This is a genomic window from Leptotrichia sp. oral taxon 218 (assembly GCF_018128225.1).
Lineage (GTDB): Bacteria > Fusobacteriota > Fusobacteriia > Fusobacteriales > Leptotrichiaceae > Leptotrichia.
The window spans coordinates 403701-461371 of record NZ_CP072377.1 but is presented as its reverse complement, the minus strand read 5'-3'; the positions used below and the strand labels follow the sequence as shown (position 1 = coordinate 461371).

Annotated in this window: 42 protein-coding genes and 1 other annotated feature (1 of these 43 only partly in view); of the genes, 9 read left to right on the top strand and 33 right to left on the bottom strand. The window is 29.4% G+C overall.

All coding sequences use genetic code 11. The features are described 5' to 3' along the window. Together J5A73_RS02215 and J5A73_RS02210 are read left to right on the top strand one after the other, a co-directional pair. Window positions 1-1042: the 3' portion of an RNA-guided endonuclease TnpB family protein gene (locus J5A73_RS02215; RefSeq protein WP_211615249.1), read on the top strand. Its footprint begins 386 nt before the window's first position; only the last 1042 of its 1428 coding nucleotides appear in the window; its start codon lies beyond the left edge, outside the window; it ends in the stop codon at window positions 1040-1042. Window positions 1043-1250: 208 nt separating this feature from the next. Next, window positions 1251-2444 carry a dicarboxylate/amino acid:cation symporter gene (locus tag J5A73_RS02210; protein WP_211616235.1) on the top strand — a complete coding sequence of 398 codons (1194 nt, stop codon included), beginning with the start codon at window positions 1251-1253 and terminating at the stop codon, window positions 2442-2444. A 60-nt stretch (window positions 2445-2504) separates the two neighbouring features. Here the strand turns inward: J5A73_RS02210 and J5A73_RS02205 are convergent, their stop codons facing one another. From J5A73_RS02205 to J5A73_RS02110, 20 genes are all read right to left on the bottom strand, one after another. After that, complete coding sequence (locus J5A73_RS02205) at window positions 2505-3317, bottom strand: Nif3-like dinuclear metal center hexameric protein (RefSeq protein ID WP_211616233.1); 813 nt, start codon at window positions 3315-3317, stop codon at window positions 2505-2507. Between the two features lie 125 nt (window positions 3318-3442). After that, the gene (locus tag J5A73_RS02200) at window positions 3443-4204 is read right to left on the bottom strand and encodes an RNA polymerase subunit sigma (protein ID WP_211616231.1); all 762 of its coding nucleotides are present in this window, start codon (window positions 4202-4204) and stop codon (window positions 3443-3445) included. 107 nt (window positions 4205-4311) lie between these two features. After that, window positions 4312-5556, bottom strand: a complete 1245-nt coding sequence (locus J5A73_RS02195) for an RNA-guided endonuclease TnpB family protein (RefSeq protein WP_211616229.1) — start codon at window positions 5554-5556, stop codon at window positions 4312-4314. Window positions 5557-5995: 439 nt separating this feature from the next. Beyond that, a complete protein-coding gene (locus J5A73_RS02190) occupies window positions 5996-6112 on the bottom strand; it encodes a MarR family transcriptional regulator (RefSeq protein ID WP_211615099.1) in 117 nt (38 codons plus the stop codon). Window positions 6113-6147: 35 nt separating this feature from the next. Continuing rightward, window positions 6148-6321 (bottom strand): hypothetical protein, encoded by a 174-nt coding sequence (locus J5A73_RS02185; RefSeq protein WP_249069349.1) that lies wholly within the window; start codon window positions 6319-6321, stop codon window positions 6148-6150. 42 nt (window positions 6322-6363) lie between these two features. Further along, window positions 6364-7542, bottom strand: a complete 1179-nt coding sequence (gene rpoD, locus J5A73_RS02180; RefSeq protein ID WP_211616227.1) for an RNA polymerase sigma factor RpoD — start codon at window positions 7540-7542, stop codon at window positions 6364-6366. Continuing rightward, window positions 7542-9371: a DNA primase gene (gene dnaG, locus J5A73_RS02175; RefSeq protein WP_249069347.1), complete on the bottom strand. Its 1830-nt coding sequence runs from the start codon at window positions 9369-9371 to the stop codon at window positions 7542-7544. Before dnaG ends, rpoD begins: the two co-directional genes overlap by 1 nt. Window positions 9372-9487: 116 nt before the next feature. Beyond that, a complete protein-coding gene (gene rpoZ, locus J5A73_RS02170) occupies window positions 9488-9697 on the bottom strand; it encodes a DNA-directed RNA polymerase subunit omega (protein WP_211616225.1) in 210 nt (69 codons plus the stop codon). A gap of 41 nt (window positions 9698-9738) precedes the next feature. After that, entirely contained in the window at window positions 9739-10329 is a 591-nt protein-coding gene (gene gmk, locus J5A73_RS02165; RefSeq protein ID WP_249069456.1) for a guanylate kinase, read from the bottom strand. A gap of 31 nt (window positions 10330-10360) precedes the next feature. Then, window positions 10361-11608 (bottom strand): RNA-guided endonuclease TnpB family protein, encoded by a 1248-nt coding sequence (locus tag J5A73_RS02160; protein WP_211616223.1) that lies wholly within the window; start codon window positions 11606-11608, stop codon window positions 10361-10363. 427 nt (window positions 11609-12035) lie between these two features. Continuing rightward, window positions 12036-12152, bottom strand: coding sequence for a MarR family transcriptional regulator (locus J5A73_RS02155; protein ID WP_080667958.1), 117 nt, complete (start codon window positions 12150-12152; stop codon window positions 12036-12038). A gap of 146 nt (window positions 12153-12298) precedes the next feature. Further along, window positions 12299-16321: a DNA-directed RNA polymerase subunit beta' gene (gene rpoC / locus J5A73_RS02150; RefSeq protein ID WP_211616221.1), complete on the bottom strand. Its 4023-nt coding sequence runs from the start codon at window positions 16319-16321 to the stop codon at window positions 12299-12301. Between the two features lie 68 nt (window positions 16322-16389). Next, window positions 16390-19836: a DNA-directed RNA polymerase subunit beta gene (gene rpoB, locus J5A73_RS02145; protein WP_211616219.1), complete on the bottom strand. Its 3447-nt coding sequence runs from the start codon at window positions 19834-19836 to the stop codon at window positions 16390-16392. 338 nt (window positions 19837-20174) lie between these two features. After that, on the bottom strand, window positions 20175-20543 hold the full coding sequence (gene rplL / locus J5A73_RS02140; protein ID WP_211616216.1) for a 50S ribosomal protein L7/L12: 369 nt from the start codon (window positions 20541-20543) through the stop codon (window positions 20175-20177). A gap of 48 nt (window positions 20544-20591) precedes the next feature. Beyond that, window positions 20592-21101 (bottom strand): 50S ribosomal protein L10, encoded by a 510-nt coding sequence (gene rplJ, locus J5A73_RS02135; RefSeq protein WP_211616214.1) that lies wholly within the window; start codon window positions 21099-21101, stop codon window positions 20592-20594. A gap of 10 nt (window positions 21102-21111) precedes the next feature. Next, window positions 21112-21282 (bottom strand) — a sequence feature (ribosomal protein L10 leader region). 171 nt (window positions 21283-21453) lie between these two features. Beyond that, window positions 21454-30456 (bottom strand): autotransporter-associated N-terminal domain-containing protein, encoded by a 9003-nt coding sequence (locus J5A73_RS02130; protein WP_211617246.1) that lies wholly within the window; start codon window positions 30454-30456, stop codon window positions 21454-21456. A gap of 3 nt (window positions 30457-30459) precedes the next feature. Continuing rightward, a complete protein-coding gene (locus J5A73_RS02125) occupies window positions 30460-30666 on the bottom strand; it encodes a hypothetical protein (RefSeq protein WP_211616212.1) in 207 nt (68 codons plus the stop codon). A gap of 1773 nt (window positions 30667-32439) precedes the next feature. After that, entirely contained in the window at window positions 32440-32838 is a 399-nt protein-coding gene (rpsI, locus tag J5A73_RS02120; protein WP_211616210.1) for a 30S ribosomal protein S9, read from the bottom strand. A gap of 13 nt (window positions 32839-32851) precedes the next feature. Beyond that, on the bottom strand, window positions 32852-33286 hold the full coding sequence (gene rplM / locus J5A73_RS02115; protein ID WP_211616208.1) for a 50S ribosomal protein L13: 435 nt from the start codon (window positions 33284-33286) through the stop codon (window positions 32852-32854). A gap of 257 nt (window positions 33287-33543) precedes the next feature. Beyond that, entirely contained in the window at window positions 33544-34044 is a 501-nt protein-coding gene (locus J5A73_RS02110) for a hypothetical protein (RefSeq protein WP_211616206.1), read from the bottom strand. Between the two features lie 250 nt (window positions 34045-34294). Between J5A73_RS02110 and J5A73_RS02105 the strand changes: the two genes are divergently transcribed. Beyond that, on the top strand, window positions 34295-35392 hold the full coding sequence (locus tag J5A73_RS02105; protein WP_211616204.1) for an acyltransferase: 1098 nt from the start codon (window positions 34295-34297) through the stop codon (window positions 35390-35392). Continuing rightward, window positions 35383-36666, top strand: a complete 1284-nt coding sequence (locus tag J5A73_RS02100) for a sugar transferase (RefSeq protein ID WP_211616202.1) — start codon at window positions 35383-35385, stop codon at window positions 36664-36666. The genes J5A73_RS02105 and J5A73_RS02100 overlap by 10 nt, the downstream gene beginning before the upstream one ends. A gap of 534 nt (window positions 36667-37200) precedes the next feature. Here J5A73_RS02100 and J5A73_RS02095 read toward each other — a convergent pair. After that, complete coding sequence (locus J5A73_RS02095) at window positions 37201-38871, bottom strand: formate--tetrahydrofolate ligase (RefSeq protein WP_211616200.1); 1671 nt, start codon at window positions 38869-38871, stop codon at window positions 37201-37203. A 358-nt stretch (window positions 38872-39229) separates the two neighbouring features. Here J5A73_RS02095 and J5A73_RS02090 point away from each other — a divergent pair, with 358 nt between their 5' ends. Further along, window positions 39230-39628 (top strand): hypothetical protein, encoded by a 399-nt coding sequence (locus J5A73_RS02090; protein WP_211616198.1) that lies wholly within the window; start codon window positions 39230-39232, stop codon window positions 39626-39628. A gap of 327 nt (window positions 39629-39955) precedes the next feature. Here J5A73_RS02090 and J5A73_RS02085 read toward each other — a convergent pair whose 3' ends face one another. From J5A73_RS02085 to J5A73_RS02070, 4 genes are read right to left on the bottom strand one after another with little or no spacing between them, the layout of a single operon-like run. Beyond that, window positions 39956-41923 carry a fructose-specific PTS transporter subunit EIIC gene (locus J5A73_RS02085; protein ID WP_211616196.1) on the bottom strand — a complete coding sequence of 656 codons (1968 nt, stop codon included), beginning with the start codon at window positions 41921-41923 and terminating at the stop codon, window positions 39956-39958. Window positions 41924-41971: 48 nt separating this feature from the next. Then, window positions 41972-42889: a 1-phosphofructokinase gene (pfkB, locus tag J5A73_RS02080; protein WP_211616194.1), complete on the bottom strand. Its 918-nt coding sequence runs from the start codon at window positions 42887-42889 to the stop codon at window positions 41972-41974. Window positions 42890-42919: 30 nt separating this feature from the next. Further along, on the bottom strand, window positions 42920-43798 hold the full coding sequence (locus tag J5A73_RS02075) for a hypothetical protein (protein ID WP_211616192.1): 879 nt from the start codon (window positions 43796-43798) through the stop codon (window positions 42920-42922). A gap of 23 nt (window positions 43799-43821) precedes the next feature. Continuing rightward, window positions 43822-44367 (bottom strand): hypothetical protein, encoded by a 546-nt coding sequence (locus tag J5A73_RS02070; RefSeq protein WP_211616190.1) that lies wholly within the window; start codon window positions 44365-44367, stop codon window positions 43822-43824. A gap of 257 nt (window positions 44368-44624) precedes the next feature. Here J5A73_RS02070 and J5A73_RS02065 point away from each other — a divergent pair, with 257 nt between their 5' ends. Next, complete coding sequence (locus J5A73_RS02065; protein ID WP_211616188.1) at window positions 44625-46046, top strand: phospholipase D-like domain-containing protein; 1422 nt, start codon at window positions 44625-44627, stop codon at window positions 46044-46046. A 48-nt stretch (window positions 46047-46094) separates the two neighbouring features. On the opposite strand, the gene J5A73_RS10400 is transcribed toward J5A73_RS02065, so the two are convergent. The 3 genes from J5A73_RS10400 to J5A73_RS10390 form a co-directional block, all read right to left on the bottom strand. Then, window positions 46095-47603 carry a hypothetical protein gene (locus tag J5A73_RS10400; protein ID WP_249069346.1) on the bottom strand — a complete coding sequence of 503 codons (1509 nt, stop codon included), beginning with the start codon at window positions 47601-47603 and terminating at the stop codon, window positions 46095-46097. Then, entirely contained in the window at window positions 47600-48259 is a 660-nt protein-coding gene (locus J5A73_RS10395; RefSeq protein ID WP_249069450.1) for a hypothetical protein, read from the bottom strand. Before J5A73_RS10395 ends, J5A73_RS10400 begins: the two co-directional genes overlap by 4 nt. A 518-nt stretch (window positions 48260-48777) precedes the next feature. Beyond that, window positions 48778-49701 carry an AAA family ATPase gene (locus tag J5A73_RS10390; protein ID WP_249069345.1) on the bottom strand — a complete coding sequence of 308 codons (924 nt, stop codon included), beginning with the start codon at window positions 49699-49701 and terminating at the stop codon, window positions 48778-48780. A gap of 317 nt (window positions 49702-50018) precedes the next feature. Between J5A73_RS10390 and J5A73_RS02055 the strand changes: the two genes are divergently transcribed. Further along, window positions 50019-51017 (top strand): DNA polymerase III subunit delta, encoded by a 999-nt coding sequence (locus J5A73_RS02055; protein ID WP_249069344.1) that lies wholly within the window; start codon window positions 50019-50021, stop codon window positions 51015-51017. 112 nt (window positions 51018-51129) lie between these two features. Continuing rightward, window positions 51130-52140, top strand: coding sequence for an aspartate--ammonia ligase (gene asnA / locus J5A73_RS02050; protein WP_211616186.1), 1011 nt, complete (start codon window positions 51130-51132; stop codon window positions 52138-52140). A gap of 161 nt (window positions 52141-52301) precedes the next feature. Here the strand turns inward: asnA and tyrS are convergent, their stop codons facing one another. The 3 genes from tyrS to J5A73_RS02035 are packed head-to-tail and all read right to left on the bottom strand — an operon-like array spanning window position 52302 to window position 55203. After that, complete coding sequence (gene tyrS, locus J5A73_RS02045; protein WP_211616184.1) at window positions 52302-53525, bottom strand: tyrosine--tRNA ligase; 1224 nt, start codon at window positions 53523-53525, stop codon at window positions 52302-52304. A 48-nt stretch (window positions 53526-53573) separates the two neighbouring features. Continuing rightward, window positions 53574-54500, bottom strand: a complete 927-nt coding sequence (locus J5A73_RS02040; RefSeq protein ID WP_147002864.1) for a phosphatidate cytidylyltransferase — start codon at window positions 54498-54500, stop codon at window positions 53574-53576. After that, a complete protein-coding gene (locus tag J5A73_RS02035) occupies window positions 54490-55203 on the bottom strand; it encodes an isoprenyl transferase (RefSeq protein WP_211616182.1) in 714 nt (237 codons plus the stop codon). The genes J5A73_RS02040 and J5A73_RS02035 overlap by 11 nt, the downstream gene beginning before the upstream one ends. A 183-nt stretch (window positions 55204-55386) precedes the next feature. Here J5A73_RS02035 and ybaK point away from each other — a divergent pair, with 183 nt between their 5' ends. Further along, on the top strand, window positions 55387-55881 hold the full coding sequence (gene ybaK / locus J5A73_RS02030) for a Cys-tRNA(Pro) deacylase (RefSeq protein ID WP_211616180.1): 495 nt from the start codon (window positions 55387-55389) through the stop codon (window positions 55879-55881). 69 nt (window positions 55882-55950) lie between these two features. Here the strand turns inward: ybaK and J5A73_RS02025 are convergent, their stop codons facing one another. Together J5A73_RS02025 and J5A73_RS02020 are read right to left on the bottom strand one after the other, a co-directional pair. Beyond that, window positions 55951-56757: an ATP-binding cassette domain-containing protein gene (locus J5A73_RS02025; RefSeq protein ID WP_211617242.1), complete on the bottom strand. Its 807-nt coding sequence runs from the start codon at window positions 56755-56757 to the stop codon at window positions 55951-55953. A gap of 208 nt (window positions 56758-56965) precedes the next feature. Further along, window positions 56966-57667, bottom strand: coding sequence for a GTP-binding protein (locus J5A73_RS02020; protein WP_211616178.1), 702 nt, complete (start codon window positions 57665-57667; stop codon window positions 56966-56968). Window positions 57668-57671 lie beyond the last annotated feature (4 nt).

The window sequence follows — 57671 nt, the reverse complement described above, 5'->3', positions numbered from 1 at the left end:
TTTCTATTCTGTTAGAGAAAAAGGGAATATTACAGGACTTAGATTTTTTAAAGAAGATTGTTGCATATCTTGGTTAGGCTTAAAGATTCCAGTAATAATAAAAAATAATGATAAATATGCACAAAGTTGTTTTTTAGATAAATTATTATATTGTAGGTTACTTAAAAGAGTTGTAAATGAAAAAAACAAATACTACATTCAAATAACTTTTGAGGGAACACCTCCTAAAAAACATAAAGTTGGTGGAGAAAATGAAATTGGAATTGATATAGGAACTTCAACAATAGCAATCGTTAGTGATAATAAAGCAGAATTAAAGATTTTAGCTGAAAATGTAGAAATAAATGAAAAAGAAAAAATAAGACTACAAAGAAAACTAGATAGACAGAGAAGAGCAAACAATCCTAATAAATATAACAAAGATGGCACAATTAATATAGAAAATAAAGAAAAATGGAAAAAGAGCAAATCATATGTGAAAACAAAGTTAAAACTTTCAAATTTACAGAGAAAAATCGCAGAGAAAAGAAAGCAATCTCATAATATTTTAGCGAATAGTATACTAGAAATTGGAACAATAGTAAAAGTTGAAAATATGAGTTTTAAAGCTTTACAGAGAAGAAGCAAGAAAACTGAAATATCTGAAAAAACTGGAAAATTTAAAAAGAAAAAGAGATTTGGAAAATCTTTATCAAATAGAGCACCTGCATTATTGATTGAAATAATAAATAGAAAATTAGGATATATTGAAAAAAATATAATAAAAATTGATACTTTTAAAGTAAAAGCTAGTCAACTAAATCATAGTACAAATGAATATGAAAAGAAAAGTCTATCAAAAAGATGGGTAGAAATATTAGGAAATAAAATACAAAGAGATTTGTATTCTGCATTTTTAATAAAGAATGTAAAAGAAAATTTAGAAGAAGTAAATATAGAAAAAGCACAAAAAGAATTTAAAAATTTTGTTAAATTGCATAATGAAGAAATTGAAAGAATAAAAAAAGGAAATGTAAAAACATTAAAATGTATGGGATTTTAAAATAAAAACTGGTTTTGAACCGAGCCAACAGGATGTAAATGTTCTCAACGGAGAGCTTATCCATTAAAGTCTTAAGGAAATTAGCTAGTATTTGAATACTAGATATTCAAAAGAAACTAAATAGTACTTAAGAACCTCGCGACTTCAGTCGTGAGAGGTTCAGGGTATAATGCAGTATAATTATTTTTTTACGAGAGGAGAAAATTTTATGAGAAAATTTAGAATAGGTCTGGTTTCACGGTTATTGATAGCAATTGTACTAGGAATTTTTGCTGGATTTGTCTTGCCAGAACCAATTATTAAGATTGCGGTAACTTTTTCAGAACTGTTTAGTAAATATTTGGCATTTATCATACCGCTTATGATTATTGGCTTTGTTGTAGCGGGAATTTCTGATTTGACACAAGGTGCAGGAAAACTTTTAGGAATAACAACTCTTATATCTTACAGTTCAACAATTATTGCGGGAACAATAGCCTATATAATGGCTTCAACTGTTTTTCCACATATAATAGATGGAAGTATTCTAGCAAAAATAGGAAATCCAGAAAAAGGCATGTTAAAACCTTTTTTTGAAATAGATTTGCCGCCAATGCTAGATGTAACTTCAGCAGTAGTTTTTTCATTTATAATGGGACTTGCAATAAGTTGGTTAAAATCACAGAAGAATGATGATGGAGAAACAATCTATAAATTATTTTCCGATTTTTCCATAATCATTGTGAAAGTTTTATTAACTTCGATAATTCCAGTGCTTCCTTTTTACATCTTTGGAACATTTGCAAATATGGCTCACAGCGGCGGTGTATTTACAATAATGTCAGTTTTCATAAAAGTATTTTTGTGCGTATTAGCTTTACATATTGCGTATTTAGTCGCTCTTTTTGCGGTTTCTGGTGCGATTGGGAAAAAAAATCCATTTCAACTTTTAAAAAATCAAATTCCAGGATATATAACAGCACTTGGAACTCAATCATCTGCAGCTACAATTCCAGTAAATGTAGAATGTGCTAAAAATAACGGAGTTTCTGAAGAAATAAGAGATTTTGTCATACCACTTTGTGCAACAATTCATATGGCTGGAAGTATCATTACGATAACAAGCTGCGTCACAGCAGTTTTAATGATAAATAATATGGCTCACAGCCTATCAATCATGCTTCCATTTATAATGACTTTAGGAGTTGCTATGGTAGCAGCACCTGGAGCACCTGGTGGAGCAATAATGTCAGCACTGCCATTTTTAGGAATGGTTGGAATTGTTTCGACAGGTCCACTAGGAACAATGCTTATTGCATTATACATTACTCAAGACAGTTTTGGAACTGCGGCAAATATATCTGGAGATAATGCAATTGCTGTTATTGTAGACACGATTTATCATAAATATATAAAAAAATAAAATAATAAAAAAAAGAGAAATTAAGCATTTATTGCCTAAAACTCTTTTTTTATTAATTTTTTACCCCAATTGAAAAATTTGATTTTCATAATGTTTTATCATTTCTCCACCAAAAAATTTTGAAACTTCTCTTTTCATTAAATCTGCAAATAAATACTCGCTCTCCAAGTGACCTATATCAACCAAAAGTCCACCTTCTTCAAGCATATCAAGTGCTTCGTGGTATCTTAAATCCCCTGTTAAAAACACATCTACATTTCCTTTTGCATGACCGATAAAAGAACTTCCACCACCTGTTACAAGACCAATTCTTTTTATAACTCGATTTTTATCTCCGACAAATCTTACATAAGGTAACCCAAGTTCATATTTAATTTTTTTTACCAAATTTTCCAAAGTAATTTCTTCATTTAAAATTTTCACTCTCACAGTCCCGCCATAATGTCGCTCCATACAATGCTTAACTTCATTGTAATCTTCAAAATTAACTTCATTTAAAATTTTTGTTTCTCCAGCTAAATTTAACTTTTCCATCACAAAATCATTTAATCCATTTATCGCAAAATCAGCATTTGTGTGAATTGAAAAAACAGCTATCCCATTTTCAATAAGTTTTAAAACTTTTCTTCCGTGCAATGTCTGATTATTAATCCTTTTCATTCCAGAAAAAATAACTGGATGATGTGAAATTATTAAATTTACACCATTTTTTATCGCTTTTTCAACCGCATTTTCAGTCACATCTAGGCAAAACAACATTTTTTTTATTTCTTTATTTTCATCTCCGATTAAAAGTCCCACATTATCCCAATCTTCTGCCATTTTAGGATTATATCTTGTCTTTAATTCTCCTATTATATCTCTTAATTTCATTTTTTATTTTTTTTATTTTTTTCCTTTCTTTCTTTAATTTTATTTAATTTATTTATTTTTTTTAATTTATTTTTTATTTTTTTATTTAATTTACTCTAATTTTAATTAATTTTTTAATTAACTTTTTAATTAACCAAAAAATCTAAATTTTCGCTATTTTTCACAAAATCACTTTGTAACATATCTATCGATAATTTATTAAGTGCCTTTTCTTTTAAAATACTCACATTGTGACTTGCTATGTTCAAAGTTTTTGCTATTTCTTTTTCAGAATAAATTTTGTCATCTAATCCGTAAAACATCACCAAAATTTTCTCATCAATGTAACTCAATTTTTTTGGAATATTTTCTAAAATATATGTTTTTGTTATTCTATCAGCTTTTTCAAATATTTTTTCAATTTCAACAGATTTTTCATCTTTTACATTGTCGAACAAATTTTCCAGATCTTCTAAATATTCTGGATTAACATTCATTTGCTTACTAATTTCTTCAAGACTGTAACCACTCGCTTTATCCAGCTTCAATTTCAAATACAAAATATACGACAATTCCATTGATTTTATGTTTTTTAGCAACTTTTTCTGAAATTCCAAAATATATTTTATTGAAAAATTTTTCAAAAAAAACTCTGGGTCTTTAAAATTTTCTATTACTTTAGAATAATAATTTAATCCCGAAATTAAACCCAAAGTTGCTTCTTGAACTATATCTAAAAATGAAAATCCAAATTTTGAATAATTAAGGCTTTCTTTTACTGCAATTTTTAAATATCTGTCAATTAATTCATCATTTTCAAATTTTTTCTTTTCTTTAATTTTTTTTAAAATTTCTTTATTTCTCTCTTTTACATCTTCCAAATAAGATTTTATCGTATTTTTTTCCAAAGAATAAAAATCTTCATTTTCTAATATACTGAACCTCCCACGACTAAAGTCGCAGGGTTCTAAAATCTTTAAAAATATTTAAAAATTTTCTAAGAAGTTTGATAGCTTTACACTATCCTTATTCTTTTAGGTGTGTTCAGCTCACCTCTATTGTATAGGACGCTTAAGTCCACAACTTTACTTTTTCTTAAAATATTTAATGCTCCGTTACAATCTGCATTTAATTGATAGCCTTTACTTGTCTGATATAGTCCTCTTTTTATCCTTTTTCCACTGAATTTATATTCTTTTTGATTTTCTTTATCGTATACTGGAATTATATCTCCATCAAAGAAACTTGCTTTCGATGTATAACTCTCTTCTTGTAGTTTAAATTCTATTCCATATAGTTTACATAGATATATTAATTTATCTCTTAATTTTCCATATGGTATACTTACAAAGTTTTGATTATTTATACTTCCTATATTTGATTTTCTTTGAAAATCTTCATTATATCCTAGAACTATTTTTCCTATATCATTATTAAGACAATAATTTATTATTATTCTTGCTGCTTTTGAAAGATAATCATTTATGCGATTATTTCTCTTTCTAGTTATTTTCTTTTGTCTTAATGTCGTTCGCTTAATCTTTTGCTTATCTTTTATACTTTGTAATTTTGCATTTGTCTTATTATAGTATTGATTTATTGATTTTAATTTTCTACCATCTATTATGAATGATGCTCCATTATTAGTTACACAAGTACACAGATTGTCTATACCTAAATCAATTCCTAGTGCATTATTTTCATTTAATTCCCTTTGAACTTCTTCCACTTCATAAGTATATTGAATTTCAAAGTACCTAGAATATTGTTTTGGTATTATTCTAATCTCTTTTATCTTCTTGTCTTTTAATACTGGTGGTAGCTTAATTTTAACTTCCTGATGAGTTTTCTTAAACAAATTTGAATAAGGAACTATCAGCATATCATCTTTTAATCTTATAAAACCTATAACAAGTGCAGTAAAACCATCTTTATCAAGATAATTAGGTAATTTTACTTTACCATTATATTGACCATTCTTAGCAAGTTTTAAAAGTGCAAAGAATGACTTAAAACTTCCATCTACTTCTTTTAAAATTTGTTGAGCCATATTAGAATTTAGTTTTTTATAGTTCTCACTGTTTTTAAGTATTTTATAGTTTTCATTATAACTTAAATACTTTTTCTTATTAAAATAATACTGTCTAATATTATATATAGCTTCATTAGTTAAGTTCTTGGCTATATGAGATAAATATTTTAAATTCCTAAACTCATTTTTACTAAGATGTTTTACCTGTTGTTTTAATGTTAAATACATAGATATCACCTCCTTTTCATCAGAGATATTATACCATGTATTCTACATTTTATCTGTTTTTTTTTAATATTTTTAAAGTTTTTAAAACCCCACAACAGTGGGAAGCGTCGTTCGCATAAGTGCGCTACTACTTATGCAGTTCTCTTGGCATATATACTCCTTAATAAATTAAGGAGACTAGCCTTGAACTTCTTGTTATCTCTAACAAGCACAGACTATATCTTATCCATATCCTATTTCAAGGACTTAGGCGAAACCACTTCCAATACCAATCGCTTGTATTGTACTCCCCTCACGAGGGATAGTCGTTGAACTTTCCTTTTCAGGTTTAGCTGCTGATTGTCTATTATCATAATGTTTAGGCTTTAACCTTGCATCATCTAGTATATTTTTTCTGCTTTCGCTACCTTCACACCTATACCATTTTCTCACTTAAGTATTATGTTGTGGTTATACTAGCTTTAAGAGTTCCCAGCAATTCAGTTTCTTTGTTGCACGGTTTTGATCCGTGTCTACATACAAGTTTCCCTATATGCTTACTAAAATTTTCGTACAATTCATCTCACGACTAAAGTCGCGAGTGTTCTTGCACTATTTAATAAAATCACTTCCATCGACAGATGTTCGCACTTCTGAAATATTTTCTGAATAAATAACTTTTAATAATTCAAAAAATTCATCGTCAGATAAATCGTTGTTTTCAACAATTTTCTCAAAACTAAATTTACTTTTTTTTCTAATATCTTCTATAATATTACTTAACAATTTTCCACCTCTATTTTAAAATGAAAGGAGCCATCCAGATGTCTAGCTCCTATAATCTTCTAATTTTTTTCTTCTGCTTGGATGTCTTAATTTTCTTAGCGCTTTCACTTCAATTTGTCTAATACGCTCTCTTGTCACATTAAAAATCTTTCCAACTTCTTCTAGTGTCTTTTGTGATCCGTCATCAAGTCCATATCTATATCTAAGCACTTTTTCTTCTCTATCATTCAATGTCTTTAAAACATCGTCAAGCTGTTCTTTTAAAAGCACTCTTGTAGTTGCGTCGTAAGGATTTGCAAATTTATCATCTTCCACAAAATCTCCCAATTCGCTATCTTCTTCGCTTCCAACAGGTGTTTCCAAAGAAATTGGATCCTGATTCATTTCAAGTATATTTTTAACTTTTTCAACTGGCAATTCCAATTTTTTCGACAATTCTTCAGCAGTCGGCTCTTTTCCAGTTTCCTGCAAAATAATTCTGCTTTCTTTTTTTATTTTGTTAATTGTTTCTATCATATGAACAGGTATTCTTATTGTTCTTCCCTGATCTGCAATTGCTCTTGTTATAGCTTGTCTTATCCACCAAGTCGCATAAGTCGAGAATTTAAATCCTTTTTCATACTCAAATTTTTCGACCGCTTTCATAAGACCCATATTTCCTTCTTGAATCAAATCCAACATTTTTAGACCACGATTAGTATGTTTTTTAGCTATACTTACAACTAATCTCAAATTAGATTCTATTAGCTTTTGTTTTGCTTCCTCATCTCCATTTAAAACTTTTTGCGCATATTCTATTTCTTCTTCATAACTCAAAAGCGGTATTTGACCAATTTCACGCAAATACATTTTAATTGGTTCGTCCACATCCATGCTCTCAGCCATTTTAACTAAATCTGCCTGTAGTAATTTATCTACTTCCGTGTCGTCAATTTCACTTTCCACAAACTCATCGCTTCCATCCTCAAAGTCAGAAATTTCCATTTTTTCTATTTCTTCCATAGTTTTAGGAACTTTCAACAATTCATTTTTTTCTTTTAGTGTATCAACTATTTGGACACCGTCGTCAGATAATTTTCTTATTAACTGTTCTATCTTTTCAGGCGGATAATCCGCTGGTAGAGCGGCATTAATTTCTTCGTAACTAGCTACTTTCTGCTTTCTTGTTTCTTTTATAAAATTTGCGAGACTGTTTTTTAATTTATTTTTATTTTCAGACATTATTCTGGTCTCCTTATTTCTTCAAATTTCTTATATATTTCTTTTAATTCCTCAAATGTATGAAATTCTTTCCCAAGTTCCATTTCAACTTCTCTCTTTAATTTAAATTGCTTTGCTCTTGAGAGATTTTCATTAATCTCATCTATTTCTCTTCTCAGCCAACTTTCAAATATTTCGTTAAAAAAACTTTCTTCACTTTCAGTTTTTCTGTCAGAAAGACATCTTAGACCAAATGTTTTTTCTTTTTGCTCTTCAGTGAGATCAGTTTCATTTATTTGCAAAACATTTTTTACTGCAAAGTTTATCTCTTTTAATTTTGAAAATAAAGCGCTATAAAATTCACTTGTTAATTTTTTTTCCATGAGAAACTTAACTTTTTCTTTTTCTAAATTAAAATATTTTATGCAATATATAATTGTCTGTTCTTCTAAATCATCATATAAATTTTTACTCTCTTTTTTATTTTGTACCCCTTTTTTTTGATTGTCTTTTTTTATGTAATTATTATTTTTAAATTTTTTTATCTGGCTTTTTTCAACTATAAATTCCTGTCTTAAATATTTTTCTTCAATTCCAATTTCGTGCGACAATTTTTGAATATACAGTTCCTTATCCAACTCTGTTTCAAAACTCTCAAAAAATGGCTTAAATTTTTTAACTAATATCCGTTTGGAAGCAATTTCTTCCATATTCAAATTTTTTTTAAATTCAATTAATAAAAAATCGTAAAAATCGACTGATTTTTTTAAAGTTTCGATAAACTTTCTCTTTCCATATTTTCTCAAAAATTCATCTGGATCTTTCACATTTTCAGTTATTCTAAGACATTTTATTTCAAAATCCAGCTTTTTTAAAATATACCCAGCTCTTATAATGGCATTTTTCCCAGCTTCGTCGTTATCATAAGCAATTATTATATTTTTTGTGTATCTTTTTATCAAACTTGCCTGTTCTTCAGTAAAAGCTGTTCCAAGACTTGCAACTGCAGTTTCAAAACCATGTTTTCTTACCGTCAGTACATCCAAATATCCTTCCATCAGCATGGCAAAGCCTTTTCTCTTAATAGCTTCTCCACGATTTTTTAATCCAAATAATTCCTTACCTTTTTTAAAGACGACAGAATCAGCTGAATTTAAATATTTGGGTAAATCCGTATCCTTTTCAATAATTCTTCCGCCAAAACCTACAATTTTATTTTGGGGATTGTAAATTGGAAACATAATTCTATTTCTAAAAGTGTCATACACCACTCCCGATTCATTCCTTTTTACAAGTCCCAATTCCAATATCTTTTTTTCAGAAAAATTTTTCTTTACTAAATATTTAAACAGCTCATCTCTTTCGTTCAAAGAAAATCCTATTTCAAATTTTTTTATATCTTTCGGTAAAAAACCTCGTTCTTCCATATATTTCAATGCTTTTTCATCATCTTTTATGGCATTTTTAAAAAATTCGTGAGCACTGCTTAATATTTCATAATATTCTTTATATTTATTCTGATTAATTTCATAATTATAATTATAATTATTTCCAAAATTAGATGTCTTTAATGGAATGTTGTATTTTTGTGACAATTCTTTTACTGCTTGTGGAAAATTTACATCATTTATCAGTTGATAAAATTTTATTACATTTCCACCAATCCCTGAACTAAAGTCATAAAACATATTTTTAACAGGACTTACTGAAAAAGATGGCGTTCTTTCTTCTTTAAAAGGAGAGAGCCCCATGTATCCAGAACCTGATTTTTTCAAATTTACATACTCTGAGATTACCTCTACAATATCTAAATTATCTATTAATTTCTGAATTTCCTTTTTTTCATACATAATTTTATTCACTCCCTTTTATTTTTTTCTAAGGGATTTCTTTAAATAATTTTTAGATGTTACACTATAAGTATAATTTGATTTTTAAAATAGTCAATACTTTATTAAAAAAATTTTTAATTTTCTTCATCTTCTTCTTTTTTGTTATTATAAATAACTTCAACTTCATCATTCATAATGTCAGAAAAAACATCATCCATAACTTCAAATTTTGATTTATCTTTTTTTAATTCTACTTTTGCAATTTTTCCTGCTATAATTGCTAACTCATATTTATTTGGCACTTTTTCCAATAATTCATCTATTGTTATTTTTTCTTTTTTCATTGTTTTAAAAAGTTTTTTTAAAAACTTTCTCCTTTCAGAATTTATAAATTTATAATTTTTATTAAATCGTTGCAAGACTGTTCTATTTCTTTGTTTATCACAACATAATCATATTCTTTTTCATATTCCAGTTCTTTTTGAGCATTTTTAAGTCTTAGTTCAATGACTTCGTCACTGTCTGTCTTTCTGTTTCTAAGTCTATTTTCCAGCACTTCCAAATTTTCTGTTTTAAAAAAGACTAAAACAGCATCTTTTTTCTTTTCCTTCGCAATTAAGGCACCTTGAACATCAATTTCTAAAATGACATTAATCCCTTTTTCTAAATTGTCTTCCACAGCTTTTTTCAATGTCCCATAATAATTTCCATGAACATTCGCATACTCATAAAATTCATCATTTTTTATTTTTTGTAAAAATTCTTCTTTTGTCAAAAAATAATAATCTTTTCCGTCAATTTCCCCATTTCTAGGCTTTCTTGTAGTTGCAGAAATTGAAAGTGGAATATTTAGCTTATCTTTTACAATCTTTGTAACTGTTGATTTCCCCGACCCAGATGGTCCTGAAACAATAATTAATTTCCCTTTCCTGAACCTCCCACGATAAAGTCGCAGGGTTCTAAAATCTTTAAAAATATTCAAAAATTTTCTAAGAAGTTTGATAGCTTTACACTACCCTTATTCTTCTAGGTGTGTTCAGCTCACCTCTATTGTATAGGACGCTTAAGTCCACAACTTTACTTTTTCTTAATATATTTAATGCTCCGTTACAATCTGCATTTAATTGATAGCCTTTACTTGTTTGATATAGTCCTCTTTTTATCCTTTTTCCACTGAATATATATTCTTTTTGATTTTCTTTATCATATATTGGAATCTCATCTCCATCAAAGAAACTTGCTTTCGATGTATAACTCTCTTCTTGCAGTTTAAATTCTATTCCATATAGTTTACATAGATATATTAATTTATCTCTTAATTTTCCATATGGTATATTTACAAAATTTTGATTATTTATGCTTCCTATATTTGATTTTCTTTGAAAATCCTCGTTATATCCTAGAACTAGTTTTCCTATATCATTGTTAAGACAATAATTTATTATTATTCTTGCTGCTTTTGAAAGATAATCATTTATACGATTATTTCTTTTTCTAACTATTCTTTTTTGCCTTAATGTTATATGCTCTATCTTTTGCTTATCTTTAATGCTTTGCAATTTTGCATTTATCTTATTATAGTATTGATTTATTGATTTTAATTTTCTACCATCTATTATGAATGATGCTCCGTTATTAGTTACACAAGTACAAAGATTATCTATACCTAAATCAATTCCTAGTACATTTTCTTTATTTAATTCCCTTTGAACTTCTTCTACCTCGTAAGTATATTGAATTTCAAAGTACCTAGAATGTTGTTTTGGTATTATTCTAATCTCTTTTATCTTCTTGCCTTTTAATACTGGTGGTAGCTTAATTTTAACTTCCTGATGAGTTTTCTTAAACGAATTTGAATAAGGAACTATCAGAATATCATCTTTTAATCTTACAAAACCTATAATAAGAGTTGTAAAACCATCTTTATCAAGATATTTAGGTAATTTTATTTTTTTATTATCATATTGACCATTTTTAGCAAGTTTCAAAAGTCCAAAAAATGATTTGAAACTTCCGTCTACTTCTTTTAGAATTTGTTGAGCCATATTAGAATTTAATTTTTTATAGTTCTCACTATTTTTAAGCATTTTATAGTTTTCATTATAACTTAAATACTTTTTCTTATTAAAATAATACTGTCTAATATTATATATAGCTTCATTAGTTAAGTTCTTGGCTATATGAGATAAACATTTTAAATTCCTAAACTCATTTTTACTAAGATGTTTTACCTGTTGTCTTAATGTTAAATACATATATAATCACCTCCTTTTCATCAGAGATATTATACCATGTATTCTACATTTTATCTGTCAAAAAAGTAATATTTTTTATTTATTTTTAAATATTTTTAAAGTTTTTAAAACCCCACAACAGCGGGAAGCGTCGTTCACATAAGTACGCTACTACTTATGCAGTTCTCTCATGAACTTCTTGTTATCTCTAACAAGCACAGACTATATCTTATCCATAGTGTATTTTGGCACCTTAGGCGAAACCACTTCCAATACCAATCGCTTGTATTGTACTCCCCTCACGAGGGATAGTCGTTGAACTTTCCTTTTCAGGATTAGCTGCTGATTGTCTATTATCATAATGTTTAGGATTTAACCTTGCACCATCTAGTATATTTTTTCTGCTTTCGCCACCATCACACTTATACCATATATTATTACCTAGGTATTATGTTGTGGTTATACTAGCTTTAAGAGTTCCCAGCAATTCAGTTTCTTTGTTGCACGGTTTTGCTCCGTGTCTACATACAAGTTTCCCTATATGCTTACTAAAATTTTCGTACAATTCATCTCATTCCTTGCGTCGCGAGTGTTCTTGTACTATTTAATAAAATCTCCTCATTTGTTCTAAATTATTTGGAGCTAAAAACTAACTTCATATTAATGAGATAAGGGAAATTTAAAATTTCCCTTATTTTTTAAAAAATGTTCCTATTCTTCACCAGAAGTTTCTTCGTTTTCACTAGGTTTAACTTCATCTTCTAATATTTGATCTTCATCTTGTGCTTCTTGTACAATGTCAGATTTTAATCTTGCATCCAAATATAAATAGTCTTTAAATCCAGTTCCTCCTGGCACTCTCTTACCAATTATAACATTTTCTTTCATTCCTTCAAGTTTGTCAATTTTTCCTTCAACTGCTGCATTTGCCAATACTTTTGTAGTTTCTTGGAACGACGCTGCTGAAATGAAACTTTCTGTGTTTACTGCCGCTTTTGTAATACCTTGTATTACAGGTTCATAAGTTGCAGGATTTTTACCATTTGAAATTAATTTTTCATTTTCTCTTTCAACAATTTTCTTTTCAATTAATTCATCTTCTAAGAATAGAGAATCTCCAACTTCTTTAATTTTTACTTTTTGGAACATCTGTTTAACAATTATTTCAATGTGTTTGTCATTTACTGTAACCCCTTGTTCACGATAAACTTGTTGTACAGACTCAAGTATAAATTGCTGTGCTTCCACAAGCCCTTTAATTTTCAAAATATCGTGAGGTGAAACTGGTCCATCTGTAATTTTAGCACCTTTTTCAATCAGCATTTCGTTAGTTACAACCAGATGTTCTCCCACAGGAACTGTATATTCTTGAATCAATTCTCCAGTTTCAGGATCTTCAATCAAGATTAATCTCATACCCTTTTTCTTTTTATCTGAGAACACAACACGCCCTGCAAATTCTGACAAAATAGCTTTTCCTTTAGGATTTCTTGCTTCAAACAACTCTTGTACACGAGGAAGACCTCCAGTAATATCCTTATTTCCTTCTCCTGTTTTCAAGATTTTTGTAATAGTTTGACCTTTTTTAACATGATCTCCTTCATTTACCATTAAATATGCTCCATAAGGAACTGCATATTCCACTCTTCTGTCATCTTTTGTGTAAATTATGATTCTAGGGTTTACATCGCTGCTTTCCACAGGTTTTATAGCTACTTTTTCAGTAACTCCATATTTTACATCAATGTTTTCTCTTACATAAATATCTCTAAATTCCACTTTACCTTCTTCAGATGTAATAATTGGTGTTTGATAAGGATCAAATTCAACTAAAACTTGTCCTTTTTTAACTGTATCTCCATCTTTTACATGTAAAACTGAACCAGATTGAATTTCATATCTATGTTTTCCTATTATTAGACGCCCATTTTGAGAAACAACAATTTCTTTTCCTTCTTCATTTACAAGTGTAGAAATACCTCTAAATTTAACTTTTCCAGCAACATCCGCTTTGTAGTCAGATTGAACTGAAGCCGCTGTGGCAACTCCTCCAGTATGGAAAGTACGCATTGTAAGCTGTGTACCAGGTTCTCCAATTGATTGAGCTGCAATAACTCCAACTGCTTCCCCTTTTAAAATTTCCTTATGATTAGATAAGTCAAGCCCGTAACATTTTCTACAAACACCTTTTTCCAATTTACAAGTCAAAGGTGTTCTAATTTCTACTTCACGAATATCCAATTCTTCAATTTTTTTAATTAATTCATCATCAATTAAAGTATTTCTAGTTGCAATAACTTCTCCATTATGAACTAAATCTTTCGCTAAATTTCTTCCATAAATTCTTTCACTTAATTTTTCAATAACTTCCCCAGCATCCATCAAGTCCGATACGACAATTCCATGTTCACATCCACAGTCATCGTGGTTTACAATAACTTCGTGCGAAATATCAACAAGTCTTCTTGTCAAATATCCTGAATCCGCCGTTCTTAGTGCTGTATCGGCAAGTCCTTTTCTTGCTCCATGTGATGACATAAAGAATTCCAAGATGTTAAGACCTTCCCTAAAGTTGGCTTTAATCGGCATTTCAATGATTCTACCTTGCGTATCCGCCATAAGTCCACGCATTCCACCAAGTTGACGCATTTGCGCAATTGATCCTCTGGCTCCTGAATTCGCCATCATATAAACTGGATTAAATTCATCAAGGTTATCCATCATATCTTTTGTTACTTTTTCAGTAGCTTCTGCCCAAATACCCACTGTTTTTCTATATCTTTCTTCGTTAATAATTTCTCCAGCTTTATATTGTTTTTCGACTTCTGCCACATCTTTTTCAGCATTTTCAAGTATTTCTTTTTTAGTTTCAGGGATTTTCAAATCTTCAATTCCAACTGTAATTCCAGCAAGTGTACCATAATGGTATCCAAATTCTTTAATATCATCTAATAAACTTGAAGTTTTCTCAAATCCATATCTTTTATAAAGTTCAGCAATTAATTTTGCCAATTCTTTTTTTCCAAATGTAATTCCATAATTTCTAACTTCTTTTGGCAAGATCAAGTTAAACATCAATCTTCCAGGAGTTGTGTCAAGCAATTCATCTTCCACTCTCACTTTTACCATAGCATGAACTGACACTTTCCCACTTTGATAAGCAGTTATCAATTGATTTCTGTTAGAAAATAATTTTCCTTCCCCTTTTGCACCTTTTTTCTCTTTAGTCATATAATAACATCCCATGACCATATCTTGAGACGGTACTGCAATTGGTTTTCCACTTGATGGTGCAATAATATTGTTTGTCGCTAACATTAATAATTTTGCTTCCATCTGTGCTTCTTGTGAAAGCACCAAGTGAACTGCCATTTGATCTCCATCAAAATCGGCATTAAATGCAGAACATACAAGCGGATGAAGTCTTATAGCTTTTCCTTCTATCAAAATTGGCTGAAACGCTTGAATTGACAATCTATGCAATGTTGGCGCACGATTTAACAGCACAGGATGATTTTTAATAATTTCTTCGATCAATTCCCATACATTTTCGTCTTCTTCTTCAACCATCTTTTTGGCAATTTTCACATTAGATGCCAGCTCTCTTTTTACCAATTCTCTCATCAAAAATGGTTTATAAAGCTCAAGTGCCATCTTTTTAGGAAGACCACATTGATTCATTTTCAAGCTTGGTCCAACGACAATAACCGATCTTCCTGAATAATCAACCCTTTTTCCTAATAAATTTTGTCTAAATCTACCTTGTTTTCCTTTTAACATATCAGATAGTGATTTTAACTCTCTGTTGTTTTGAGTTACAACTGGTTTTCCACGACGACCGTTGTCAATTAAGGCATCAACTGCTTCCTGAAGCATTCTTTTTTCATTTTTTATGACAATTTCAGGTGCTTTTATTGACATCAATTTTTTAAGTCTTATATTTCTGTTAATTACTCTTCTATACAAGTCATTTAAATCTGAAGTTGCAAATCTTCCTCCATCAAGCTGAACCATTGGTCTTAAATCAGCAGGAATTACAGGAAGCACTGTCAAAATCATCCATTCAGGTCTATTTCCAGAAAGTATCAAATCTCTTACTATTTTTAGTCTTTTTATAACTTTTTTTCTCTTTTGAGATGAATGTTCCGTATCCATTTCATTTTCCAGTTTTTTTTCTAATTCTTTCAAATCAATTTCTTCTAACAGCGCTAAAACTCCTTCAGCACCCATTTTTGCCGTAAATCCGTTTTTAAATTGACTTTCATATAACTTATATTCTCTATCTGTCAAAATCTTACCTTTTTCAAGTCCAGTTTCTCCTGCATCAGTTACAATATATCTTGAGAAATACAAAACTGATTCCAGTTCTTTTGTACTTATTCCAAGTAAAAGACTCATTTTATTAGGTGTTCCTTTAGAATACCAAATATGTGCAATTGGTGTAGCAAGTTTAATATGACCCATTCTTTCACGACGAACTTTTGAAGTAGTTACTTCAACTCCACATTTTTCACAGACTATCCCTTTATAACGCATTCTTTTGTATTTTCCACACGCACATTCGTAGTCTTTCGATGGTCCAAATATTCTCTCGCAGAAAAGCCCTTCCATCTCAGGTTTAAGTGTTCTATAGTTTATTGTTTCCGCTTTTGTTATTTCTCCATATGACCATTCCAATATTTTTTCCGGCGATGCCAGTTTTATTTGAATACTATCAAAATCTCTTATACTCATTAATAAGAGCCTCCTCAATATATTTATTCCACTTTTTTTAAAAGAAAGTGGCAAACTTTTTTATTTTTTTATGCATCAACATTTTTATCTAGTTCAATTTGTTGTCCATCTTTATCATAAAGAGCTACATCTAATCCAAGTGACTGGAACTCTTTAATTAACACTCTAAATGATTCTGGTGCATCTGCTTCTGGCATTGCTTCTCCTTTTACAATCGCTTCGTAAGTTTTTGTTCTTCCACTTATATCATCCGATTTTACAGTCAACATTTCTTGTAAAATACTTGACGCACCGTAGGCTTCCAGTGCCCAGACTTCCATTTCTCCAAGTCTTTGTCCACCAAACTGAGCTTTTCCTCCAAGTGGCTGCTGAGTGACAAGTGAATATGGTCCAATTGCTCTGGCGTGCATTTTATCTTCTACCAAGTGGTGAAGTTTTAACATATACATTCTTCCAACTGTGACAGGATTGTCAAAAGGTTTTCCTGTTCTTCCGTCAATTAATTTTACTTTACCAGTTCTGCTATATCCAGCTTCTTCCAAGTATTTTTTCACATCATCTTCACTAGCACCATCAAATACAGGTGTTGCAATATATTTGTTAATATCTCCAATTGCAAGTCCCAAGTGAACTTCCAGTACCTGTCCAATATTCATACGAGATGGCACCCCAAGCGGGTTAAGGCAGACATCAATTGGTGTTCCATCTTCCAAATGTGGCATATCTTCAATTGGCAACACTCTTGAAATTACCCCTTTATTTCCATGTCGTCCAGACATCTTATCTCCAACCATTATCTTTCTTTTTTCAGCGATGTAAATTCTAATTAATTTATTTACTCCAGCTTTTAAGTCATCTCCATTTTCTTTAGTTAGCTCCAATACATCGACAACTGTTCCTTTAACTCCGTGTGGAAGTCTAAGCGAAGTATCCCTCACATCTTTTGCTTTTTCTCCAAAAATTGCACGAAGCAGTTTTTCTTCTGCAGGTGGTTCAGTTTCCCCTTTAGGTGTAACCTTTCCAACCAAAATATCATCTGGCACAACATGCGCACCAATTCTTATAATTCCATTTTCATCCAGATTTTTAAGCGCTTCTTCAGATACATTAGGAATTTCTCTCGTAATTTCTTCATCTCCCAATTTTGTCGTTCTAGCTTCTGTGTCAAATTGTTCAATATGAATCGAAGTAAATACATCGTCTTTACGAAGTCTTTCTGAAATCAAAATTCCATCTTCAAAATTGTATCCTTCCCAAGGCATAAACGCAAGTAAAATATTTTTTCCAAGCGCTAAATCCCCACCAGCTGTTGATGGTCCATCGGCAATTATATCACCTTTTTTAACTTTTGCTCCCAAATCAGTAATTGGTTTTTGATGCAGACACATAGACTGATTTGATTTTTCAAAGTTTAAAAGTCTGTGTGAATATTCTTTTCCTTCATCATCTGTCACAACTATTTTTCTGGCGTCGACATAAGTAACTGTTCCAGTCGCTTGTGAAGTAATCACTGCTCCAGAATCCACGGCAACTTTTCTCTCAAGTCCAGTTCCCACATAAGGAGCTTCTGTTTTAAGTAACGGCACAGCTTGACGCTGCATATTTGATCCCATTAACGCACGATTGGCATCATCGTGTTCCAAAAACGGTATTAATCCTGCTGAAACTGATACTAACTGCTTAGGTGACACATCCAAAATATCAACTTTAGATTTGTCAATATGCACAATTTCATCTCCATAACGGCAAACAACTTCATCTGTCAAAAAGTTTCCATCTTTGTCAATTGGAGTATCTGCTTGTGCGATAAATAATCCTTCTTCTTCATCTGCCGCCAAATATTCGATGTCATCAAAATCTGCTTTACCATTTTTAATTTTTACAAACGGAGTTTCGATAAATCCATATTTATTAACTTTCCCATAAGTTGAAAGTGAAGCAATAAGTCCGATATTCGGTCCTTCTGGCGTTTCTATTGGACAAATTCTACCATAGTGAGAATTGTGAACATCACGCACCTCAAATCCTGCTCTATCTCTTGAAAGTCCTCCAGGTCCTAACGCAGAAATTCTTCTTTTATGAGTCAATTCTGACAACGGATTTGACTGATCCATAAATTGAGATAATTGTCCGCTTCCAAAAAACTCAAGAATTAAAGCATTCAATGGTTTTGTATTTAACAAACTTTGTGGCGTTAAAGTTGTAATGTCTTGAATAGTCATTTTTTCTCTTACCATTTTAGACATTTTTAACATTCCACCTTTTATTTGAATTGAAAGTAGCTCTCCAACTCCTCTTACACGACGGTTTGACAAGTTGTCAATATCATCTGTAAATCCTTCTCCGCTCACAAGATTTTTTACATATTCAATTGTATGTAAAACATCTTCTTTTGTAAGTACAATTTCGTCTTCTGGCACATTAATTTTAAGTCTTTTGTTAATTTTATATCTTCCCACATCGGCTAAATCATATCTTTGTGGATTAAAAAACATTTGTTTTACAAGCGATCTGGCACTGTCAACTGTAACCAAATCCCCTGGTCTTAATTTTCTAAACACTTCAATTACAGCTTCGTCATTTGTTGTTGTGCTATCATTTAACATAGCATTTGCAATAATTCTATCTTCAGGTTTAACTTCCCAAATATCAAGTTTTTGAAGTTTTTCATCCAATATTTTTTCAATGACAACTCCGTCAATCAATTCTTTAGATTCAACAATAAATTCTCCTGTTTCCTCATCAATTACATCTTCTCTTACAAAACTTCCTTCCAGTTTCGAACGCAAAACATCATCTAATTCGTTCCCTTTATATTTTTCATAAATTTCCGATAAATCAACAGTTTTCGCTTCAAAAAATTCATCCATAATTTGTTCGTTTGATTCAAAAAAATCAACTGCTTTTAAGAAAACTGGAAGTAAAACCTTCTTCCTTCTATCAATTTTTACATTAAGAACATCATTTTTATCCGTTTCGAACTCAAGCCAAGTTCCTTTATAAGGAATTATCTTTCCGATAAATACATCTTTTCCTGTCTGAATGTTTAATTCTTTATTAAAAGTTATTCCTGGAGATCTATGAAGCTGTGAAATAACAACTCTTTCTGCACCATTTATAATGAATGTCGCTTTATCTGTCATAAGTGGTATATCTCCAAAATGAACTAGTGTTTCCTGAATTTCTCCTGTTCTTTTATTAGTTAATTTTAATCTAACTTTTAATTGACCGGAATATGTCTTACCTCTTTTTTTACACTCTAGTTCGTCGTTTAATGGCTCGTCATTTTCGTGAATTTCATACCACAAGTATTCCAATTTTAGCAGTCCGTTGCTTGATTCAATTGGAAAAATTTCGTTAAAAATTGACTCAAATCCTTTATTTTCTCTTTTTTGAGGTGGCAATTTTGTCTGTAAAAAGTCTTCGTAAGAATTTATCTGAAACTCTAAAAAATGTGGCATTTCCCCTCTGTCTACTATTTTTCCAAAACTATATCTTTCAATAAGTTTGTCCATTTAAAAAATTCCTCCCTGTCATAGAACATATTCACTTTTATTAAAATTAAATTCTAAAATTAAACTTTACTTGAATGTTCTTATTTAATTTGATTTTTATATTTAATTATTTTCAAAATCCACAAAATAATTAAATTTTAAATTTTTTTCAACATAAAAATTAATACAAAAAAGACCGTATTTATACGATTTTCTCTTTATATTCCAAAATATATTTATCAAATTGTAAAAATCCAATAAATATACTTTAATTTTTATATTCAAACGCAAAATAGTGGAAAAAGACACTCCCTGTTCTTTCAAAAGAGTGTCTTAACTATTGATTTGGCTTAAGTGAACTATTTTAATTCAACAGTTGCTCCTGCAGCTTCTAATTTACCTTTAATTTCTTCAGCTTCTTCTTTAGATGCTCCTTCTTTAACTGCTTTTCCTCCAGCTTCAACTAATTCTTTAGCTTCTTTTAATCCCAATCCTGTAATTGCTCTTACTTCTTTAATTACTGCTAATTTAGCTCCTCCTGGAGATACTAGGATTACATCAAATTCAGTTTTTTCTTCAGCGGCTCCTCCTGCTGCGGCTCCTCCTGCTACTGCAACTGGTTGTGCAGATACTCCAAATGTTTCTTCAATAGCTTCAACTACTTCTTTTAATTCTAATACAGACATAGCTTTTAAGTCTTCTATAAATTGATCTTTATTAAATGCCATTATTTTATTTCCTCCTAAATTATTTTTATTTTAAATTTTTTCAGCTTACTATTCAGCAGCTGGTTCTCCATTTTCTTTTTGTTCTGCTACATTTGTTAATGCTACAGCTAACATTCTAACTGGCGATAACAATCCGTAAGCAATTTGACCAAGTAATTCTTCTCTTGATGGTAATTTTGCTAATGCTTCTACAGTTTTAACATCAACTCTTTTTGCATCAACCATTCCACCTTTGATTACTAATTTGTCTTTTAATTTGTTTCCAAATTCATAAATTAATTTTGATGGTGCAACTCCATCTTCGTAACCTACTGCGAAAGATGTTGTTCCTTCTAACAAGTCATCAAAATCTTCTTCAATTCCAACTTCTTTTAATGCAATTTTCACAAGTCTATTTTTCGCTACGAAATATTCGACTTTTGATTCTCTAGCATTTTTACGAAGTTCTGTGTCTTCATTAACACTGATTCCTTTATAATCAACAAAAACCATAGCTTTTGCATCTTTTAATTTCTCAGTTAATTCTTTAACTGCATCTAATTTTGCTTGTGCTGGCAATTTGTTCACCTCCTCAAATAAAAAAGCCTCTGAAACAAAAACAATAAGCCAGAGGTATTATTATAACGAAATCTATCTAAGAATTTTTATTAAATCTTCCAATAATTCATTACAACTACCTCGGTAGGATTTTATGAACTTCCATTCTACCTACTGTCTTTGGTTATAGTTAAATAATTTAATTATTTTCACTATTTACTATCAAGTATAATTATACATTATTTTTCAAAAAAAATCAAGTATTTTTTTTAAATTTTTAAGCAAAAAATGAGAACCTAAGTTCTCAAAAACTTAAATTCCCATTTTTTTAATGTATTAATCATTTTATGAACTTTTTTCTACAAAGTTTTTACTAGAATATAAATCTAAGTCCAGCTCCACCTCTGAAGTTTTTACCAGTTGAATCATATCCAGCGTTTACTGTAAATCCAAGTCTTCCGTTGTCTATTCCTAAGTTTAGATCAGCTTTGTAGTTTCCTTTTTTGTTTTCTTTATCTCCACGAATTGAGAAGTAGTCTGTCCATGCTCCTTGAATTCTTGCTTCATTTGTCACATCATTTACTCTTCCTAATTCTTTTTCATATCCTAAACCTAAACTTGCAACAAACATTGATTTTTTGAATACAGGTTGTTTGTATGTAAAGTCAACACCTAAGTTTGGTTTGATTGAATGATAATCATTTCCTTTAACATCCAATGACATTGTTCCATCTTCATGGAATGAACTATATCTTCCGTATTCTAGGTCAATTCCTACATGTGGTTTAATTGCAAATCCTTCACTTAATCTGAATGATTTAGCTAATTCATTTTTAAGAGCTACACCGTAAGTATAGTAATGAGCTTCCGCATCATATTGTTTGTCAACTACCCAGAATCTACGGTTTGTATCTGTTCTTCCGAAGTATCCTTCTCCAGCGATTGTCCAAGTAAATTCTCCGTTTACATCAAATGGAGTTGTTTTGAATAATCCACCTTTAATCATAGCTTGATTTTCATGAGATCTAGCAATATCTTTGAATGAGAAGTTGTTGTCAACTACACCTGTGTACCAACCATGTTTTTCACCTTTGTAAATTGATTCACCTTCGTGAACTGCTACAAATCCTCCAGCGTAATTTTCATAATCAGGGATTCCTTTTGTATCAGTCTTGTATTCTCCTCTTTCTCCAAATGCTTTATACTTAGTTGAATCTTTAGAAGGGTTTCCAACCATTCCGTTGCCGCTCATAACTCCGCTAACTTGAGAATCGAATACTTTTTCAGTAGCTACAGTTCTTTGTTGGATTCCACCATAAATATGCGCTCTCATTTGATCAAACGCTTGTGCTAAAATGTGTCCTTCTCCATTTCCTAAGCTGTTTAATTTATTGAAGATTTCTTTTTCGTTAGTATGGAAATCAACGATTTCATACACATTATCCAAGTTGTTTGTGAAGTTTACAAGTGAAGTATCATCATCGAATGCAAATGAATGGTAAGGAACTTTACTCATGTAAACATCTGTCAATTGGTTCTTATCGTCAAGTTTTGCTGCTACTTGCCAAGTTAAACTTGCAGATAATGGATTTACTACAGCTCCACCAGGTAAGTTAGTAAGTGAATCATTAAATGGTTTTAAAATATTAGTTCCCAATCTTATAGCTTTTGCATTAGTATACAATGTTGCTTCAGATCCGAAGTATAAGTTTACTTCTCCTAAGTTTTTCAAGTTTTGAATTCCATTAATTGGGTTACTGTATTTAACTCCTGATGTATCTACATACATTCCAATTGATGTAACTTCTGATAACTGGTCTGTATGATAGTTATTCCACATCTTGTTACCCCATCCATCTAATTGAGATAGATCGATTATTCTTGTTCCACCAGTTTGAATACTGCTTGTAATTGAAATTTTTTCTCCCCATTGACCTTGTGTTGCTGCATCTGTGTCAACTGTGAAGATTGGAGTGTTTACTCCATCAACTGTAATAGTTGTCATCGGTACTACGCTTGGCATTGCAATAGTTGTTCCAACACCAGTTGTCTTAGGATTTCCTGAAGTATATTCAGCTATTGAGTTTTCTTTTCCACCGTATAGATCCTTAGATCCGTCTTTTCCATTATTTTGTCCAGCTGTTGTAGCTTGTGAAGAAGTATATTGCGCATCTGTTGGACTCAATATTTTAACTGGATTTCCGTTTGCATCAACGATAAATCTTGAACTGTCAGTTACAATTCCATTAGAATTTTGTCCTGTTACATTAATTGTACCATAGTTCTTAATGTAACCTCCATTTATTGCAACCACACCTCTAAGGTTATTTGCACTACCTTCGATTGTTCCGTAGTTTTCTCCAATTGCTCCACGGTCTAAGTACATACCTGTTGAATTATCTCCAATTAATTCGATGTTACCATAGTTAATTGCTCTTGAACGAGAACCAGTTGCGAACATTCCAATTCCATCTTTTGCTTGAACTACAATGTTTCCTCTATTTATTACATATCCGTCAGCTTCTGTCTTAACAAAAGTATTGTTTGAATCATAAACATTTCTACCTGCTGCCATTGCTGCTGAATATCTCATATTTTGCGTATCAGACATTCCTGTAATAATTTTACCGTAGTTTGTTGAAGCTATATCAGGATTTTCTGAAACGATACCTAAGTTTCCATATCCTAAGTTTATTGTTTCTCCTGTAGTCTTATCAACTGTTGGATTTGCAATATCCCATTGACTTCTTAAATCAATTATTCCGTGGTTATCAATGCTTCCTGCTGTACGGTAAGCTGTGTTGTAATCTCCGTTCATTGTTATATTTGCATAAGTTGTACCTTTAGAGTTTTTATCAGCTGAGTAGTAGTATACTGCGTTACCTTGTTCGTAAACTTCTTCAGGTATTGCTGGGTTAGTTGGAACATGTGATTTAACTTGTCCACCAGCTTTAGTGTTTGAAGCTAAGTTAATTGTTGGTGAGTAAGTTGGACTACCAATTGTTACATTTGTAGTTGCACCACCGTTGTTTTCAGCTAAAACGATACCGTATGAATATCTGTCAATATCCATGTTAGCACTTACATCAACATTTCTATTTTGTTTAGACAAGTTTTCGTTGCTTCCAATATAAACTCCGACTGCCGCATCTGTTGTTCTTCCTGGCAATAAGTCAGTTGCTGCTGTGTAGGCAGTTTGTCTGTTAATTGGGTAAGCTCCTGCTGCACTAGAAGTTCCTTTTGTTGTTTGTTCGTGTCCTAAGACTGTGTCGTTACCAACTAATAATTTAGTTCCTTTTTGAATGTTTACAGTTCCGTCTCCAGAGTAAACACCGTAGCTGTTTCTGTTAATTGTAATTGTACTTTCACTTCCGTCAGCTTTTGGTCCTGTTGTTACATTGTAACCGTAAATTCCAAATCCTCCGACATTTTGGTTAGAAGTTGTTCCAACTTTGATGTCTCCGTGACTTTCTATGTAAGTGTTTGCTCTTCCATTTTCATGGTCATTAGCCAAAATACCTACATTTACTTTTTTAAGGTCATTCTTTTCAACATTTGCTGCATCTGACAACAATGAATCAGATAATTCGATGTTACCCCAGTTTACGAAGTTTCCGCTGTTTACAACCGCACCGTAAGATCTTACATGAGTTTTTGATGTATCTTCCTTGATATCTCCGTAGTTTGTTACTGTGTCTAATCTTCCTTTATCTGTGTTTACTAGGATTCCTGCGATTCCTTTGTATGTTCCTGTTCCAGCTGTAATTACTGGCGCTGCTGCACCTGGTGCAGTTTTAGATTTTTCAATTGCCAATGTTACACCTGCATCGCCATTGTTGTTAAATTTGATGTCCATATAGTTTGTTGCATTTGTTCCACCATAAGTATTGTTTGAATCTGTGCTTCCAAATACCATTGCAAATCCTTTTTTATTGTCATATCCTTTATAGTTGTAATTTAATGTTTTTGCTCCTGCAATTCTATCTGCATGGCTTGAAATATTTGAATCATCAGTTACCCAAACTCCTGCTCCGTCGCTTCCTGTATCAACAGTAAGTCCAGTAGAATCTCCTTTGAATCTGATGTCTGCACTTTCACCATAAATACCAATACCATTTTCGAAAGTTAAAATATCTGCTGTATTTGCAATTCCTTTATTTTGAGTGTTTAGAGTGATAATTCCACCTCTGTTTGCAGCTGTTCTATCTTTATCGTGTTCAACTAGTGCAATACCAACACCTCGTAAGGCTTTATTTTCTTTAACTGTTTGCGTACCACTTGCTGTTCCAGCTCCATAGTTTACTTTAATAGCATCTGGTGAAGTTGAATTTTGGTTATCGTAAGCTATATTAATATTTGATTTTTTAGCATATTGATCAGTAAAAGTTGTTCCTGATTGATTAATATTTTCTCCATAAATACCAACTGCTAATTTACCATCTACTTCAATACTACCATCTTTATTTTCGATTTCTACTTTATTTTCTCCATATCTATTTCCACCATAATTTTGATGTTCCCTAACATTTTGAGTAGAAATTCCTACGATACCATAATTTTCACCTTTTGTAGAATCTACTTGAGTTTCAACTGTTGCTCCTGTTCTTGGTGTTGCTGTTAATCCTGTATATCCAGCTTGAGTAGCAGGATCATATTTCCCAGTTACATAGATTTTACCTTCATTTTTCAAGATACTTCCATCTGTTCCAACGATTCCGTTTCCGTGATCAACATAAATTTTACTGTCTTTTTGATTATCAATTGTACCATAAGCAACATTAACTCCTGTTATACTGTCACCTGGATTAGCACTTCCACCCCATACATTTAATTTTGCTTTTTTCAATATATATCCTGAATCTTTAGCTTCTGTTTTCACTAAACTTGCTGTTGATTCACGTCTATTCTTCAAATCATCATCATTCCAACGATATAAAGAATTTGCCATATTTAATCCTTGTTTCTTACCTGCTAAATATTTTACATCTCCAGCAACATTTACATTATTATCAAATGTAACAAGTTCACTTTCCATTGCTATATCATTGAATGGATCATTTGCATTTTTATTTGTAGCTCCAGTAATTGTAGAATCACTTCCAGTTACTAAATGATCTTCCAAATCAACATCAGCTGTTACTTTTAATTTACCATTTATAAGTGATGTTGAGAACGAATATTCATTATTAGTTCTCTTAGAATTTGTACCAAAATTTTCTATTTTATTTAATTTAGCATAATCTGCAATACCTTGTAAGAAGTTTGTTCCTGTACTACTTGCATTTCTAGTAGAATCCCAATTTAATTCTTCACCGTATTGGTTAACCAGTCCTAAATTAACATCATTAGATAATATTTTGACACTAACATTTTCCATACCTCTATATTTTGCATTTTTATATTTAGTTTGTTCATCTTGTGTAGCAGGTATACCAGCTCCTTTGTAGTAATCAGAAAATCCTCTGTTGTAATCCCTTGATAATGCATTATTATGATAATATTCATTTCCAACCAATAGAACACCGTTATACATATCTATATTAGTAGTGTCATTAAATGTTATTGCTGCTTCATCATTGAAAGAACTACGTTTTACAAAGAATGGTGCAACATTATTATGATCACTTCCAATTAAATTTTGTCCTGTACCACTTCTATTAGGAGATACTTTTACAGTTGCATTAGTCGTATCTGTTATTACTGTTGCTACATCATTATTTTGATTTACAATATTACCTTTAAATTCTATGTATCCATTATCTTCAGCATAAAGCGCACCTTTAGTTCCAGATATAATAGTTGCACCGTTTCCATCTGAAGTATAAATTACATTTGATCCAGATCCTGAAGCATATGCTCCAAGTCCATATATCAATGATCCTTTATTATCAGCATCTTTCGTATCATCGGCTTCTTTTGCATCTGTCGGAACAGTACCACTTGTTTTAATAAGAATATCCCCACCATTAACAGCATATGCTGCTATATTATTATAGGCTTGTAATTTATCAGCAGCTGTTGAACCTAACACATTGGAACTAAATACTCCATCATCTGCTGCAACAATATCCCCCTGAATTTCAATTAAAGAACTATCCATGTGGATATTACCTTTTTTACTTGCATAATTTCCATTATTTTCATGTTTAACATTCGTTACATTGTTACCATCTGCATAAGCAATTACTGAATTTGTTCCTCCAGCTCTTGTATTTATTTTATCAGTACCATTTTTAAGAATACTAGAACCTACAGTTACTTTTCCTCCTTTTTCTGCTCTATAAGCTATACCTGATTTTGAAGCCATATCAACAGCTGAACCAATAATTATTTCTGAAGGACTATTTGTAAGCGCTGTGGGTGTACTATCGTACATTAATCCAGACCAATCCCATACTCCTTTCGAATATGCAATTGTTGTTCCAGTCGATCTTAAATCATAATCAGTTGTATAACCCCATTTATAAGGAGAAAAATTTCCTCCAGATTTATTATCAAGAACTATTCCATCTGAAATTGTGTTAACATGATTACTTGCTTTATCTCTATTATAGTTATTACTATCATTTTTTACTTCTACTACTGTCCCTTTTGCTGAATATACTAAAGTTCCATTAGTTGAATACTTAGAAAATCCTATATTTAAATCACTTACATTTAAATTAGATAATGTATTTCCTGATCCGCTAGTATTATCTCCGATGGCATCATATGTTCCTAATCCTTTACGTTGACCAGAAACAGCATAAACTCCAACATTTGCATCACTTGCACCATTTCCTCCTATAGAACCTTGTAATTTTATCACATCACTATCACTAATTCCAAAATATCCTATTTTCCCTTCATTTCCTGTTCTAGCATTTCTAAAATCAACATTAGATCCTGCAAAATACGCAACAGCATTATTATTTCCATCTATTGTAATAGCATTCAAATCAACACTACCAGTTTTTACGAAACCTAAATTAGAAAAAACTATATTTCTGTCACCATCAACATCTATTAAACCATACCCATTATTATAGCTTGCTATCATAGCATTAGGATCAGCTGTACCTGTTGAACTTAGACCACTTCCATTACTGATCTTCAATTCCTTTATATAACTGTTATTTTTATACAATTCATTATTATTACCTGCTACCTCAACATCTAACATACCTGTAATTTCTACTTTTTTATTTGTATCAGTAGCAGCACTTGTCATTCTTCCATTTTGAATATTAAATCCTATAGATCCTTCAGTATTTGGATTGGAACCATTACTACCATTACCAGTTAATTTCATGTATGTTCTATAATGAGTATTTCCTGGAGTAGAAGCTGTACTGAAAGTTATTGTTTTAGCTTTAGTTACACTATCATTTACATTAATTCCAACTCCTATTGAATTATTAGATACATCAAAACTACTATTTGCAGCATTTCCTGTTGCATTCATAGTAAATCCTTCACTATCATATAAGTAAATTCCACTACTTGCATTTCCACCTGAAACAGTAAAAGTATTAGCACCTATAAAAGTATGTGGTTTTTGTGTATTAAGCGTAATTCCTGTAGAACCTGATCCTGAAACTGTAGCTGTTATATTAGAAAAATTAGTAGCTAATCCATTTTGTAAATTAGCTCCATTGGAACCATTACCAGTTACAGAAAAACTTGTGCTATTAATATTACTCAATGTTGAACCTGATTGTGCATAAATACCATTGGAACCATTACCGCTACCACCAACAGTAAAACTAGAACTTTGTACGGTACCTACTGTTGCTCCACTTTCTATATTAATACCGTTAGAGCCATTTCCACTAATTGTAAAATCATCGTCTACAGTAGTTACAGTAGCTCCTCTTTTTACAAATACACCATTGGAACTTCCTCCACTAACTTTAATAAATCCTCTACCATAGTTATCGATAGTTGAAGAAATTGTTCCAGAACTTAAATAAATTCCATTACTTTCAGATCCTCCAACACTTATTTCATCTCTACTAGAAGTTATTGAACCTCCTGTTAAAAAGATTCCACTTGAACGACTACCATTCACAATATAATTACTACTATTACTACTATTAGAACCACTTGTGATTAATACTCCTGTGTTATAGTCGTAACCATTTACTACACCATCATTTACATTAAAATTAGAATTAGTTATATTAGCTGTTCCAGTAGAATATATACCATTATTATTATTTCCATTTATATTAAAAGTATTAAATGAGCTATTTACTGTTCCAGCAGAATATATACCATTATTACTATTTCCATTTATATTGAATTGATTATAATAATTTCCAGTTGAATAGTCTATAGTTCCTAAATTATGTATACCATTATTATTATTTCCATTTATATTAAAAATTGTATATCCATCATCATTAACAAAATTCAAAGTTCCAGAACTATTTTTTACAGCTGTAAAACCACTACCTCTGTCTATATTAAATTCAATATCAAAAGTTCTACTTCCAGTATTTATAATTGAAGGATTAATAGTAAAATTATTACTAATATCTAAAAATATCTTATCTGCTGTTGAACTACCTGCACTAATTTCACCGTAATTACCTGTATGTTCATTATAAAATTGATTATTTCCACCTGTAGCACCATTTAAATTCGAATATGAAATATAATAACTAGAGGAAGTTAAATTATTAACATCCGACATATGTATTACCCCTCTAGTAAGAGCATTTATACTTGAACCAGTCCAACTTGTTCCTGTATGATACCATCCAACTCTATTAGTTGACCCTCCAATTTTTAAATTTCCAGGTGATGCAGTTGTCAATGTTGCACTTCCAGAAGAAGTATTATTATTTTGGTTATTAGAATGATCAGAAGTTGAAGTAGTTAAATTAAGACTATTATATTGTGCTGCATTGTAATCATCTGCTATTTTAGGATCCGTATATTCTTGTCCATTCACATTAATCGAATACAGTCCATAATATGCACCGTTTAAAATTTTTATTTGTGGATTAAACTGCGGTCCATCAATCATAGTCATAGTATCCATTCTAGTTGCAGTAGGCGGCGTATAAGATTTATGCACATTAGCCGGATTAATTACAAGCGCATCTGGCTCTTTATTTCTTTTAATGTGCAAGTTAGTTGCTCCATATTCATGTAAGTTTGGATCATATACATATTTAGTCAGATCATTAGTTCTTCTATATTTAATATCGTTCTGTTTTCCTCCACGACCTTTGAATGAAGTTCCCCAAGAATTGTAAGTGTAACCAAATCCAAATTGTTGAGATCCCCATGGTGATTTTACAACTTGGTCACCTTGTTCCATTAATTTTACTAGTTCAAGTGATGAACCTTTGATTAGCTTGTCATTGTCCTTTCTTGCGTAATTGATTTGCTATCGCATTTCGCTTATTGATTCCATAGCAGCTTCTTTTTGTGAATCTGACAAGTTGTCAAAAGTATCAGAGAATGAAATTGAAGCTAGACTTAAAATTCCAGACAAGATAAAAGATATTAATAATGAGTCCGAATAGTGGACATCTTTACATCTTTTAGCAAATGCTCTTAAATCTTTTGCGATTTTAGCTAAATTGTTAGTCATAATGTAAACACTCCTTTAAAATATAATTTACAAGAAAATTTAAAAGTAATTTTTTCATAGAAACTTAGAGTGATGGCGAGTGAGTGATGATGCCAAAGAATCTATTACCAAAGTTATTTCAAAATTTCCTTACATGAAAAGAACGAAAAAGGAAAATCTCTTTCTCTTTTTGAAAATTTTCTAAAAAAACAAAATTCCCAAAGGATTGTTCAAAACCCCAGAAAAAGTTATAGCAAACTTTATTAAATACACAATTCTCCCATAAATTAGAGAGTTATTTTTGTGTCAATTTAATAAAATTTTATTGATTCCTATAATTTTCCTTTATTTTACAACATTTATTAAAAAATTTCAATACTTTTTTATAAAAAAAGTAAAAATATTCGCATTTTTTTAACCTCTATTTAATCAAAAATTCCAACCCAAAATTTTTTTCCTTAGAATTTTTTTCATTTACCCTTATATTTCCTAGCAACAAAAAAAATAAAATTAAAAAAAATCAAAAAATAATAATTATCTTTTAATTAAAAATTAAATTATATTTTTTTTTAATATATTCATATATTTCATAAATACTAACATCTCAAAACAAAAACTAAAGAAAAATTTCCTATTTTCATTCAAATATTTTTATTTCTAATTATCCTCTAACAACTAATTTCATATTTTGTAATAATTATAATTTTATATTTAATATTTTTTTATAAAATTAATAAAAAATCACAGTTAAATTAATAACTGTGATTTATATTTTTTATATTGACTTTCTTCTAAAATATGCTATAATATAATCAAATAAAATTCGATTATTGTCAAGCCCTTGTTGTTGGGCTTATTTTTTTTTACCTTTTTTCCATTTCAGAAATTTCATAATCCAAAATGCACAAAAAAGAATTATTATTAATACTGATAGTGTCAACTGTATCTTTTCATACATATAAACTACCCCTTTCTTTTAATAACTAAAGTGTAGAGAAAGGCTAGAGGGTCTGGCAACCATAGCCCTTGTTGTTATATTTATTTCTTCTTGTTTTCTCCGTCTTTATACTCTTTGTATATCATATATACGAATTGTAATATTGTACAGATACTAGCAAGTAGATGGATTTTTTCGATTATTGTCATTTTGCTTAAACCTCCTTTCCGTTCTCTACGGAATTATTATATTGCATCTCTTGAAATTTGTCAACATACTATCACAGTCATAACTTAATTGCCATTGTCCTGTTTTTTACATAAAAAAATCACAGTTAAATTAATAACTGTGATTTATATTTTTTGTATTGACTTTTTTTTAAAATATGCTATAATATAACCAAATAAAATTCGATTATGTTTAAGCCTTCGTTGTTGGGTTTATTTTTTTTTACCTTTATTTTTTATTATTTTTGACTTCTTTTTATCCTGAACCTCCCACGGCTAAAGCCACAGGGTTTTAAAATCTTTAAAAGTATTTAAAAATTTCTAAGAAGTTTGATAGCGCAACAACTATCCTTATTCTTTTAGGCGTGTTCAGCTCACCCCTATTGTATAGGACAACATTTAAGTCCACAACTTTACTTTTCTTTAGAACATTTAAACTCCATTACAGTCTTCAATCAAAGATATTATATCATATATTCTACATTTTATCTACTAAAATTTTTCCATATGCTTACTAAATTTTTGTGCAATTCATCTCACGACTAAAAGTCCCGAGTGTTCTTGCTTTATTTAATAAAATAAAAAAATCCCTGAAAACTAATGTTTTCAAGGATATATGAAATAATAAAATTATCTTTTTGAGAATTGTGGACTTCTTCTTGCTTTCTTTTTCCCGTATTTCTTTCTTTCAACCATTCTTGAATCTCTTGTTAAGAATCCTGCTTCTTTTAGTGCACCTCTTAATTCAGCGTCAGCTTCTAATAATGCTCTTGAAACACCGTGTCTGATAGCTCCTGCTTGACCTGTATTTCCTCCACCGTTTACATTAACTTTTACTCCAAATTTGTTTAAAGTTTCTGTCAATTCTAATGGTTGTTCTACGATTTTAGCTAAGATTTCTCTTCCACCAAAATATTCTCTCATTTCTTTTCCGTTAATTGTTACTCCAGTTTCACCTGGTACTAATCTTACTCTTGCTACTGATGTTTTTCTTCTTCCTGTTCCTAAATATTGAATTTTTCCTGCCACGAAATTTTACCTCCTATAAATCTATTCTTTCTGGTTTTTGTGCTGTATGCGCATGTTCATTTCCTACAAATACTTTAAGTCTGCCAATCATTTGACTTCCTAATTTATTTTTTGGTAACATTCTTTCAACGGCTTTTCTTATTACTTCAGTAGGTTGTTTTTCTAACATTTCTTGCAAACTTCTAACTTTTAAACCACCTGGATAACCACTGTGTCTATAATATTTTTTATCTGTTAATTTTTTCCCTGTAACTGCGATTTTTTCAGCATTTGTTACAACAACAAAATCTCCACCATCAACATGTGGTGTATAGCTTGGTTTATTTTTACCCATAAGTCTTACTGCGATTTCTGCAGCAACTTTACCAAGTATTTTCCCTTCAGCGTCTATTTCATACCAGTTTCTTGTAACTTCTTCTTTTTTTTGCATTTTAGTGTATTTACTCACTATTCATCCTCCTATTTGTTCTATTTAATTTTATTCGGATAACGGTCCTTTGTGGGAAAGGCTCATATTTAAATATAATTATATATCATTTTTTCTTCTTTGTCAACAAATAATCATTAATTTTTTGTAGCTTATCAAACAAAAATAGAGCTGACCGCCAAGTAAGCTCTATTTTTATTTATTTTTAAAATCCATTTTTTATTTTTTTATTTTTTTTTATTTTCTTTATTTTTTTATTTTCTTTTTTTATCTTATATTTATTTACAAAGTTTTTTTAAAATTTGCACTTCAAATTGTTCAAGTTCAAACGAATCATCCATTCCATAAAAATAATTCAATATTTTATTTGTTTCTTGCAATAGAGCATTTCCTCTTAATGAAATTTCATCAGCAACAATATCAATATTTTTTTTAAATTCATCAATATCGTCTATGTTATAAATTTTAGCTTTTCTTTTAGCTTCTTCAGTATAATCTAACGAGAAAAAGAAACCGCTTGATGTTGTTGTAGTTGCGCAATCAGTTGCTATAAATAATACTACAAGGCAAAGCACAATCAAAGCGCTTACGAGCATTGAAATTCCAAGCTGATCCAATAAAACTGAACCATTGAAAATATATGAGAGCATTGCAAAAATACATATACTTGAAACAACTACAAAAACTAAGGCGCTTTGGCTTACAAGCTCAAACTTTTTTTCGAGATTCATTTTTTCAGAAAGTTTAACAAAATCTACAAAATTTTCATTCTTTTCCATGTATATAACTCCTTCTAAATTTTATAATTTATTATATCACAAAATTCAAATTCTTATTATTTTTTTAGCTATTTATTTTAATTTTTTTATTTTTATAATATAATAATAAAAATTTCACAAAATTATTTTATCATATTTTTTTATTTTTTCAAAATTTTTTAAATTAATAAAATAAAAAATAGTTAGTTCACAAAATTATCAAATTGTGATAAAATTAATAAATAACAATAAAATAACTGGAGAAATATTTATGTATAATAAAGAAAAAGTTTCATTTTTTTTTCGATTTGATTCACTAAAATTCACAGCAATAATTATGGTTATTTTTATTCACATCGTCTGCGGAAAACTTTATCAGATTGAAGATGGCAAAATTTCTTATGAATGGATTATTTCCAATGTCATCGACAGTTTTTGCAGAAGCTGTGTTCCGATTTTTGTCATGATTAGTGGATTTTTTTTGCTTGGAAAAGACGAAAAAATTACAGTTTTCTTTAAAAAGCGAATTTTAAAAATTGTTCCAAAATTTTTGATTTATTCGGTAATTTTTTATCTTTTTACAATGATTTTTAAAAATCATAGTTTTGAAAATAGTATGCTTTTAAAAAAAAGTTTTTATATAAATTTTATAAAACAGCTGTTAAATAGAAAAATTTATTATCATTTATGGTATGTCTATATGATAATTTCAATTTATCTTATAACGCCAGTTTTGCGGAAATTTGTTTTTTGGGATAGAGAAAAAAATTTTCAAAATACAAAATATTTGATATCAATTTGGATATTTTTTTTAATTTTTATTCCATTTTTAAACACTTTTTTAAAATTAAATATAAAAATTTATGAGCAAGTTGGCGAATACGCTGGATATTTTTTACTCGGATATTTAATCGGAAACAAAAAAGTTACGATTTTTAAAAATAAAAAAGTTAGCATAATTTTATTTTTTTTGTTTAACATTATGATTATTTATTTGACTTATATCTTTACAAAAAAAGATGGAAAATTATTTGAATATTTTTACGATTATCACTCAATATTTGTATTTTTAATATCAATTATTATTTTCGAATTTGCAGTAAATTTTGAAACAAAGAAAAAAAAAGAATTAAATAAAAAAGTTTTTGGCTTAGAAAAATTTATAAAAATTGTGTCAGCTATGACATTTGATGTTTATTTAATGCATCCAATATTTGTATTTTTTTGTGAGAAACATTTAATAAATAAAATAAATTATGGAAAATATATAATTATTTCATTTTGTTGCGTATTTTTTTTGTCGCTTTTTATAAGTTTGTTTTTTTATTATATTAAAAAATTGTTAGGAAGAGGTGTGATATGGCAGTAAGCAGTGTTAGAAAAAATTATTTGGCATTATTTTGGATACTTACGATAGTTGTTTATTTTGTAGGTCTTATTATTATAAATAGAGGACTTGGTTTTAGAAATATAGGAATTTTTGGAGTTGCGTTAATTTCATATTATGTTGGAAATATTTACAACATTTCAGCTGGAAAATATCGGCTTCGTGATATGGCAGTTGTCTGTATCATAAACTTTATTTTTGCAGCCGTAGCCAATTTTCTAAAAATATTTACATTTTATGAAGCAATAGCTCTATTTGGAATAATTGCTATGTTTCAAATTGTTTTTAGATATATTATAATCGTGGGAGTCGTTGAAAGACAAAGAATTATGTTTATCGGAGAAAACGACTATACTCAAGATTTACTTGAAAGCATAAAAAACGATGAGCAATACAGATTTATTGACCATTACAAAAATATTCGAAAAAAAGATTATGGATATGATATATTAAAAATTTGTGATTTAAAAAAAATAGATATAATTGTCGATTTTTCAGAAAATTTACTTATAAATCCAAAAATTGTTGACAAACTTTTAAAAAATAAATTAAAAGGACTTCAATATTACAACTATTTGGAATTTTACGAAATGTATGAAAATAAATTGCCAGTTTCACATCTGAGTCCAAAGTGGTTTTTAGAAAATACAGGTTTTGAAATTTATCACAATAATTTCAATTTAAAAGCCAAAAGAATATTAGATATTATTTTTGCGCTATTAATAGGAATTTGCGTAATCCCAATTATGATAATTGCCGCAATAATCATAAAACTTGAATCAAAAGGACCAATATTTTTCATTCAGGAAAGAATTGGCGAAGGAAACAAACCTTTTAAAATTGTAAAATTTCGTTCGATGACGACTGATGCCGAAAAAGATGGACCAAAATGGGCGACAAAAAACGATAACCGTGTCACAAAATTTGGAAAATTTATGCGTCTTACAAGAGTTGATGAATTGCCACAGCTGTGGAATGTCTTAAAAGGTGAGATGAGCTTTGTAGGACCAAGACCTGAGCGAGAATTTTTTATAAAGCAGCTAGAAAAGGAAATAATGTACTATAACTTAAGACATACTGTAAAACCAGGACTTACAGGTTGGGCGCAAGTTATGTACCCATACGGAGCAAGTATTGAAGACGCCTACAGAAAATTACAATATGACTTATATTACATAAAAAATCACGATATTTTATTCGATATGAAAATTTTATTAAAAACTATCACAATTGTAATTTTTGGAAAAGGAAGATAATATAAAATAAAATTAAGATAAGATACAATAAAATAAGATACAATAAAATAAAATAAGATAAAATAAAATAGACCTGTTCGATAACTATACAAACTTAGAATTTAATAAAACAAACATCTTGAAGCAAGGGGTCTTGACCCCTTGTATAGATAAAAAAACTTAGGTTATCGAACATATCTAATAAAATAAAATATATTTTAAATAATAGAAATAAAGAAAGATAAAAAGATAAAAATAATAAAGATATAAATTAAGAAATTACAAAATTAAATAAAGAAAAAATAAAATAAAAAAAAATAATAATAAAAAGAAAAAGAATAAAGAAAGAGAGTTTATTGTGAACTACTCCCGCTTTTAGAAGAGGGAGCTTCTTGGGAAGTATCTGCTTCTGTTAGCTAAATATATTTACCAAGCTCTTTGGGCAGTCCCTGCCCTGATGTACGAGTATTATACCATATAATAATTATTATTTCAAGTTATGTTCTGCAATTCATCTCCCTCTTGTAGAAGAGGGAGACTTCTTGCTAGATATTGTTAAAATAATCCTGAAATTACTCCATTTTCATCTATGTCAATTAACTCAGCCGCCGGTTTTCTCGGAAGTCCTGGCATATCTATTATTTCTCCAGCCATTGCTACCAAAAATCCTGCTCCAGCTGACAATCTTATTTCATTTATTGTAATTTTAAATCCTTTTGGTCGTCCCAATAGATTTGGATTGTCAGAAAGTGATTTTTGAGTTTTTGAAACACAAATTGGAAGTTTGTCATATCCATTTTCCACATATTTTTGAATATTTTTTTTCGCCTTTGCAGAAAAGTTTACTCCGTCTGCTCCATAAATTTCTTTTGCGATTTTTTCAATTTTTTCTTGAATTGTCAAATCTAAATCATAAAGCGGAGTATATTTTTTATCTGACTTTTCATTTTTTTCGATAGCGTCCATCACTTTTTCAACAAGCTCTTTTCCACCTTCTCCACCTTTTTCCCAAATTTCACAAAGAGCAACTTCTACATCTTTTTTCTTACAAAAATCTCTTATTATTTCAACTTCTGCATCCGTATCAGTTATAAATTTATTAATTGCTACAACAACTGGAATATTATATTTTTGCATACTTTCAATATGTTTTTCCAAATTTTCAAGTCCTTTTGAAAGAGTTTCGCAATTCTCAGTTTTCAAGTCTTTGTCACCACCGTGATGTTTTAGCGCTCTGACAGTTGCAACTATTACAACTGCATTAGGTTCAAGTCCTCCAAATCTAGCTTTTATGTCCAAAAATTTTTCAGCACCCAAGTCCGCAGCAAATCCAGCTTCTGTCACAACATAGTCCGATAATTTTAATGCCATTTTTGTTGCAATCAGAGAATTACATCCATGAGCAATGTTAGCAAATGGTCCACCGTGAATAAATACAGGCGTATTTTCCAATGTCTGCACTAAGTTTGGCTTTATAGCATCTTTTAAAAGTGCTGCAACCGCACCTTGAATATTTAACTGTTTTACTTTTAACATTTCACCTTTTCTGTTATAGGCAAAAACAATTTCTCCAATTCTATTTTTTAAATCGCTAATTGAATCAGCTAGACAAAAGATAGCCATAATTTCTGAGGCAACAGTGATTTGGAATGAATTTTCCCTAGGAGTTCCATTTACTTTCGGTCCAAGACCAACTACTATGCTTCTCAAATTTCTGTCATTCATATCGACAACTCTTTTAAAAGTAATATTGTTTACATCAATGTCAAGTTCATTTCCAAAATGAATGTGATTGTCAATACAAGCTGAAATTAAGTTGTGTGCAGCTCCTATTGCGTGAATATCTCCTGTAAAATGAAGATTAATTTCTTCCATTGGAACAACTTGCGACATTCCACCTCCAGCAGCTCCACCTTTCATACCAAAAACAGGACCAAGCGATGGCTCTCTTAATGCTGCAATAGACTTATATCCAAGTTTATTTAACGCTTGAGTAAGTCCAACTGTAACAGTTGATTTTCCTTCACCAGGAGGTGTTGGCGTCACAGCTGTCATCAAAATCAATTTTCCATCTTTTTTGTCAGCATTTCTTTTTAAAACATCAAGACTAACTTTGGCTTTATATTTCCCATAAAGTTCATAGTCATCTTCAGAAAGTCCAATACTTTGCGCAATTTCACTAATTTTTTTCAATTTGGCCTTTTGAGCAATTTCTATATCTGTCATTTTTCCTCCTAAAAATTATTATTTAAATTTATTTTATTATTCACATTTATATTATACTAAAAAATGTTATTATAAGTCCAGTATTTTTAAAAATTTTGTTTATTTAAAATAATTTATTTTTATAAAAATTAATAAAATTTTATTTAAAAATTTTTTTAATATTAAAAATGCTGAATTATTGTATAAAAAAATAAATATTTCAATAATTTTAATTTTAAATTAATTTTTATATTTTAAATAAACTAATAAAAATAAATATTTTCAAAAAATCTAAAATAAAAAAAAATATACCTTATTTATTATTTATAAATATATTAAAATTATTAAAATTAAAAAAATAAAAAAGAGGAGGAGATTAATGAGAAACATTGAAAACAATACGGTTTGTTTAAATGTTGCTAATTTAAAAGAATTTAAACAAAAAATAAAAAATAAGTTTTGTTCATCTGAATTAGGTGTTTTTGATGAAAATATCATTAAAATTCAGATTAAAGACTTGAATTTTGGAGTTTGTTTTCTAAAGAATAAAAAAAGAAATGGAGATTTTTTTGTAATAAAGACCGACAAATTGTTAGATTGTGGACAATTTGAGATATTTTCAGAAAAGAAAAATTTTTATTCCGATCTTTATTTTTTAATTTTTTATTCAAGTGAAAAAGAAAAATATGAAAATTTCGAAATACTTTTACAAAAAATCAGTGACGACATTTTCAGAAAAAATATTGAAAAAATAAAAAATAAAAAAGATGCAATTTAAAAATTATGTTTTCAATTTTTACTTTATTATTTGATTTAAACATTTAAAAATTTAAAGAATTAAAAATTAATACTATTCCCTGTTTAAAAATCAAATATTAAGTTTAATCTACTAAAAAGATTTATAATGTATTCGTTATCGTTATTCAAATAGGGTTTAGTATAAAATTAAAAAGGATTAACTTTTTTCATGAATAGAAGTTAATCCTTAGTTTATTTTGATTTTATTTTATTTATTTTAGATTATCTTATTTTGCTTTATATGAACTACTCCCGCTTGTAGAAGCCGAAGACTTCTTACTCTCTTTTGTTAAATAACCAGACAGGTTTATTTTTCAACTTTTTTCTTTAATAATCCCAATAACACTGCTGATACAATCGCACCAATTATAACTGCAAACAAATATAAGAAGAATCCGTTTCCACCATTTGCAGTCTTACTTAATCCCATTACTAAAATTCCTCCATGAGGTGCTGGTATTTTAACTCTGAATAATCCAATTAAAGCTCCAGCTACTGCTGAACCTACAACACTTGCTGGTATTACCCTTGTAGGATCTGCTGCTGCATAAGGAATTGCACCTTCTGTAATGAATGAGAATCCCATGATGTAGTTTGTAAGTCCTGCCTCTCTTTCTTGTGCAGTAAATTTACTCTTAAATAATGTAGATGCTAATGCAATTGCTATCGGTGGTACCATTCCTCCAGCCATAACTGCTGCCATTGAGAAAGTTCCTCCTGAAGTCATTGCTGCTGATGTCAATGTTCCTGTTCCAAATACATACGCTACTTTGTTTATAGGACCACCCATATCTACGGACATCATTCCACCTAATATTGCTCCTAATAATATTGCACTCGCTCCTTGCATTGAAGATAACCCATTATTTAACCAAACATTTATGAAAGTAGCTATCGGATTAACAACTACCCACATTATTGTCCCTGTTATTAATACCGACAATACTGGATATAATAAAATCATTTTTAACCCATTTAATGATCTTGGTAATCCTGACAATGCTTTTATTAAAAGTTTAACTACTACACCTGCTAAAAATCCACCAATTAATGCACCAATAAATCCTGAAACTGGACCATCTTTAACTATTGGCTGAGTTGCCAAAAATCCTGCAACAAGACCTGGCGTTAATGCAGCTCTTTCACTCATACTAAATGCTATATACCCACCTAAAATTGGCAAGAACAATCCAAATGCCGCTTTCCCAACTGTCATCAATAATTTAGCTAATTGACTTGTTGTACCAAATTTATCTCCTGCATTTGCATGACCTGTCAATGTATCAACTAAAAATGCCAACGCAATTAAAATTCCTCCACTTATTACCAATGGTAACATGTAAGAAACCCCACTTAATAAGTGTTTGTAAAGTCCTTTTTTATCACTAGAAGCTTCTTCACCTGAAGAATCTTTTGAAGAACCACTCGCATGGAAAATAGGTGCTTTTCCATCTAAAACTTTTTGAATTAATTCTTTTGCATTATTAATTCCTTCTTTTGCTTCCACTTGAATCAATGGTTTTCCATCAAATCTATCAACTTCGATATTTCTATTTATTGCCAAGATAACACCTTTTGCTTTTTTGATGTCGTCACTTGTCAATATGTCCTTTCTACCGTCTGCTCCATTTGTTTCTACTTTAATTTTTACTCCCATTTCTTCAGCTGCTTTTTTCAATGCTGCCGCTGCCATATATGTATGTGCAATTCCTGTTGGACAAGCTGTTGCTGCGATAATGTAAGGTTCATCACCTGAAGATGTAGAGTTAGCCACTGGTGCTTCTTTTGCTTCTTCTTTTTTAGCTTCATCTGGAAATTTTTTTGCTTCTGTTTTATTAATAATATCTAAAACTGCATCTGCTGTTGGAGCTTTTTCCAAAGCCGCTTTAAAATCATCATCCAATAACAATTGTGAAAGTCTAGCTAATGTTTCGATGTGAGTATTATTCGCTCCATCTGGTGCAGCAATCATAAAGAACAATGTTGCTGGTTCATCATCTAATGATTGATAATCAATCCCACTCGTTTTTCTTCCCATTGCAAGTGCAGGTTCTTTTACATATTTTGTTTTTGCATGAGGAATTGCAATCCCTTCACCAATACCTGTTGAACTTTGTGCTTCTCTAGCCTCCAATGCTTCAACATATCCTTCATAGTCATTTAACACACCTGTTTTTTCATGCAATTTTGCAAGTTCTCTAATAAGGCTAGGCTTGTCATTTGCTTGAACATCTAGGTTTATTCTATCTTTAATTAGTAAATCTGATATTCTCATATCTTTCCACCTTTCTTTTTTATTTTTATATTTTAATTTTTAATAATTTTATAAATTTTCTTTTAAAATTTCAATTTCGCTATACAATTTATCAACTAAATCTTTTTCTGCCATTCCATAAGAATAAGCTGTCGCACTTCCTGAAGCCACTGCCAATTTGAAAGCATCTTCTGTAGACATTCCTTTAACAAATCCTGCCACAAATCCTGCTACCATCGAATCTCCAGCTCCAATAGAATTAATCAATTTCCCTTTAGGAACACTAGCTTCCAATACAAATTCTTTATTTACAAGCAAAGCTCCATCTCCACCACGAGATAAAATTACATTTTTTACCCCTCTATCCAAGAAATATTTACATTTTTCAACAATTTCCTGTTTAGTTTCTAATTTTTCACCAAACATATCTCTCAATTCATGAATATTTGGTTTAACGAAAAGATTGTTATGAATATTGTCTTGCAATAAGTTTCCTCTTGTATCAAGCACTATTTCTACATTTGCTTTTACATTTTCTGATAATTCTTTATAAATTTTGTTACTAATAGATGAAGGGATACTTCCAGATAATACCAAAATGTCTCCATCTTTCAAGTCAGCCATTTTCTTTACTAATTCTTGTAATTTTTCATCTGTTATTTTTGGCGAAACTCCAGTTAATTCTGTTTCTTTGTCGTTTCCATTAACTTTTACATTAATTCTTGTGATTCCATCTAATTCTACAAATTCTGATTTTATTCCATCTTTTTGTAAATCTTTTACAATGAAATCTCCTACAAATCCTGCAACATATCCTATCGCTGTAGATTCAATTCCTAAGTTTTTCAAAACTTTTGAAACATTAATTCCTTTTCCACCTGCTCTGTAATTTACCTCTTTTGCAAGATTCAAGTTTTCTGCTTCCAATTCATTTTCCAAATACATGTCGTAATCCAATGCAGGATTTAGTGTCAATGTGTAAATCATCTTTTCCTCCTCAAATTTTTATAAATTTTTTTATTTATTAATCATTCTATATTTTATAATTCTTTTGTCCGAAATCAAAATATAAATTTCATTTTCAATTATACATATTTTTTGTATTTCTTCATCTGAAACTTTTTCTTTTCTCAATATTTTAAAATCTTTATCGGTAATTATCATCGTTCCATCAACTAGTCCAATAAAAAATTTTTCTTCATCTTCTTCTATATAATTAATTTTTATATCCGCTATTTTTATAGAATTGTACAATTCTTTGTCCAAAATATTCCAAACTTCTATTTCGCCTTCTTCCGTTCCCGCAAAATATTTAATCCCAACTATTTTGGAATAAGTGTGGTCATTTTCAGTTTTTATTTCAAATATTTTTTTTAATTTATTTTCAAAAATATAAATTATATTATTTTCTTTTTCTTCTTCCCTAAATTTAATTATAACATTTTCACCACTTGTAAAAATATCATAATTTCCAATTTTTTTATTTTTATTTATTTTTGTAAAAATTAATTCTTGCGTATCCACATCGTAAGAAAACAATGTGTTATCTTCTATATAGACAATTCTTCCACTCGTTATAAAATTCATAGCTGTGATTAACTTATCTGTTTCAAAGACAAGTGCTTTTATTTTCTTTTTATTTCCATCACATTTGTAAACTTTCCCATTTGGAGTTGAAACAAAAAACATACTTGATACAAACAATTGATTTTTTTCTTTTATATATTTTATAATTTTACTATTTTTTACTTTTCCGCCAATTTCTTTTTCAAATATTCCTTTTTTAAAAAAAATTAATTTCTCGCCAGTTGTAATAATTCTTTTATTTACAGGCTCTACGCCAAAATCATTAACTTTTGTTTTATATGCTATATCTTCTTCTAAAATTATATCCATTTTTTACTTTCCCAAACATTGTTTTAATAAACAATATCTTCAGTTGGTCCATATCCATTTTTTTGGAATATGTCAACTACATTGTTATTCATTTTAGAAAAAATCTCGCTGTTGTAGTACATCTTCCAGTCGCCATCAGGTTTTGTTGTGTCAAAAATATATTTGAAAAACATATATGTATCATTTTGCTTAGCGTCGTAAATATATAATCTATATGTATAAAATTGCGGTTTTTCTTTTAAATTTTTTGCTGGAATATTATCTGGAACTAATTTTGCAATATCATTTTCAAAATCTAGCAAAATATTCATAATATTTTCATAAGTCAATTCTTTTTTTTCTTTTTCATTATAAACAAGTCCAACTTCCAAATTTCCAGTGCCAATATAATATGTTAAATAATCTCTGTCAACATCACAGTAAATATTTCCTTTTAAATTCATCTTATTAGTATTAATCAATTCTATCTCTTTTTTTACATAAAAATTAGGATTTTTAATCCAATGACAAGTCCCCGAAAAAGAAATTCCAGAAATTAGAAATGCCAACGAAAACACAAATTTTTTCATTTCAAAAACTCTCCTTATAGTAGTAGGATAAAACTTATTTTTTTATTTTTTTTTTATATAACTTATATATTTTATCCCTTAAGTTCGTAAGAAATTTTACCATATTTTTTAACTAATTACAAGGGAGAACATTAGGAAAAAGTGGCTTAAAATATTTATATCTGAAAATTACTTTGATTTACTAAAAAACAAAAAAATATTGATTTTTACAAAAAATAATTGTATTATTTAGTGAGAATCGAAAAAGGAGATTTTTTATGCGGAAAAAAAATATTTTTTTAATTTTACTTATTTTTATGTCGATATTTTCATGCAAAAGTTATGAAAAAATGGGACTTCAAACCAAAACTAATGTCTACAATGCCGACAATGTCGACTTTTACTATGATTTGACTTACAAAAAAGATGGCGTAACACATTATGAAAGACAAATTTGGGATCAGGCTTATGATATTTTGGACAACGCTCATAACTTTTTTCTTATGGACATTTTTGTCTTTAACGACTGGGTTGGAAAAGGTGTGGAAGAAAAATTGCATCCACTTCCAATCGCTGAAGAATTTGCTCAAAAAATTCTGGAAAAAAAGAAAAAAGAACCAAATGTTGAAATTTATTTGATACTCGATGAAAGCAACACTTTTTACGGTGCATTTGACAATCCAACTCACAAAAAATTGGAAGAAGCTGGAGTAAAAATAGGCTATGTTGATTTAGCAAAATTGCGTGACCCGCTGCACTTGTATTCAACACCTTGGCGACTTTTTATAAGACCTTTTGGAAATCCTAAAAATGTTGGAAAAACAAAAAATCCAGCTTATGAAGGAACTGACCCAGTTACGATTAGAAGTATTTTAAGAGCGCTAAACGCCAAAGCTGACCACAGAAAATTGATTATGAATGAAAATACAGCTATGCTAACTTCTGCAAATCCACACGCCGAAGGTTCAAGACATTCAAATGTAGCTTTTAAATTTTCTTCGCCAATCATTCAAAAAATTTACGATGCTGAAAAACCAGTTGCAAGAATTACAAAAAAAGATGGAAATTTAAAACAAAATTTACCAAATAAAAAATTTGAAATTCCAGATTCTCAAAATGACAAAATTAAGTTGCAATATTTTACTGAAGGAGCGACTGGAATTGATATTTCAAAAGAACTAAAAAAGACAAAATCTGGCGACAAAGTTGTAATAGCGCAGTTCTTTTTGGCGGACAGGAAAATTATTAATGATATAAGAAAAGCTGCTAAAAAAGGCGTAAAATTTGAAATAATCTTAAATAATTCAACGGCAGGTTTTCCAAACAAAGCTTCCGCAGGAGAACTTATGAAATTTGCACGAAAACATAACTATGATATCACCGTTAGATTTTACAACAGAGGTGAAGAGATGTATCATGTAAAAATGATGTCTATTTTCAAAAAAGATTATATGATAACTTATGGCGGTTCAACTAACTTTACAAGAAGAAATATGAGAAATTATAATTTAGAGAATGAAATAAAAATAGTTTCGAGTTACGACCAAAAAGTTTCAAAACAAATTTCAGATTACTACGACAGACTTTGGACAAATAGAGACGGCGAATTCACTTTGCCTTATGATGAAAATAAAAACGAAGGAGTTTTTAACGATTTACTTTTTAGATTTGTTGAAATGAATGGGATTGGAATTTTTTAAAAAATTATGGGGAACAAAAATTCCCCATTTTTTATATTAAATATTATATTATACATCAACTGAAACAACTTTAGTTTCCCCAATTTCTTTATTCATCGTAATTCCATAAAGTCTGTGTGAACCTTTCATAGTTTCTTTATTGTGCGTGATTAAGATAAACTGCGATTTATCAGTAAAATCGTGAAGCAGTTCCACAATTTTTTTCGTATTTTTTTCATCAAGAGCCGCTTCAATTTCGTCAAAAAAAGTAAAAGGACTCGGTCTGAACATAAAAATTGCCATAATAAACGAAACTGCCAACATTGATTTTTCTCCACCCGACAAAAGTAAAAGCGACTGCTCAGGTTTATTCTTGTATTTTACGCTTAGCTCAAGTCCAGTTGTCAAAACATCTTCAGGTGTTACCAATTTTATATTTCCCCTTGCTCCATTCAAAATATTTTCGCACATATATTCAAAATTTTTATTAATTTCTTTGTAAGCGGTCAAAAATTTTACTCGCACTTCATTTTCAATTTCTTCAATAAATTCCAAAAGTGTTTTTCGGCTTTCCACCAAATCTTTTTTTTGATTCACAAGATTTTCATATTCTTTATTTTCACGCTCAAATTTTTCAATCGACGACAAGTCAACTTCTCCAATTTCCGCACGACTTTTTTCATTTTTAGAAAATTCTTTTTTTATTTCCAAAAATTCTTTTTCATTGCTTATCTCAAAATATTCTTCATCTTGCATAACTTTGCTTTCTTCAATTTCTCCAATTTTTTCAGTTTCAAAATTCAAATCTTTTTCATTTTTTTTAATTTTTTCAGATAATTTTTCATTTTCACTTTGAAACTTAACAATTTCAATTTCTAAATTTTTTAGTTCTCCCAAAATTTCTCGCTCAAACTTTTCAAATTTTTGAATTTCTTCTTCATTTTTTTTAATTTCGGACAAAATATTTTTATTTGCATTTTCATATTTAGAAATTTCATTTTCTTTAGAAAAAATTTCAGAATTTAATTTTTTCTGTAAAATTTCTTTTTCATTTTCAAATTTTACAATATTTTCAATTTCTCTCAAATTTTTTTTATAGTCGCTGTAAATTTCGTCATATCTTTTTTTATTGCTCTCTTTTTTCACTTTCAAAATTTCATAATCTTTATCAACGATATTTAATTTTTGCAAAAATTTTTCCGTATTTTCAATTTTAGAACTCTCAATTTTAAGTTTTTCCAATTTTAAATTATTTTCTTTAATATATTCGTCAATTTTTTTTATTAACTCAAGATTTTGAAAAAGTTTTTTTTCTTTTTCCGAAATAAAATCGTCAATTTGAGAAATTTCATATTCCAAAGTGTCAATCGACCTTTTTTCTCGTAAAAAATTTCCGTTAAAATTATCATAATTTTTTACAAACTCGCTATATTCATTTTGAAATTCTCTAAAATTATTTTGCAACTCATTTTTCCTTCTGTCAATTTTTTCAGCTTTTTCAAAAATTTTTTCAACTTTTTCATTAAACTCAAAAAACTTTTCTTCTTTTTCCAAAATTTTTTCTTCTAATTTTTTCAATTCTTTTTTTGAAAAAGAAGCTCATCTCTTCTCTGCGAAAATCCTCCAGTCATTCTTCCACGAGAAGTGATAATATCGCCGTTAAGCGTCACAATTCTGTCACTAAAACCTTTTTTTAAAAGTTCAATTCCAATTTCCAAATTTTGTACAATAACAGAATTTCCATAAACAAAATGAACAACTTTTTCCAAGTTTTTATCAAATTTCACAATATTTCTTGCAAAATCAATTATTCCATTTTGACCTTTCGTATTTGAAACAATGCTTTTTTTCTCACTTTCACTAAATTCGTCAGACAATTTTTTTGAAAAATTTTTCTCAATTTTTGGAAGAAAATTCAAACTTTTAAAAACTTTTATATCGTTCATCGGCAAAAATGAAGCTCTTCCCATTTTTTCTTTTTTCAAAAGTTCAATGCAATTTCGTGCAACTTCAGTATTTTGTGTGACAATATCTTGAAACATTCCGCCTGACAAAGTTTGAATTGCCGCTTCAAAGCCAAAGGGAATTTCAATCAAATTTACAAAAGCTCCTACAACTCCATTTATTTTTTTGTCTAATATGTATTTAATGCTTTTGTTAAAAGTTTCATTGTTTTCAATCGCACTAGAAATCGCATTTTTTTTAATTTTCAAATTTTGAAGCTCAAAATTCATTTTATTTTTATTTTTCACATTTTCCGAATGTTTTTCTCGCAAATCATCAATTTCATTTGTTAAGCTAGAAATCTCCTTTTCACTCTGCGCTTTTTCCTTTTCTTTTTTTTCCTTTTGAAATTCAAATTTTTCTTTTTCTTGAATAAATTTTTCAAAATTCTCTTTTAATTTTTCTATTTGTGAAAAATTTCTTTTTTTCTCGTTTTTAGACAAAAAAATCCTTTTTTCCAAATCTTCATTTTCTCCAGCAATTTTTATTTTGTCAATCTCTAAATTAGAATTTTTTTGAGTTCTCTCTTTTAACTCTTTTTCGATTTTTTCACTTCTATTTTTTATTTCTAAAACTTTTTTATAAATTTCTTTTTTTTCTTTTTCTTTTTCAAAAAATTGTCTTTCCAAAATTTCTAATTCATTTTTTGAATCATTTAAAATTTTTTCTTTAGAAGAAATTTCAATTTCCAAATCTTTTTTTCTTTTCTCTTTTTCCAAAGCCTCAATTTCTAAATTAGAACTTTTATTCAAAATCTTAGAATACTCATCTTTAAGTTTTTCAATTTCGCCAAAATTACTATTTCTCTGTTTTTTTTGTAAAACAAGATTTTTTTTAGCTTCATCATTTTTTTTGCCAACTTTTTCCGACTCTTCTCGCTTCTCAGACAAATTTTTTTCCAATTTTTCCAATTTTTCCAAAATTTCACTATTTTTTTCTTCAAACTCATCACGCAAAAATTTTTTTCATTAATTCCATATTCCAGAATCATAAATTTTTGGGTGTCCATTTTATCAGAAATATTTTTGTAAAGTCTTGCTTTTTTTTGCTCAACTTTAAGGTCTTCCACTCTTTTTGACAAACTTTTTTCTACATAATCAATTTTTTCAATTTCATTTTTGACATTTTCAAGTTTTTTCGTAGCTTCTTCCTTCTCATTCTTAGCCTTTTTAACTCCAGCCGCTTCCTCAATTATTTCTCTAAGCTCTTTTGGTGAAGACCCAATTATCCTCTCAACTCGTCCTTGACCAATTACAGAATAAGCCTGTTTCCCAATTCCTGTATCCAAAAACAAGTTGTGAATATCTTTTAGACGAATTCTTTCGTTATTCAAAAAATATTGATTTTCCCCACTTTTAAAAATTTTCCGAGTGATTTTCACATCTGTAAAATCAATGTCCAAATATTTATCATCGTTGTTAATATAAAGACTAACTTCTGCTTGATTTTTTGCCTTTTTATTTTTTCCTCCAGAAAAAATTACATCTGAACTCTCTTTCGCCCTAATATTTTTATAACTTTGTTCTCCCAAAACCCAAAGAATTGCATCCAAAATATTACTTTTCCCACTTCCATTCGGTCCTACAATCGAAGTTATTCCGCTGTCAAACTCAATTACCGTTTTATTTGCAAACGACTTAAAGCCGTTTATCTCCAATGCCTTTAAATACATCGCTTTTCCTTTCAAAAATTTTATTTTTTATTTTTTTTAATATTTATACTTTAATTTTTATTTTACTTATCTTACTTATTTTACCTTATTTTTTTTATTTTATCACAAGTAAAAAAATACTTCAAACGAAAAAAATTAATGTCGCTAAATAATAATTATTGTGATATAATTTTAGAACATAAAGTTAGAATATTAAAATAAATAAATTAATTAATAAAGAGAAAAATAAAAAAAATAAAAAATAAAAATAAAAATAAAAGAAAAAAAATTGAATTAAATTAATTAATAAATAAAATTTAAAAAAAATAATAAAAATTTTGAAAAGAGGTAAAATGATTTATTTTATTGGTGGAACAAAATTTAGAGAATTTAAATATTTTGAAATTTTAAATAAATTAAGAGAAAAAAATCCTAATATCTCTGAGAGCTTTTTTGATGCAGAACTTAAGGAAGATGAAAATTTTCTTCAAAAAATTTCGATAAATTCTATTTTTTCTTCGCAGGAACTCGTTGTGTTAAAAAGGTCTCAAAAAATTAAAAAATTTGAAACATTTTTGAAAAACATCGCTAATTTGGATATAATAAATAAGCAAATTATTATTGACTATGAAAAAGAAGATGGAAAATTGAATGCCGAGCTAAAAAAAACTCTTGATAATCTTGAAAAAGATAAAAAAATTAAAAATTTTTTGTTTTTAAAAGATGAAGATATTGAAATACAAAATTATGTTATGCTTGAGCTGAAAATAAATAAAAAAAATGCTAGTTCACTTTTGGAAATGATTGGAACAAATCCTTTTAAAGTAAAAAATGAAATTGAAAAAATAAAAATTTTTTTAGGTGGAGAAAATTTTGATTTAAAAAAACTAAAGAATATTATTTCTATAGAAAAAGAGTATAAAATTTATGAAATAACTAAAGAAATTTTATCAAATAGAATAAATGAAGTTATGAAATATTTAGAGCAAACTAAAGAATATATGGGAGTGCTTTATTCACTGTATAACGAATTGGAAGTTTTATATAAAATAAAAATTTTAAAAAAAGAAGGTAAACAATTTAGCTCTAATTATAACACTTTTAAAATTCAGTTTGAAAAAGTAAAAGAAGCATTTAAAACAAATAACAGAATTCCAAATTCGTACGCTATTTTCAAAAAATTGGAATTAGAGAAAAATTATAGTTTAGAAAGTTTAAAAAAATTAGTATATCGCTCGTGGAAAGTTGAAAATTCTATAAAAACAGGAAAAATTGAGATGAGTGCTGGAGTTGAAACACTGATAATGCAGATTTATTCGCTTTATAAAAAAAAATAAAAGCCATTTTCTAATTTTTTTTATAAAAATAAAAAAATTTGACAAAAATTTAGAATTTTGCTAACATAAACGGGTAGAAAAAATAAAATTTGAGAAAAGAAGGAGAAAAATTATGTCAAGTATTTTTATACCAGAAGGTTATGACCCAAAATACGGGATAATGGAAACAGAAATTGCGATTAAGTTCGTAAAAGATTTTTTTGAAAAAGAACTTTCAAGCGCATTAAATTTAACAAGAATATCGGCACCGTTATTCGTAAAAAAGGCTTCGGGGTTAAATGACAACCTAAATGGCGTGGAAAGACCAGTTGCATTTGAAACAAAAGAAGTTCCTGGCGAAACATTAGAAATCGTACATTCACTTGCAAAATGGAAAAGAATGGCGTTAAAAAGATATAAAGTTCCTGTAGGACAAGGAATTTATACAGATATGAACGCAATTAGAAGAGATGAAAACATGGACAACACACACTCAATCTATGTTGACCAATGGGATTGGGAAAAAGTTATCACAAAAGAAGATAGAAATTTTGATTTTTTAAAAGAAACTGTTAGAAAAATATACAAAGTCTTTTTAAATACAGAAAGAGAACTTAGTGCTAGATTTGAAAAAGTAAAAATCAATTTACCAAATGAAGTTACTTTCATAACTTCACAAGAATTAGAAAATTTATATCCAAATTTAACTCCAGAAGAAAGAGAAAATGAATTTGCAAAAAGTAGGGGAGCAATTTTCGTTATGCAAATTGGAAAAGTTTTAGCTTCTGGACAAAGACACGACGGTCGTGCTCCAGACTATGATGACTGGGAATTAAACGGAGACTTGATTTTGTGGGATCCTGCTTTAAATCATTCATTGGAATTATCTTCAATGGGAATCCGTGTTGACAAAGACGCACTAGAGAGACAATTAAAAGAATTGAATTTGGAAGAAAGAAAAGAATTAGATTTCCACAAACAACTTTTAAATGGAGAATTACCGCTAACAATCGGTGGTGGAATTGGACAATCAAGAATTTGCATGTTCTTTTTGCAAAAAGCACACATTGGAGAAGTTCAAGCTTCATTCTGGACTGAAGATATTAAAAAAGTTTGCCGTGAAAATGGAATAAACTTATTATAAAAATATAAATATCTTGATACAAAGAATTTTGAATTTTTGTTAAAATAAAAATTACTCACTTAAACTTTTACTTAAATTTTTAAATGAGTAATTTTTTTATTTTTATAATAATTTGATAATTTCAAAATCAAAACTTTACTTTTTTTATTTTTTTTAAATTATTATTTCACTTTAACAATTTTTTTCTTCCCAGCTCTCACAATCATTCCACTTTCAAGAACAACTGTAGCTTTCACATCTTTTATTGGCTCATCATTTATTTTGAATCCACCTTGTTGAATTAATCTTCTAGCTTCACTTGTTGTTTTCATCAACCCTGTTTCTTTTACTAATAAATCAATAATTCCAACTTCTTTATATTCCAACTCAATTTCAGGCAAGTCAACATTTAAGTTTCTCTTACTGAATACATTTTCAAACCAATCTCTCGCTTCTTTAGCCGCTTCTTCACCGTAGTAAATTTTTACAACTTCTGCTCCCAATTGTTTTTTAGCTTCCATTGGATGTAAACTTCCATCTGCGATTTGTGCTTTAATTTCTTCAATTTTTTCAAAAGGAACATCAGTTATCATTGTGTAATAGTTTTCCATCAATTCATCTGAAATTGACATAACTTTTCCAAACATATCGTTTGGCGTATCTTTTACACCAATGTAGTTTCCTAATGATTTCGACATTTTTTCTACTCCATCAAGTCCAACCAAAATCGGCATTATCATACAAATTTGTTGCTCTTGACCAAAGTTTTTCTGTAAATCTCTTCCTCTTAACAAATTGAATTTTTGTTCAGTCGCACCTAATTCCACATCAGCATGTAATTCTACTGAATCATAACCTTGTAAAATTGGATACATAAACTCAATCAATGAAACTGGTTTATTTTCAGATAATCTTTTTGAAAAATCTTCTCTCGAAATCATTTGTGAAACTGTAAATTGTGACAACAAATTCAACGCATCTGATAACGATAATTTTTCTAGCCAGTCAGCATTGTAAACAACATTAATTTTATCTAAATCCAAAATTAATTTTACTTGATCCAAATATGTTTTAATATTTTCCATAACTTGTTCTTCTGACAACATTTTTCTAGTTTCAGATTTTCCAGTTGGATCTCCAATTCTTCCAGTGAAAGTTCCAATCAAGAAAAACACATCGTGCCCCAAATCTTGAAACTGTTTCAATTTTCTCAAAGGTACCGCATGTCCCAAGTGCAAATCAGAACCAGTCGGATCAATCCCTAATTTTACCCTTAATGGAGTATTTGTTGAAATTGATTTTTCCAACTTTTTCTTAAATTCATTTTCATTAATTACTTCATCGCACCCGCGACTTAAAATATTAAATTGTCTTTCTACTTCTTGTTTAATTTCTAATTCTGTCATCTTTTTATTTTTTCTCCTTATTTCTTAATTTTCTTTAATTTTTATAAATTATAAATATGCAACATATTTCATAAAATAATAAACAATCGGCAATACAAACAATGCACTGTCAAATCTATCCAAAAATCCGCCATGTCCCAAAAGCAAATTCCCAGAATCTTTAACTTCCAATTCTCTTTTTATCTTAGATTCCACCAAATCTCCCAATTCGGCAAAAACTCCAATTGCAAGTGCCAAAATAAAGGCTTTTAGTCCACCGATGGCGACATAGTCGTAATTTACGGAACAAGTTTTTGTTAAAAATGAAATTCCGCAGACAAAATTTGCAATAAATAAATATATTTTATCAAATGATAAAATCACTAAAAATACTCCCAAAATTCCTGCTATTGCACCTTCGATTGATTTTTTCGGACTGATTTTTGGAGCAAGCCTGTGCTTGAATATTTTCCCGCCGATTGCCATTCCGACAAGGTAAGCGGAAATATCACATGCCCAAATTAGCATAAATGTCATTACAACTAGAATATTTCCATTTGGAAATTCGTATTTTAATAATAAAATATGTGAAAATAAATACGAAACATAAATTATTCCAAATAAAGTGTAGGAAATTTCTGCCATTGCATTGTGAATTTTTACTTTGAAAACTTGCCTTAAAGACAGAAGAATTATTGCAAATACGATAAATCCTCCCATATCAAAGTTAATTTGCTTAAAAAGTTCAAATTTAAAATACGAAAAAATATTTTTTGAATTTTCCTGAAAATATATCGCAACAGGTAAAAACAGCCCAAGTCCCATTCCAATCCTGCTTGCCACTTCAAAGCCCTTGTCCTTTAGCATTTTGTAAAATTCAAAAAGCGATATTCCAATTATTACAAGAGTAAACACCAAAAACATCAGATTTCCTTTTAAAAATATCCATAAAAGGAAAGGTACAAACAACAAAATAATAAATAATCTACTTAACATTCAGCCCTCCGTATCTTCTATCCCTTTTATTAAAGGATAAAATCGCTTTATCTAATTCATTTTCATCAAAATCAGGCCAGAAAACATCTGTTATATAAAACTCCGAATAGGCAATTTCCCAAAGCAAAAAATTACTTATCCTAAATTCGCCACTCGTTCTGATTACAAGTTCTGGATCTGGGATTTCTGGTCGGTACATATATTTTGAAAACTCTTCTTCTGTAATTTTTTCGATTTTTTTTGTTTCATTTTCACTCAAAATTTTATTTACCGCACTTACAATTTCCCTTCTTCCGCCATAATTAAAAGCAATATTAAAAGTTATTTTTTCACAATCTTCCAAAAATTTTTGTGTATCTTCAATTTTTTTTAGAAGTTTTGGAGAAATATTTTCTTTCTCCCCTGTCACAACTAACTTCACACCTTGCTTTTTAAGATTTTTTTTCTCTTTATCCAAATATTTTCCAAATAAATCCATAAGACCATTTACTTCCTTTTGAGGACGCTTCCAGTTCTCAGTTGAAAAAGCATAAACAGTCAAATATTTCACTCCAATTTCTCCGGCATATCTTAAAATTCTCTCAAGACTAGCTGCTCCAGATCTATGCCCCTCCAATCTTATTTTTCCACGCTTTTTTGCCCATCTTCCATTTCCATCCATAATAATTGCTATATGATTTGGTATTATTAAATTTTTATCCATCCATCTTTTAACCTTTCAAGATATTTTCTATAATTATAACAGGGTATACAGTATTTTTCAAGCATAATTTTATTAAATTATATTTTTATTTCAAGATTATTTTTTTATTTAAAAATAAAATAGTTTTTGTTATAATATTAATATAGAAAAATAAAAAATTTTATTATTAGGAGATTTACAAGTATGAAACATAAAATACCGAAAACAAATGCACTTAGAATTTTGGACAAACAAAAAATTCATTATGATATTCACACTTACGAATGGAGTGAAGATAAACATGTAGGAGTCGAAGTTGGCAATCATTTTCCAGAATTAGCCGACAGAATTTTTAAGACGATTGTGTTAAAAGGGAAAAGTAAAGAGCTTTTTGTCTGTGTCATTCAAAGCGAGAAACATTTGGACTTAAAAAAAGTGGCAAAAGCCTGTGATGAAAAAAATATTGATCTACTTCCACTTTCTGAACTTGAAAAAAATACTGGCTACATTCGTGGAGGATGTTCTCCTGTTGGAATGAAGAAAAAATACAAGACTTTTTTTGATACAGAAGCAAAAATGTTTGATAAAATAGTTGTTTCCGCTGGAAAGCGAGGACTTCAAATGGAAGTTAAAACCAAAGAATTAATAAAAGTTGTGGATGGAAAACTTGCAGAACTTGTGATGGCTGAAGAAAAATAAAAGTTTTTAAAATAAAAATATATTGCATTTAATTTTAGCAATATATTTTTTTATTTATAATTTTAGATTTTAAAGTTTTAAAGTTTCCAATTTCAAGATTTCCCCATTTCTCAAATTTGCTCTCATTTTTTGAATTTTTTCATCCATTTTGTCTAATTCTTTTAAGATTTCTTTTTCTTCTGGAGAAGTTTTGATTATTTTAGCAATTCCACCATTTTTTATGATTACTCTTTTATTTGCAATTAGAGCTAGTGTTGGATCGTGAGTTGCCATTAAGACTATTTTATCTGCAGAAACTAATAATTCTAATGCTTTTTTTCTATCAATTCCAGCATTTTCAATTTCGTCAATTAAAACGATTGGAGAAGAACTTAAAATTGCTGTGTCGGCGATCATTAATGCTCTTGATTGTCCTCCACTTAAGGCTGTGATTGCTGTATCTAGGTTAAACTTTTCTCCTGCTAATTTATTTGCTTCTAAAATTATTTTTTCTGTTACAGCTTCCACATCTTCAACCATACGGCTTTTAGCATGTAATTCCAAAAATTCTTTAACCGACAAATCCATAACAAAATTCATATTTTGCGATAATTGAGCAACTAATTTATTATTTGATGAAAATCTCCATTTTTTGTCAGGAGATTCGTTATTTATTAAAATTTCTCTTTGAGTTGGCGTATCTTTTTGTGCCGTCCATTCGATGTCAGCTAATAATCTTGATTTTCCTGAACCTGTTGGTCCTACGATTGAAATTATTTCTGATTTATGAATATCTAATCTTCCAAATCCTTCTGGATTTCCTGTTTTGTCTTGTCCAGCCAAAATTGTAAGCGTTTCAACACCTGTTTCTTCTTCCATTCCCAAAAATAATTTCATTTGCTCAACATATTCAATTAACGAAATCTCAATATTTTCCACATCAAGTGCCATGTCTTCTTTTTGCTCTTCTGTAAACATTTTCAAAAACTTACTAAAAGTTTCGTCTTCATATCCTTCAATAATTATATTATTTTCAACGAAAAAATTTTCAGCAAACGGATATTTTTCTATTAATTCTCTCATCGAAAGTTTATCCACTAAATTTCTATTCATTCACACCACCTAAATTCATTTTTCTAACATTTCCCATTTGATATTTTTCACCTATTCTTGTTTCACCTAAGCAATACGAACAAAGTGCTGAAGGCATTGGAAATCTAAGTTTTTTCCCTTGAACTGTTTCAATTTCTTTTTCTTTTTCATACAACAATGTGCTCAATTCATAAGCTCCTTGTCCTGTCAAACCATTCACATGCATTGTTACAGCTGTCGGATTTACTGAATTAACTCTCGACGCAAATACTTCTCTTTCTGCTTGAGAAACGATGTCCCCTTTTGTGATGATGACAATATCAGCTGATTTTAACATTGGACCAATTTTTTTAGGCGTATTAATTCCTGATAAATTATCAATTACACAAACTCCTTTTATATCTTTGATGTATGGCGAACAACGATTACACAATCCCGCTGATTCTGTAATTAAAACCGATAATCCCAAACTTCTTCCCCATTGCACAACTTCCTCGATATTCGATACGAAAAAATGATCTGGACACAAAGCTCCTGAAATCCCTTTTTTCACTGGAATTCCCGCTTTTTCATACAATTTGTCGTCATCTGTATATAGACAATCAAATTTTACTACACCAACTGACATTCCTTGTTTTTTTAATGCATCGACCGTTTTCAAGATAACGCTTGTTTTTCCTGAAGATGGCGGTCCTGAAAATATAACTAAATTCATAATT

Bases quoted from the DNA above. Each gene is read 5' to 3' on its own strand.
- J5A73_RS02210 (WP_211616235.1), top strand. From the start codon at position 1,251: ATGAGAAAATTTAGAATAGGTCTGGTTTCACGGTTATTGATAGCAATT.
- J5A73_RS02205 (WP_211616233.1), bottom strand. From the start codon at position 3,317: ATGAAATTAAGAGATATAATAGGAGAATTAAAGACAAGATATAATCCT.
- J5A73_RS02195 (WP_211616229.1), bottom strand. From the start codon at position 5,556: ATGTATTTAACATTAAAACAACAGGTAAAACATCTTAGTAAAAATGAG.
- rpoD (WP_211616227.1), bottom strand. From the start codon at position 7,542: ATGTCTGAAAATAAAAATAAATTAAAAAACAGTCTCGCAAATTTTATA.
- dnaG (WP_249069347.1), bottom strand. From the start codon at position 9,371: ATGTATGAAAAAAAGGAAATTCAGAAATTAATAGATAATTTAGATATT.
- rpoZ (WP_211616225.1), bottom strand. From the start codon at position 9,697: ATGAAAAAAGAAAAAATAACAATAGATGAATTATTGGAAAAAGTGCCA.
- J5A73_RS02160 (WP_211616223.1), bottom strand. From the start codon at position 11,608: ATGTATTTAACATTAAGACAACAGGTAAAACATCTTAGTAAAAATGAG.
- rpoC (WP_211616221.1), bottom strand. From the start codon at position 16,321: ATGAGTATAAGAGATTTTGATAGTATTCAAATAAAACTGGCATCGCCG.
- rpoB (WP_211616219.1), bottom strand. From the start codon at position 19,836: ATGGACAAACTTATTGAAAGATATAGTTTTGGAAAAATAGTAGACAGA.
- rplL (WP_211616216.1), bottom strand. From the start codon at position 20,543: ATGGCATTTAATAAAGATCAATTTATAGAAGACTTAAAAGCTATGTCT.
- J5A73_RS02125 (WP_211616212.1), bottom strand. From the start codon at position 30,666: ATGACTAACAATTTAGCTAAAATCGCAAAAGATTTAAGAGCATTTGCT.
- J5A73_RS02110 (WP_211616206.1), bottom strand. From the start codon at position 34,044: ATGGAAAAGAATGAAAATTTTGTAGATTTTGTTAAACTTTCTGAAAAA.
- J5A73_RS02105 (WP_211616204.1), top strand. From the start codon at position 34,295: ATGTATAATAAAGAAAAAGTTTCATTTTTTTTTCGATTTGATTCACTA.
- J5A73_RS02100 (WP_211616202.1), top strand. From the start codon at position 35,383: ATGGCAGTAAGCAGTGTTAGAAAAAATTATTTGGCATTATTTTGGATA.
- J5A73_RS02095 (WP_211616200.1), bottom strand. From the start codon at position 38,871: ATGACAGATATAGAAATTGCTCAAAAGGCCAAATTGAAAAAAATTAGT.
- J5A73_RS02090 (WP_211616198.1), top strand. From the start codon at position 39,230: ATGAGAAACATTGAAAACAATACGGTTTGTTTAAATGTTGCTAATTTA.
- J5A73_RS02085 (WP_211616196.1), bottom strand. From the start codon at position 41,923: ATGAGAATATCAGATTTACTAATTAAAGATAGAATAAACCTAGATGTT.
- pfkB (WP_211616194.1), bottom strand. From the start codon at position 42,889: ATGATTTACACATTGACACTAAATCCTGCATTGGATTACGACATGTAT.
- J5A73_RS02075 (WP_211616192.1), bottom strand. From the start codon at position 43,798: ATGGATATAATTTTAGAAGAAGATATAGCATATAAAACAAAAGTTAAT.
- J5A73_RS02070 (WP_211616190.1), bottom strand. From the start codon at position 44,367: ATGAAAAAATTTGTGTTTTCGTTGGCATTTCTAATTTCTGGAATTTCT.
- J5A73_RS02065 (WP_211616188.1), top strand. From the start codon at position 44,625: ATGCGGAAAAAAAATATTTTTTTAATTTTACTTATTTTTATGTCGATA.
- J5A73_RS10395 (WP_249069450.1), bottom strand. From the start codon at position 48,259: ATGAATTTTGAGCTTCAAAATTTGAAAATTAAAAAAAATGCGATTTCT.
- J5A73_RS10390 (WP_249069345.1), bottom strand. From the start codon at position 49,701: ATGTATTTAAAGGCATTGGAGATAAACGGCTTTAAGTCGTTTGCAAAT.
- asnA (WP_211616186.1), top strand. From the start codon at position 51,130: ATGTCAAGTATTTTTATACCAGAAGGTTATGACCCAAAATACGGGATA.
- tyrS (WP_211616184.1), bottom strand. From the start codon at position 53,525: ATGACAGAATTAGAAATTAAACAAGAAGTAGAAAGACAATTTAATATT.
- J5A73_RS02040 (WP_147002864.1), bottom strand. From the start codon at position 54,500: ATGTTAAGTAGATTATTTATTATTTTGTTGTTTGTACCTTTCCTTTTA.
- J5A73_RS02035 (WP_211616182.1), bottom strand. From the start codon at position 55,203: ATGGATAAAAATTTAATAATACCAAATCATATAGCAATTATTATGGAT.
- ybaK (WP_211616180.1), top strand. From the start codon at position 55,387: ATGAAACATAAAATACCGAAAACAAATGCACTTAGAATTTTGGACAAA.
- J5A73_RS02025 (WP_211617242.1), bottom strand. From the start codon at position 56,757: ATGAAATTATTTTTGGGAATGGAAGAAGAAACAGGTGTTGAAACGCTT.
- J5A73_RS02020 (WP_211616178.1), bottom strand. From the start codon at position 57,667: ATGAATTTAGTTATATTTTCAGGACCGCCATCTTCAGGAAAAACAAGC.